At 39.8% G+C, this 57,671-nt stretch carries 52 protein-coding genes and 1 tRNA gene (1 of these 53 only partly in view); 39 read left to right on the plus strand and 14 right to left on the minus strand.

The window, feature by feature from the left end; all coding sequences use genetic code 11:
- The 15 genes from ACT29I_RS14530 to ACT29I_RS14600 all read left to right on the plus strand — a co-directional run.
- A protein-coding gene (locus tag ACT29I_RS14530) for a hypothetical protein (RefSeq protein WP_444793798.1) crosses the window boundary here: on the plus strand, positions 1-517 show its 3' portion. The gene continues 647 nt to the left of window position 1, outside the view; only the last 517 of its 1,164 coding nucleotides appear in the window; the start codon falls outside the window, past its left edge; its stop codon occupies positions 515-517.
- A gap of 110 nt (positions 518-627) precedes the next feature.
- The gene (locus ACT29I_RS14535; RefSeq protein ID WP_444793799.1) at positions 628-1,257 is read left to right on the plus strand and encodes a hypothetical protein; all 630 of its coding nucleotides are present in this window, start codon (positions 628-630) and stop codon (positions 1,255-1,257) included.
- The gene (locus ACT29I_RS14540) at positions 1,235-2,464 is read left to right on the plus strand and encodes a hypothetical protein (RefSeq protein ID WP_444793800.1); all 1,230 of its coding nucleotides are present in this window, start codon (positions 1,235-1,237) and stop codon (positions 2,462-2,464) included. Before ACT29I_RS14535 ends, ACT29I_RS14540 begins: the two co-directional genes overlap by 23 nt.
- A gap of 28 nt (positions 2,465-2,492) precedes the next feature.
- A complete protein-coding gene (locus ACT29I_RS14545) occupies positions 2,493-3,302 on the plus strand; it encodes a hypothetical protein (RefSeq protein WP_444793801.1) in 810 nt (269 codons plus the stop codon).
- Positions 3,302-3,484 (plus strand): hypothetical protein, encoded by a 183-nt coding sequence (locus ACT29I_RS14550; RefSeq protein ID WP_444793802.1) that lies wholly within the window; start codon positions 3,302-3,304, stop codon positions 3,482-3,484. The genes ACT29I_RS14545 and ACT29I_RS14550 overlap by 1 nt, the downstream gene beginning before the upstream one ends.
- Complete coding sequence (locus ACT29I_RS14555) at positions 3,484-3,981, plus strand: hypothetical protein (RefSeq protein WP_444793803.1); 498 nt, start codon at positions 3,484-3,486, stop codon at positions 3,979-3,981. Before ACT29I_RS14550 ends, ACT29I_RS14555 begins: the two co-directional genes overlap by 1 nt.
- Positions 3,978-4,619, plus strand: coding sequence for a hypothetical protein (locus tag ACT29I_RS14560; RefSeq protein WP_444793804.1), 642 nt, complete (start codon positions 3,978-3,980; stop codon positions 4,617-4,619). The genes ACT29I_RS14555 and ACT29I_RS14560 overlap by 4 nt, the downstream gene beginning before the upstream one ends.
- A gap of 3 nt (positions 4,620-4,622) precedes the next feature.
- On the plus strand, positions 4,623-5,234 hold the full coding sequence (locus ACT29I_RS14565; RefSeq protein WP_444793805.1) for a glycoside hydrolase family 108 protein: 612 nt from the start codon (positions 4,623-4,625) through the stop codon (positions 5,232-5,234).
- A gap of 12 nt (positions 5,235-5,246) precedes the next feature.
- A complete protein-coding gene (locus ACT29I_RS14570) occupies positions 5,247-5,684 on the plus strand; it encodes a 3TM-type holin (RefSeq protein ID WP_444793806.1) in 438 nt (145 codons plus the stop codon).
- Positions 5,668-5,823, plus strand: coding sequence for a hypothetical protein (locus ACT29I_RS14575; RefSeq protein ID WP_444793807.1), 156 nt, complete (start codon positions 5,668-5,670; stop codon positions 5,821-5,823). The genes ACT29I_RS14570 and ACT29I_RS14575 overlap by 17 nt, the downstream gene beginning before the upstream one ends.
- Entirely contained in the window at positions 5,820-6,014 is a 195-nt protein-coding gene (locus ACT29I_RS14580) for a hypothetical protein (RefSeq protein WP_444793808.1), read from the plus strand. The genes ACT29I_RS14575 and ACT29I_RS14580 overlap by 4 nt, the downstream gene beginning before the upstream one ends.
- A gap of 135 nt (positions 6,015-6,149) precedes the next feature.
- Positions 6,150-6,401, plus strand: a complete 252-nt coding sequence (locus tag ACT29I_RS14585) for a hypothetical protein (protein WP_444793809.1) — start codon at positions 6,150-6,152, stop codon at positions 6,399-6,401.
- A complete protein-coding gene (locus tag ACT29I_RS14590; protein ID WP_444793810.1) occupies positions 6,398-7,408 on the plus strand; it encodes a hypothetical protein in 1,011 nt (336 codons plus the stop codon). Before ACT29I_RS14585 ends, ACT29I_RS14590 begins: the two co-directional genes overlap by 4 nt.
- A 1-nt stretch (position 7,409) precedes the next feature.
- Entirely contained in the window at positions 7,410-11,291 is a 3,882-nt protein-coding gene (locus ACT29I_RS14595; protein WP_444793811.1) for a strawberry notch C-terminal domain-containing protein, read from the plus strand.
- 54 nt (positions 11,292-11,345) lie between these two features.
- The gene (locus ACT29I_RS14600) at positions 11,346-13,187 is read left to right on the plus strand and encodes a hypothetical protein (protein ID WP_444793812.1); all 1,842 of its coding nucleotides are present in this window, start codon (positions 11,346-11,348) and stop codon (positions 13,185-13,187) included.
- Positions 13,188-13,226: 39 nt separating this feature from the next.
- Here ACT29I_RS14600 and ACT29I_RS14605 read toward each other — a convergent pair whose 3' ends face one another.
- Positions 13,227-14,378 (minus strand): site-specific integrase, encoded by a 1,152-nt coding sequence (locus tag ACT29I_RS14605; RefSeq protein ID WP_444793813.1) that lies wholly within the window; start codon positions 14,376-14,378, stop codon positions 13,227-13,229.
- A gap of 88 nt (positions 14,379-14,466) precedes the next feature.
- Positions 14,467-14,551: transfer RNA gene (locus ACT29I_RS14610), tRNA-Ser, on the minus strand.
- 558 nt (positions 14,552-15,109) lie between these two features.
- Here ACT29I_RS14610 and ACT29I_RS14615 point away from each other — a divergent pair.
- The 5 genes from ACT29I_RS14615 to ACT29I_RS14635 all read left to right on the plus strand — a co-directional run bounded on the left by ACT29I_RS14615 (position 15,110) and on the right by ACT29I_RS14635 (position 17,961).
- Positions 15,110-15,280, plus strand: coding sequence for a hypothetical protein (locus ACT29I_RS14615; protein WP_444793814.1), 171 nt, complete (start codon positions 15,110-15,112; stop codon positions 15,278-15,280).
- 25 nt (positions 15,281-15,305) lie between these two features.
- A complete protein-coding gene (locus ACT29I_RS14620; protein ID WP_430935039.1) occupies positions 15,306-15,527 on the plus strand; it encodes an ATP-binding protein in 222 nt (73 codons plus the stop codon).
- Positions 15,528-15,896 carry a response regulator gene (locus ACT29I_RS14625; RefSeq protein WP_430935040.1) on the plus strand — a complete coding sequence of 123 codons (369 nt, stop codon included), beginning with the start codon at positions 15,528-15,530 and terminating at the stop codon, positions 15,894-15,896.
- Between the two features lie 275 nt (positions 15,897-16,171).
- Positions 16,172-17,488, plus strand: a complete 1,317-nt coding sequence (locus ACT29I_RS14630) for an ammonium transporter (RefSeq protein WP_430935041.1) — start codon at positions 16,172-16,174, stop codon at positions 17,486-17,488.
- A gap of 122 nt (positions 17,489-17,610) precedes the next feature.
- Positions 17,611-17,961, plus strand: coding sequence for a P-II family nitrogen regulator (locus ACT29I_RS14635; protein WP_430935042.1), 351 nt, complete (start codon positions 17,611-17,613; stop codon positions 17,959-17,961).
- A gap of 245 nt (positions 17,962-18,206) precedes the next feature.
- Here ACT29I_RS14635 and ACT29I_RS14640 read toward each other — a convergent pair whose 3' ends face one another.
- The 3 genes from ACT29I_RS14640 to ACT29I_RS14650 all read right to left on the minus strand — a co-directional run bounded on the left by ACT29I_RS14640 (position 18,207) and on the right by ACT29I_RS14650 (position 19,811).
- Positions 18,207-18,494 carry a DUF1847 domain-containing protein gene (locus tag ACT29I_RS14640; RefSeq protein WP_430935043.1) on the minus strand — a complete coding sequence of 96 codons (288 nt, stop codon included), beginning with the start codon at positions 18,492-18,494 and terminating at the stop codon, positions 18,207-18,209.
- Positions 18,495-18,630: 136 nt separating this feature from the next.
- Positions 18,631-19,344: a peroxiredoxin gene (locus ACT29I_RS14645; RefSeq protein ID WP_430935044.1), complete on the minus strand. Its 714-nt coding sequence runs from the start codon at positions 19,342-19,344 to the stop codon at positions 18,631-18,633.
- 50 nt (positions 19,345-19,394) lie between these two features.
- Positions 19,395-19,811, minus strand: a complete 417-nt coding sequence (locus tag ACT29I_RS14650) for a Fur family transcriptional regulator (RefSeq protein ID WP_430935045.1) — start codon at positions 19,809-19,811, stop codon at positions 19,395-19,397.
- A 260-nt stretch (positions 19,812-20,071) separates the two neighbouring features.
- On the opposite strand from ACT29I_RS14650, the gene htpG reads away from it, so the two are divergent.
- From htpG to ACT29I_RS14690, 8 genes are all read left to right on the plus strand, one after another.
- Positions 20,072-22,126: a molecular chaperone HtpG gene (gene htpG / locus ACT29I_RS14655; protein WP_430935046.1), complete on the plus strand. Its 2,055-nt coding sequence runs from the start codon at positions 20,072-20,074 to the stop codon at positions 22,124-22,126.
- 363 nt (positions 22,127-22,489) lie between these two features.
- Positions 22,490-23,608, plus strand: a complete 1,119-nt coding sequence (locus ACT29I_RS14660) for an adenylate/guanylate cyclase domain-containing protein (protein WP_444793815.1) — start codon at positions 22,490-22,492, stop codon at positions 23,606-23,608.
- Positions 23,609-24,056: 448 nt separating this feature from the next.
- Positions 24,057-24,902 (plus strand): hypothetical protein, encoded by an 846-nt coding sequence (locus ACT29I_RS14665; protein WP_430935048.1) that lies wholly within the window; start codon positions 24,057-24,059, stop codon positions 24,900-24,902.
- A 34-nt stretch (positions 24,903-24,936) separates the two neighbouring features.
- On the plus strand, positions 24,937-26,001 hold the full coding sequence (locus ACT29I_RS14670; RefSeq protein WP_444793816.1) for a substrate-binding domain-containing protein: 1,065 nt from the start codon (positions 24,937-24,939) through the stop codon (positions 25,999-26,001).
- A gap of 22 nt (positions 26,002-26,023) precedes the next feature.
- Positions 26,024-27,556, plus strand: a complete 1,533-nt coding sequence (locus ACT29I_RS14675; RefSeq protein ID WP_430935050.1) for a sugar ABC transporter ATP-binding protein — start codon at positions 26,024-26,026, stop codon at positions 27,554-27,556.
- A 133-nt stretch (positions 27,557-27,689) separates the two neighbouring features.
- Positions 27,690-28,646, plus strand: a complete 957-nt coding sequence (locus ACT29I_RS14680) for an ABC transporter permease (protein WP_430935051.1) — start codon at positions 27,690-27,692, stop codon at positions 28,644-28,646.
- Positions 28,647-28,800: 154 nt separating this feature from the next.
- Complete coding sequence (locus ACT29I_RS14685) at positions 28,801-30,297, plus strand: mannitol dehydrogenase family protein (RefSeq protein WP_444793817.1); 1,497 nt, start codon at positions 28,801-28,803, stop codon at positions 30,295-30,297.
- Entirely contained in the window at positions 30,285-31,166 is an 882-nt protein-coding gene (locus tag ACT29I_RS14690; protein WP_430935053.1) for a carbohydrate kinase family protein, read from the plus strand. Before ACT29I_RS14685 ends, ACT29I_RS14690 begins: the two co-directional genes overlap by 13 nt.
- A gap of 169 nt (positions 31,167-31,335) precedes the next feature.
- Here the strand turns inward: ACT29I_RS14690 and ACT29I_RS14695 are convergent, their stop codons facing one another.
- The gene (locus ACT29I_RS14695) at positions 31,336-32,823 is read right to left on the minus strand and encodes a mannitol dehydrogenase family protein (protein WP_444793818.1); all 1,488 of its coding nucleotides are present in this window, start codon (positions 32,821-32,823) and stop codon (positions 31,336-31,338) included.
- A gap of 159 nt (positions 32,824-32,982) precedes the next feature.
- Between ACT29I_RS14695 and ACT29I_RS14700 the strand changes: the two genes are divergently transcribed.
- From ACT29I_RS14700 to ACT29I_RS14710, 3 genes are all read left to right on the plus strand, one after another.
- On the plus strand, positions 32,983-33,708 hold the full coding sequence (locus ACT29I_RS14700) for an NUDIX hydrolase (protein WP_444793819.1): 726 nt from the start codon (positions 32,983-32,985) through the stop codon (positions 33,706-33,708).
- Positions 33,709-33,728: 20 nt separating this feature from the next.
- Positions 33,729-33,923, plus strand: coding sequence for a YwbE family protein (locus ACT29I_RS14705; protein WP_430935056.1), 195 nt, complete (start codon positions 33,729-33,731; stop codon positions 33,921-33,923).
- Positions 33,924-34,027: 104 nt separating this feature from the next.
- Entirely contained in the window at positions 34,028-34,930 is a 903-nt protein-coding gene (locus tag ACT29I_RS14710; RefSeq protein WP_430935057.1) for a hypothetical protein, read from the plus strand.
- A 48-nt stretch (positions 34,931-34,978) separates the two neighbouring features.
- Here the strand turns inward: ACT29I_RS14710 and ACT29I_RS14715 are convergent, their stop codons facing one another.
- From ACT29I_RS14715 to ACT29I_RS14725, 3 genes are all read right to left on the minus strand, one after another.
- Positions 34,979-36,586: a cation:proton antiporter domain-containing protein gene (locus ACT29I_RS14715; RefSeq protein WP_430935058.1), complete on the minus strand. Its 1,608-nt coding sequence runs from the start codon at positions 36,584-36,586 to the stop codon at positions 34,979-34,981.
- Positions 36,587-36,745: 159 nt separating this feature from the next.
- Positions 36,746-37,444: a response regulator transcription factor gene (locus ACT29I_RS14720; protein WP_430935059.1), complete on the minus strand. Its 699-nt coding sequence runs from the start codon at positions 37,442-37,444 to the stop codon at positions 36,746-36,748.
- 103 nt (positions 37,445-37,547) lie between these two features.
- Positions 37,548-39,224, minus strand: a complete 1,677-nt coding sequence (locus tag ACT29I_RS14725; RefSeq protein WP_430935060.1) for a sensor histidine kinase — start codon at positions 39,222-39,224, stop codon at positions 37,548-37,550.
- Between the two features lie 320 nt (positions 39,225-39,544).
- On the opposite strand from ACT29I_RS14725, the gene ACT29I_RS14730 reads away from it, so the two are divergent.
- Positions 39,545-40,594, plus strand: a complete 1,050-nt coding sequence (locus ACT29I_RS14730) for a hypothetical protein (protein ID WP_444793820.1) — start codon at positions 39,545-39,547, stop codon at positions 40,592-40,594.
- A 210-nt stretch (positions 40,595-40,804) separates the two neighbouring features.
- Here ACT29I_RS14730 and ACT29I_RS14735 read toward each other — a convergent pair whose 3' ends face one another.
- Positions 40,805-41,353: a WcaF family extracellular polysaccharide biosynthesis acetyltransferase gene (locus ACT29I_RS14735; RefSeq protein ID WP_430935062.1), complete on the minus strand. Its 549-nt coding sequence runs from the start codon at positions 41,351-41,353 to the stop codon at positions 40,805-40,807.
- 145 nt (positions 41,354-41,498) lie between these two features.
- Positions 41,499-42,398 (minus strand): EamA family transporter, encoded by a 900-nt coding sequence (locus tag ACT29I_RS14740; protein WP_430935063.1) that lies wholly within the window; start codon positions 42,396-42,398, stop codon positions 41,499-41,501.
- Between the two features lie 198 nt (positions 42,399-42,596).
- On the opposite strand from ACT29I_RS14740, the gene ACT29I_RS14745 reads away from it, so the two are divergent.
- Complete coding sequence (locus tag ACT29I_RS14745; protein ID WP_430935064.1) at positions 42,597-43,940, plus strand: amidohydrolase family protein; 1,344 nt, start codon at positions 42,597-42,599, stop codon at positions 43,938-43,940.
- Positions 43,941-43,949: 9 nt separating this feature from the next.
- Here ACT29I_RS14745 and ACT29I_RS14750 read toward each other — a convergent pair whose 3' ends face one another.
- A complete protein-coding gene (locus ACT29I_RS14750) occupies positions 43,950-44,684 on the minus strand; it encodes a cell division ATP-binding protein FtsE (RefSeq protein ID WP_430935065.1) in 735 nt (244 codons plus the stop codon).
- Between the two features lie 510 nt (positions 44,685-45,194).
- Here ACT29I_RS14750 and ACT29I_RS14755 point away from each other — a divergent pair.
- The 5 genes from ACT29I_RS14755 (at position 45,195) to tnpA (ending at position 55,271) form a co-directional block, all read left to right on the plus strand.
- On the plus strand, positions 45,195-48,257 hold the full coding sequence (locus ACT29I_RS14755; RefSeq protein WP_444793821.1) for a tetratricopeptide repeat protein: 3,063 nt from the start codon (positions 45,195-45,197) through the stop codon (positions 48,255-48,257).
- Positions 48,258-48,493: 236 nt separating this feature from the next.
- The gene (locus tag ACT29I_RS14760; protein WP_444793822.1) at positions 48,494-50,251 is read left to right on the plus strand and encodes a TonB-dependent receptor; all 1,758 of its coding nucleotides are present in this window, start codon (positions 48,494-48,496) and stop codon (positions 50,249-50,251) included.
- Between the two features lie 240 nt (positions 50,252-50,491).
- On the plus strand, positions 50,492-52,180 hold the full coding sequence (locus ACT29I_RS14765; protein ID WP_430935068.1) for a Na/Pi cotransporter family protein: 1,689 nt from the start codon (positions 50,492-50,494) through the stop codon (positions 52,178-52,180).
- A gap of 337 nt (positions 52,181-52,517) precedes the next feature.
- The gene (gyrB, locus tag ACT29I_RS14770) at positions 52,518-54,488 is read left to right on the plus strand and encodes a DNA topoisomerase (ATP-hydrolyzing) subunit B (protein ID WP_430935069.1); all 1,971 of its coding nucleotides are present in this window, start codon (positions 52,518-52,520) and stop codon (positions 54,486-54,488) included.
- Positions 54,489-54,995: 507 nt separating this feature from the next.
- Complete coding sequence (tnpA, locus tag ACT29I_RS14775; protein ID WP_430935070.1) at positions 54,996-55,271, plus strand: IS66 family insertion sequence element accessory protein TnpA; 276 nt, start codon at positions 54,996-54,998, stop codon at positions 55,269-55,271.
- 150 nt (positions 55,272-55,421) lie between these two features.
- On the opposite strand, the gene ACT29I_RS14780 is transcribed toward tnpA, so the two are convergent.
- A complete protein-coding gene (locus tag ACT29I_RS14780) occupies positions 55,422-55,595 on the minus strand; it encodes a hypothetical protein (protein ID WP_430935071.1) in 174 nt (57 codons plus the stop codon).
- A 359-nt stretch (positions 55,596-55,954) separates the two neighbouring features.
- Here ACT29I_RS14780 and ACT29I_RS14785 point away from each other — a divergent pair, with 359 nt between their 5' ends.
- On the plus strand, positions 55,955-57,088 hold the full coding sequence (locus tag ACT29I_RS14785) for a hypothetical protein (protein WP_430935072.1): 1,134 nt from the start codon (positions 55,955-55,957) through the stop codon (positions 57,086-57,088).
- Between the two features lie 143 nt (positions 57,089-57,231).
- Here ACT29I_RS14785 and ACT29I_RS14790 read toward each other — a convergent pair whose 3' ends face one another.
- On the minus strand, positions 57,232-57,669 hold the full coding sequence (locus ACT29I_RS14790) for a hypothetical protein (RefSeq protein WP_444793823.1): 438 nt from the start codon (positions 57,667-57,669) through the stop codon (positions 57,232-57,234).
- Positions 57,670-57,671: the final 2 nt, after the last annotated feature.

Raw genomic sequence — 57,671 nt, forward strand, 5'->3', positions numbered from 1 at the left:
GGTTAGCTTAGGTGGTCAGATTGTCCTTACTTTTCCCTTTGGTCTTGGAAATACAGGGCATGTTAACGAAGGGTTAGCCTTGGACCCAACAGATGGAACACTTTGGTTTAATTCAGATGAATACTATCATGGTGGTATCTTAGGAGGTAACAGATTGTGGCATATTGATCCTGAGAAGAAGTACAATAAATACATTAACGTCCCTGACCAAATTAAATGGGAATTTGGGTCATTGGTTAATGCAAAAATTGTAGACAATAAACTCTTGAAAATCAATCCTGATATACCTGCTGAATGGCATAGTCCAGTTTTTGACATGAATAGCTATGAGGATATTAAACTACTTGAGAAATACAGTATCCAACCTTCAGCAATATATACTTCTGATTTAGAACCGACAAGTCAGTTACAAAACATCTTTCCATTCAATTTTTATCAAGCATGGGGAGATACGAATCCTAATCAAGTTGAATTATCTGGAATACTAAGATTTGTGCAATTCAAATTTGACTTTTAGGAAAAAAACTATCCAAAACCACCAAATCGAGAAGAAAACCCCCCGAAACTGCAAAAAACCGAAAGCGTGAATATGACAACTAATATTTTAACACCGAAAATCAAAGAAAAATGCGCGAGACGTTTAAAAATGCAGTTATTCAAAACATCGGTAAAATCATTGCCGGGTTAATCGTTACCACTCTTTTAGGAGTATTTACAACGATTGTTATTGAGCCAGTTAAGCAAGTAGTTAACATGCCTGGCGAAGTCAGAGAAGCCATGCACGGCTTAAATAATAAGCAACAACAATTAGAATCCAGGCAAATGATGCTTTTCAAAACCCTGGAGAAACAGTCAGAGACAGATAGTGCCATTTTCAAGCAACTAGAAAAGCTGAATAGCACAAACATTGTTTTTACAAAGGAGATGTCAGTGATACAGGCAAAGCTAGCCACTATCCGAGATGAACTACCGGCACTACATCAACGATTCAACGATATTGAGAACACTGTAAAAAACATAAGGTCATACGGCGATTATGCACATCAACCAACGGCCACAAAATTCACCAAAGAAAGGTTTAACCATTGGCGACAACAAAAGGAATGGCAAAGAAATAGGTACAAGTACTATGATAAGATTCGTTCCAGGAATCCAAGGTTAATGTACCTGGATAGTCTGAATAATGCACAGTCGTTAAATATCGCTTATCAATCATCATTTAATTCATACTACAATGAGCAACAAACCACTAATTAACCAGGTTAGTGAGGGCATTCAATATGCCTTGGGAATGGAAGCCAAAACAAAAGGCGAATTTGTTCCTAAACTACAGAAGCTTCCTGAGGTGAAAATACCACCAAGCAAGGAACAAAAAAGAGCTGCATACATCAAAAGGCGCAAGAAAGCAGCTTTAAAAAAGCGTTTCAGCAATGTTGAACGTGGCCAACGTCAAACATCCAGGCTAAACCGCAGTTTACACCGTGGTGTTAATCAGGTGAACAGAGCCAAACGTGAACATGCATCTATGAAGCGTACCATTGCTTCAAATCGAAAAACCATAGCACAGCTTCGCAGACAAGTAGCAGCCCAAAAGCGTTACGTAGCTCTGCTTATGAAACGTTGGGAGCGTAAAAACCAGGCTCAATTGCGTAAGATGAGTGCTTCGTTCCGTAGTCAGTTAAAACGCAACCAGGCACGTACATTTAAAGCCTATGCCAAGCAAATGGCAAAAAAAAAGCGTCCATCATCCTTGGTGAGAAAAAGAAGAAAGGTAGCAACTTCAACGCGGAGACCTTTAAGGCGTCCAAGTATTTCAAGACGAAGTCGCAGGGTTATTTCTTCCCGTGGCAGAAAATCTTATACGGCAAGGAGAAAATCAATTTCTAGGCGCAGACCGGTTCGCAAGCCAGTTCGTAGAACTATCAGGCGTAGACCAACGGTAAGACGTTCGTATCGCAAGCCAACCAGGCGTATTGTTCGCAGACCATCAAAGCGTAGAATAGTACGTAAGCCAGTTCGCAGAACAATCAGGCGAAGACCAACGGTAAAACGTTCATATCGCAAGCCAACCAGGCGCATTGTTCGCAGACCATCAAAGCGTAGAATTGTACGCAAGCCAGTTCGCAGAACAATCAGGCGTAGACCAACGGTTAAACGTTCATATCGCAAGCCAACAAGGCGTATTGTTCGCAGACCATCAAGGCGTAGAACGGTACGCAAGCCGATTCGCAGAACAATCAGACGTAGACCAACGGTAAAACGTTCATATCGCAAGCCAACAAGGCGCATTGTCCGCAGACCATCAAGGCGTAGAGTTGTCCGCAGAAAAAGCAGTTCATCAAGAGCAGCTCTACTCAGGAAATTGAGACAACATACAGCCAGGGTAAGAGCAAAAGCAAGAGCTAAATCACGCAAGCGCAGCCGTTCTCCATTCAGAAGAATTATAAGGCGCAGACGCAGATAATAACATTCATACATAAACCGCAATAATTATGGATATTAAACAGACATCAAAACATTTACAGAGGTTGGGGCAACCGTTCGACGTTTTCATTAATACTGGAGGCGTTGAACGGCAACTTTATAAAAACCTGGAACCAACAGACGTTGAAACTTTACTCAACGAAGTATTGGAAGCGCATAATCCGGATTCAATTATCATCCAACAAAAGCGCAGAAATGGTTCGAGCAATGTAAAGGAAGGCGAAAAGTACCCACTCACATTAAATGGAATAGAAAATACACAGGCCAACACGCAGCCAATGAACACACCACAAGTACAACCAATGAATGTTCCTGGAGACTTCAAGGACTACATGATTCAAGACCTCAAGGGCAAACTGGACAAATCAGAGCGCAGAGTTGAGAAGCTTGAAAATGAAAACGAAACCTTGAAAAAGGAAAACTTTGAACTTGAAAAAGACAACAAGTACAAGGACAAAGAATTTGAGTTGGAACGCAAAGGCCAGGAATATGAAAAAAGCAACGGTCTTTCAGGTGTGTTAGAAACTGTTTCTACCAATCCGGCATTAGCTACCATTGCGGCTACTGCAATAGGCCGATTAATGGGCATTGACGTTCCTGCCATTGGTGCAATTGAACCAGGAGAAGAACAACCAAGTGCAGAACAACCAGGAGCTTCAGCAGCCGAAACGATTCAGGCTAAAGTAGCACAGAATATTGAAGCCTGGCTAACTCAGCAAAGCGATGAAGTTGCCGGACTGTTTTTCCAAATGGCACAAGCCGTTGCTGCCGATGTATCAAAAATTCCTGAGGTGATAACCTTTTTAAATGAAGAATAATGAAGTCTATTAATATCCCTGTTCAGGCCAATGTATCAGATATGTCAGAAGAAATTGATTTGACAACAAGCATTCAAACCATAGCAAAGAATGTAAGTATCGAGAATCTTAAAATACTGGCAGAAAAGAGCAAAAAGCCTGGCATAAACAAGAAGATTCAAACGTATAAAAAGTTTATGTAATGATTCCATTAATAGCAGCCGCCACAAATGGCGACACCATGAAGAAAGTAGGCATCGTAGTTGGTGCAGGGGCTTTGTTGGGCTTGGGATATTGGGGCTATAAGTCCTACATCAAAAAAGCCAACGTTAAACAAGCTGCAAGCAAGTACGGTGATGGTTCTAAAGAGGGCAAAGCCGTTGAATATGCCGGTATGATGTATTCAGCATTGCATAGTGGTTGGTTTAACATGACAGAGGATGAAAAGGCCATTTACACCACTGCAATAAAAATGAACGAGAATGGTGTATCCATGCGAATGGTGGGGGATGCTTATCGAAAATTATACTCTAAAGAATTAGTGACAGAGCTTAACCGCCTGTTAGACCCTGATGAGTTGATAAAGTTTAATAATGCCTTAAATGGTAAGTATAAGCCAGTATCAAAAACCGGTTCGGTATTAAAAGCGGCTTCATACGTCAATCCAATGTTAACACCTTTAACCTGGTTTACGAAATGAAAAATTTAATAGCATTTGCCGGCTTTGCTGCATTGGGTATTTACCTGATGAAAAAGTACGAGAAAGGCGATAACAGCAAGATAGAGCCAACTGAAATACCTGGTATTTTCCCATTAAAGAAAGGCGATAATAACGACCTGGTTAAACAAGTGCAAAAGGCATTGATTAACCGTGGTGGTGATGTTTCTCACCTGGTATTATCAGGAGGTGGAGCTTCAGGTGATTTTAACGAGCAAACCGAAAAGGCATTGACCTCATTAGGTTATCCGGCTCAATTGGATAAACAGCACTTTTCAATGCTGATTAACGATTCTAAGGTACTACGCAATGTAGCCTACGTTATTGATGTGGATGGAGCAACCCTCTTTACAGGCGTTGGAAACACACATAGCCCTGAGTATGGTTATGGACGTGACCCATTTGCCCACCTATCGGTGCGCACTCACTTAGGTACGTCAACCGGCAACTACAAGAATGGACTTGTAGAGCTAATGACAACCATTAATGTAAAGCGTGTTAAGTTTTGGGTAGCTACCAACAAGGTTGCTATGGTTAGCCAGGCTGAATACGATATGATGAAAAGCTCAAAGATATTGCCTAAAGGCGAAGATGTGAGGTCTAAACTATTAAAACTGTAAGCCATGTTCAATACTATATTACCTGAGATTCTTAAACACGAGGGTTATTATTCCAACCATTCCAACGACCGAGGTGGAGAAACTTACCAGGGCATTGCCCGAAAGTTTCACCCATCTTGGGCAGGGTGGATGATTGTTGATGAAGAAAAGCGGAGACGCGGAAATTTACCAAGAAACCACCGCATTTCAGACCCACAAATAGAGCCATTGGTAACACAATTTTATAAGTCTAAGTTTTGGGATAGGATTCTCCTGGACCAGGTAAAAGACAGCTCTATGCAGCGTATTATTTTTGATGCTTACGTTAATTCAGGCGGTAATGGCATTAAGGTACTACAACGTGTTTTGCGTGACCAATTTGGAAAAAACATCCAAGTTGATGGTGCGCAAGGCCGAATGACAGTTGCAGCTATCAACAGCGTAAATCCATCGCAGTTATTTGAAGCATATAAAGCAGCCCGGGCAAGTTATTACAATGCCATTGCTAAAAATGGTAACGAAGTCTTTCTAAGAGGTTGGTTAAACCGTTTATCAAGCTTCAAATACACACCGGCTATATCTGCAGCTTTATTGCTTGGAGTTGGTATCGGAGGTTTTTTTTTATCAAATTTTTAATGCAGGATAGCAATGAGCGTAATTGACAGCATAGGCAAGGCCATTGAAAAAACAGGCGAAGCGTTTGATAGAAACTTCACAAGTAAAGAGGAAGTCTTAGATAAGGTTAAGCAAGCCCAGGAACACATGTTAAATGTGAAACAATCTATTCTCCTGGCAGAAGCCAACGGAAGCAAGCTTCAACGCAATTGGCGACCTATTTTAATGATAATGTTTGGTGTGGTTATCGTGTACAACGTGATGATTGCACCTATTCTATTCAACTTTTATGGCATTCCTAAACCTGAGTTAACACCTGATTTTTGGGATGTATTAAAGCTTTCTATTGGTGGTTATGTTATTGGCCGTTCAGGAGAAAAGATACTACCAGGCGTAGCAGATACAGCCAAAAAAGTAATGCTAACCAGGAAAGAACGCAGACAGGCAAAACGCGATGAACGAAAAGATTAAAGAAGCGGTTTATGTGGCTCTATGTGGAGCGACCTTTTACCAGGCAGCCAAGTATCTAAAAACAGATGCAACGGTTGCCCTGGTGATAGGCACAGCCGTAGGAAATATTTTAGCAACTCCAGTAAAAAAGACAACATGATTACATCATTATTATTAGGCAATAAGAAGAATCTGTTAATCGGTGGTGCAGTAGTTATTGGGCTTATTGCTCTTGCATCCGCATCATCCGGTAACGAAAGCAAACCGGCACTAAACGGTACAAATAAGCCAAAAGCAAGTAAAAGTAAGCCAACAAGCCAAGGCAGAAAAAAAGCAACAATTAAAGTTTGAGTTATTACCAGGAACAACTCTTAAGCCAGGTTAGCAACCAAGAGGTCGAATCCTGGTTAATGGATAACCCTGTTCCATCCACCTGGCAGGGTGATAAGTGGAGTTATGCTTTTGGGTACATGGAAAGGGAAATAAATGAGTAAGCAATATTGGAAAGAATTTGATGAAGAACAGTTTTGCGCATACGTAGAACTCATTCAGGAATTTCAAGTGCATATAGAGCATCAACAAACTTTGAAACTATTAGAAAAGGAGCTTGGCAAATTCCATAAGGTAACTTGTGATTTTAGAACACAGATAATGAATGAAGCTTCAAAGAGACATGAGGCTGCAAGTGAAGTATACAGCAAAACAGGAGCTTTTGATATAGTGATAAGTAATGTATGACTAAAGAAGACAAGTTTTATAAACACCTGGTTAAAGAAATTAGTTCCGGAACCAAATACAACAAACGTTCACTTGAAAAAGAGGGTGAACGTTTTGGTATTGTAGATAAAACATGGGTTAAAGAGCTTTCAGAGTTAGCCATTGTTACCATAGCCAGGCAACGAATTGCCAGTAACCAGGATAAAGGCATAAAAGCCACATTTCATGCTCTTGTTGAGCTTTATAACACACAACACAACTTATCATTGCGAACATCGCATAGCATGATGTTGCAGCAATATTCTACCCCTGCACCCCTGGCCTATCTTGCTAGTAGATATGTGGAGAATGGAAAAGCTACGGCAAAGTATTTTGAGCCAAGTGCAGGGAATGGATTATTGACCATAGCACTACCTTACACACAAACTTATGTGAATGAGTTGGATGATATTCGTTTATCCAACTTAAAACGGCAGCCGTTTAAGGTGGTCAGTAACCAGGATGCAACACAGCCTTTTGACAAATATCTTTGGTACTTCGATGGCATTACAACCAATCCACCATTCGCAACCCTGGACGAACCAATTAAAGCCGGTGGTTTCCTCATTAAGCACCTTGACCATGCAATGGCCATTACAGCCCTGGACACATTAAAGGATTCAGGAAAGGCAGCAATTATAATCGGTGGTCATTCTACTTATGATGCTAAAGGCAGATTAACCAGGGGGAAGAATCGCATCTTCCTGAACTACCTATACCATCATTACAACGTGGAGGATGTTATCTCCATTAATGGTAAAAAACTCTACACCAAACAAGGAACCGGCTTCGATGTACGCTTAATCCTGATTGATGGACGTAAAGCTAAACCGGAGGGTGCAGCACCATTAAAAAATGAAGAGCTTACCACCGTAATAAACTCCTACGAGGAACTATTTGAGCGTGTTGGCTTAAAGGATAATAAACCCAATATAAAGCTTCTAAAACTAAGAGCGAAAGCTTTAATCATCTTGCAAAAACAGTCTTAAAATGAAAGGAACAATAAAACTAGACAGTAACGTATTAACGGTTACTTTTCCCAATAAAACACCCAATCACATACACCAACGCTTATTGGAGCTTGGTTTTAAAAGCAGTAAACTACGTAAAAGATACATCCAGGCTAAAGGATTAACCGAAAGTCAATTTGATTACCTGGAGGGATTGGTTGGTCATACAGGTTTAGGTATGGCCTACATCCCTGCAACAGAAAAAGGGTTTATCCTGGATACAGTTGTACCCGATTCAATGGGCTACGAAATGCACATTGCTATTCGTAAAGTCAAAGAGAAAATTGGAATGCCATTGTTTCAGTATGTGGCTACTAAGTTGGATTATACCGATGAACAGTTGGTTAAGTCATTGGCAGCCGAACAGGTAGATAGTGTAGCCCTGGCCATTTTCAATATTGAGGAAAAAGAGCAGGGTATCATCATTGGCGACCAAACCGGAATAGGGAAAGGTCGCCAGGCAGCAGCTATGATTCGTTATGGTATCAAAAACGGTATGAAGCCTATTTTCTTATCCGAAAAACCTAACTTATTTAGTGACATTTACCGTGATATGGTGGATATTCTAAGCGAGGAATATGTACCGTTCATCGTTAATGCCAGGGAAAGCAAAACCCACATTAAAGACAAAAACGGAACAACCATCTATCAAGCTCCGGTAAAAGCTGACCAGGATAAAATACTGAAAAGTCAAAAGCTTGGTAAAGAGTATGACTACGTGTGTGCCACATACAGCCAGTTTAACCAACCAAAGAAGAAACCATTAAAGCCTGGCTTTTTGGCTGCAATGGCCAAAGGCAATTTGATTATCCTGGATGAAGCTCACAATTCTTCAGGAAGCTCACAGACAGGTGAGTTTATGCGCTCTGTTTTATGGCAAACCAAAGGCGTTGTTTTCCTTTCGGCCACTTATGCCAAAAGACCGGATAACATGCCTATTTACGCCATGAAAACGGCCATACGTGAAGCTTCATTAACCAATGAGGGATTAATAGATGCTATCCTTAATGGAGGTGTGGCCTTACAAGAGGTTCTTTCTTCTCAATTGGTACTCGAGGGGCAATTAATCAGGCGTGAACGTTCGTTCGAGGGCGTTGAAGTCAACTACATGAACCTGGATAGCCTTTCAAAAGAACATGAGAGAATGGCCGATAAGGTGACAGACATTATTCGTGACATCATCGAGTTTCAGGAGCTTCACATTACGCCAATCATAAGTGAAATGGATTCCATAGCAGCTGCCACCGGTGCAGAAATTGAAGCCCGAAAAGGTACAAAAAGAGCCGGAGTAGATAATATGCCTTATTTCTCAAAGGTGTTCAATATCATAAATCAAATGCTATTTGCCATTAAGGCTGAAAGCGTGGCGAACCATGCCATTAAAATGATGAAGCAGGGATATAAGCCTATTGTTGCATTCAGTAGCACAATGGGGAGCTTTTTAGAGGATATGGGCGGTGTGAATGATACAATTAACGCAGACTTCTCAACTGTACTTGAAAAAGGCTTAAATAGCGTATTGAGATATACAGAGCGTGATATTGATGGTTCAACCATTAAACATGAACTGGATATTGCTTCGCTCGATGCGGATGCTCAAAGCGACTACTACACAATCCTGGATAAAATAGAGAATGCAGCTACCGGCATATTAATAAGTCCTATTGATTTAATTGTACAGAAGATTGAACAGGCAGGGTTCACCGTTGGCGAAGTTACCGGTCGTAAACTGGCATTACGTTACAGTAAGCATACTTTAGGCAATGTTGATACCATTGCTTCAACCGCACTAATCGAAAAACGCAAAAAGGAAAGTACTAACGACTTGTTTCGTGAGTTCAATAACAACGAACTGGATGCATTGCTGATTAATCAATCCGGTTCTACAGGTGCATCTGCACATGCAGTTCCTACCGATAAAGTTCCGGAGAGCGAAGTTAAAAAGCGTGTGATGATAATACTCCAGGCAGAGCTTGATATTAACACAGAGATCCAAAAGCGTGGACGCATCAACCGAACCGGACAGATATATAAACCGAGATACGATTATCTTATTTCTACCATACCGGCTGAACAGCGTTTAATGATGATGCTTCAAAAGAAATTGAAGTCATTGGATGCCAATACAACCAGTAACCAAAAGAGTAGTGAAAAGCAGCTTAAAACGGATGACTTCCTGAATAAGTACGGTGACAAGGTGGTAAAACTTTACCTTATCGAGAATCCAAAGCTTAACCTGGCTTTAGGTAATCCAACCAGGTCAAGTAAAGACGAAAACAGCATTGATGAAGACTTTGCATTATTCGTTTCCGGACGTGTGGCCATACTTCCGGTAAAAGAGCAACGCAAGTTCTATAAAGATGTACTAGAGCGTTACCATGATTATGTGGAGTACTTAATTCAGTCAGGTGAATACGACCTTGAGTTGGAAACCTTAAACCTACAGGCCGAAACAAAAGAGCGTAAAATAACAAAAGCCGGCCAAGGTGGAGAGTCCTCATTTGGTCAGGATACCTACCTGGAAAAATGCGAGTGTAATGTGCTTAGAAAGCCATTCAAGAAAATGGAGCTTGAAAAGCAAATTAAGGATGCTTTAAACGGACAAACAGCCGATGAAATAAAGAGTAATATCATTGCTCATTTAAACCAGGTAAGCAGCTCCATATTAGAAAAAGAACTAATGGCCATTGAGGATAAGTACGACAGAGCCATTGAGAATATCACCAACGAAGCCAAGTATAAAAAAGCTGACAATCAAAGTCAGTACCTGGCTGAAAGAGAAAAAGAGCTGAACAAAGCCAGGACTTTAGACCAACAGCAAAAATCAAGAGAGCTGAACAACCGAAAAAGCCACATGCTTAACTTTATCCGATTCTTTAAAATTGGCCAGGGCTTACAAGTTCCGGCAATTGGTTTCGATGCAATGGGTGAAAGTGTTAAAGGAATTTCCCTGGGCTTGCATATCGACAAGAAAAGAGCCAACCCATTTGCACCAAGCGCAGTAAAGGTAAAGATAGCCATTGCAGATAGTCGTAAGATGTTGGCATTGCCATTGTCAGGAGATACAGGCAGGGAAGCGGAGCGCATTTTATCACGTAGTTACAGATTAACCACAATTGATAGCGAATTATTTGTTGAGAATTGGAATGACCATATAAAAGCCTACGATGCAAACCGACATACCAGGTATATCTTTACCGGAAACTTACTCCAGGCAGCAACCGAAAACGGAAAGCTTGTAAGCTTCACAACCAAATCCGGAGACACACGAAAAGGTGTATTAATGCCTGAAGGTTGGTCACCGGACCAAAAGGGAAACACGAACAATGCTTATGTGATGGTATCCATCAAAGATGCGATTCCTTACATTAAGAGTTTGCGCAATGGTGCAAGCGTTCAGAGCGAAAACGGCATTGGTTTCTTCCGCAGGGCAGATGGTTACAAGGTTATCATTCCTAAAAAGACACATTTTCAGTCTATTTTTAAAGATGAAGAGCTATACAGCCAGGTTGATGGTAATGTAGGTTTCACACTTGTATCGGGCAATATGGTAGGCGAAGTTTCCGACAGTAACGCGGTGAAGTTTCTAACCATACTAAGCGAAAAACACCGTATTTCTGTTAAAGTAGGTCGTAACATCTTCGACCAGTTTATTGAGCCTAATCGAGAGAACTCAGTTGATGAACTGGACGAACTAACCGTTAAGGCTAAAAAGCAGTTGCAGAAAGATAGAAAGGAGTTTGAACAGAAGCTTCGAATGCAGAATAGCAAAAAGCCTAAAAAGAATGATTCAGCGCGTAAAATTAAGCTTTTAAAGCTTCGTGCAAAGGCTATTATTATCAAGCAAAAGCAAGCAGCTTAGAAATACAATTATCACACAAAATTATATACAACTTTTTCGAAAAAATATATAGCTATGATTACAGTTAGCAATTACCAGGAGAAAACAGCAAAAATCAACTTTGCCAAACAACCGGATTATATCCAGGAAGCTCATAAGGACTTTGCCGATTATGCAGAGTTCTACAAAGATGATAAGGACATCAAAGAAATGTTGGACAATCACATGAAACTGGTTGACAACATTATCAAAAAAGAGTACGAACGTCAACAGACCAAAACTGAACCGAAAAAGACCAAAAGCGTTACAAAATCGACCAAAAACGTAAAGAAAGTTGCGCAAAACGCAAAGAAATCCACCAATAAGGCAAAGAAGCCTGTTACAAAAAAAGCCGCTCCATCAAAAAAGGACGAAAAATGTAACAAGGTTGAGCCAATAAAAACCGAACATTTTACCGAAGATGTGCGCCTATTGCGTAGGTTTAACGGTTGCATTGGTAAAGAGCGACAAAGGCGTACTATCCTTACTATTTACCGCGACTTTGAGCGTAGAATTACTGAACGTAAAGTAAGCCGTAAAAGTAAACATGCTGACCTGGTATGGCAATGTTCTAAAAAGTTGGCTGCATTACTCGAAGCTATGACCAAACAAAAGCTAACACATGTTACTATGGAAGTTGATAAAACGTTCCAGGATAAAGTTAGCCAGGCATCAAATGAAGTGGCTATTCGTACATCGGTTAATTTACTTAAACGCTTTGTTGGTATCGAGGGCGAAGTGAAGCCGGATAAAGAAAAGGTAGAGCGCATTATGAAAGCTTTTGATAGTGCCACCGAACAAAAGAAGATTAGTAAAGAAGATTTTTACGCACATGAATTGCAACTGGCATACAAGGCTATGAAAAAGTACATGGAGGGTAAAGCTGATTACATTGGATTTGAACCTACCACATTAAGCGGCCTGGATAAATACTTTGGCCTGGGAAAGTCTAAAGCCACTACCAAAACCATACAAAAAAAAGCTAGTGGTAGTGGGGCATCTAGCAAAAAACGTACGGTTAAGCGCAAAGTAACGAAGAAACCAAACAAGCAACTAAATGGACTTGATAATAATACTCCATCTCAAAAACAAGTTCAGGAGCAATCGGGAACTGAACCCCCGGTACGTGAACCAGTAGTAGTTGACCGGTTTCAGGTTGACTTAACGCCTGAACCGTCCCCATCCGCACCATCCGACCAATTGGAAGCAGAACAAAACAACCAGGATAATGTGCAAAATAACGATGCTGTAAACGGCTTGTTTACACCAATAACCGACACAGAGCCGGAGAACGAATTGGAGAAAATTCAATTACCTGGTGACTTGGGTAAGTTCCTTGGTTATGTGGAGCGATACGAATATGCCATTGTATTGCGTGGTGAGAAAGGAGCCGGTAAGTCGCGCTTAACTTATCAAATGATGAATACCTTTGCCAAAGCCGGATTCAACATTGGTTGTTTTACCTTGGAAATTGGTAAGCGTTCTAACCTGGTTAAAGATATGCGTAACGAATATCTATGCCCAACAATAGTTAATAGTGTACAGATAGCCGAAAGCTGCCCGAACGGCATAGAGGATATTAAAGCTGCAGCTAAAATATTCGATGTAGTTGTTATTGATAGTTGGGGTAAGATACCGAACGTTGACCAGGACGACTTTGATAAGCTACGCAAAGAACATCCTGATACCATGTTTATTGTTATTTTTCAGTCAACCACTAACGGAACTGTTCGCGGTGGTTCAAAAGCTGAATACGATGGTGGTATGGTTATCCAGGTGCAAAAAGGCGGTCGAGCCATTTGCGAGAAGAACCGGTACAACGGTGAGGATTTAACTTACTTGGTATTTGAACGGAAACTTGCAAGCCAGGAAGAATAAAAATGAGGGAGTAGGATTTTTAAACCTACTCCTTTCTTTTTATAGTACGGCTCTTACATCCTTTGCCACTTTCATGTGCAGCACCTTTGCATAAGCTTTTTGGGTAATTGATATATTGGAGTGCCCCAGGAGCGCACTTACAGTTTCAATCGGCACATCTTTATTTAATAAATAGGTAGCGTAGGTTTTGCGGCCAACATGCGAAGTCAGCTTCTTATTAATACCTAAAAGCGTTGCTATTGTCTTCAGGTGCGTATTGTATTTTTGATTCGAGACAATGGGCATTTCAAAATCATACTTTTGCAGAATATTGACAGCCGTAGGAGATAGAGGGATGTTACATTCTGCTGTTTTTACTTTCTGCCGCCTTTTATTAATCCATAATCCATCCTTTTCAAATTGGATGTTTTCTTTATTCAAGTTCTTCAGGTCGATGTAAGCCAATCCGGTATAACATTGCATCAAAAAGCAATCCCGAACTTTATCCAGGGCATCATTCTCAAAATTATACTTGGCCAGTTTCTTTAATTCAGCATCCGATAAGTAAATAATATGATTGGTTTCGCGGTAGTTTATTTTGTTGAAACTCGGAAAACGGTTACAATACCTCCTATTGTAAGCAAACAGGAGTGAACTTTTAAAGAAGCTCAGAGACTTTTTACAATAGCCTATACTGTATTTGCGCTCTACAATAATATGGTGTGCCAGTTTATCTATTATGTAATCGTTGTAATCATCAAGTTTGCTGTTTAAAAAGTTCAATTGAGCCAATGAAGCGATAACTAAAACTGCATATCGGTTGTCTTTTTTGTAAGCTTCTGATTCTTCATCAGGGTGTTTGTTGCTTATATATTCGTTAATAATGGCCTTTATATGGGTTTTGCTTTCAAAAGTACCTTTCTGATACCTATCTTTTAATTGTTTAGCATTTGGAGTATAACCATCAAAGAAAATAGCGTTATGATAGAGATTGTTTAACTTGGAGGTAACCGATAGCAAGGATTTATTGTACGATTCTGCAAGGGGGTGACTTTTCCTGATTTTCTTGTACCGGTTGTCAAAGTCTTTTTCGAGAATCCAAAGGTTGGTGGATAATTCTGCACGTTCACCATTGATAGTAATCCGAACGTAAACAGGTACTTGACCTTTTTTATTTCGCTTACTTTTTGCAAGCCAAAATAGAATATTCATATGTTATCAGTAAAAATAAAGTAAAAAAAAACCTAACTACTAAAAAGTAATTAGGTTACTTGATTCTTACTATAAGAGTCTATTTATGCGGAGAGAGAGGGATTCGAACCCCCGGTACCTCGCAGTACAATGGTTTTCAAGACCACCGCATTCGACCACTCTGCCATCTCTCCAAAAATTTTATATCTTATCTGAAACCCTTGCTGTTGCTGTTGTTTCAGTGTGTATCTCTTTTGATAACGGGTGCAAATGTATAGGAATTTTTCGAACTGCAAAAATAAAAATGAAAAAAAATATAAACTTAATTTAAGTGTTATGTCTAAGTGCTTTCTTTGGAGGTGCTTTTTTGCGCCTTTTTTATTCCCGGTTGGTGTTGTATGTTGGGATTTTCCGTTTCCAAAAATCTATTTTTTTAACGAATGACAATTCTTACGTTTAATAGTTGCACCAAATATTATTTTTTATTGATATATTGCTGAGGGAATTTTCCTTTTAAAGAAGGATAAGAAATCCGTGAGTATGCTGATTGGAAAAATGGATGAAGAAAAGGGCGGCATGGCGTACTTTTTCGAATGGCGGTATGTGAAAAATTATGGGAAGAATTTTTGGCATGGGTCAGTTTGGACTTGATGAAATATGAGAATGTGCAGTATTCACAGACTGGATTAAAGTAGATTTCTAAACAAAAATATTTTTCAAGTTACCATATTCGCATTATTATTGACGATTATTTGGATATTTTTGAATTTGAAACCACTGCAAGAATTAACTTGGTTTGGCATGATCCGCCGGAGGAGGTGATGTTGGACGGAAATAAAGGCGATTTGCATTACGTTTTTATGAATGCATATTATAAGGCTATACAGGCAATAAAGCTTAAAGGAAAAATAGTAGAAAGTTAAACTGTTGAGTAATTCGCAAAAATAGATGGTTACTATAGTAGATGATGGTGAAGGAATGGATGCAGTGTTCCAGAACCTCATTTTTGAACCATTTTTAACCACGAAAGAAGCAGGGGACGGCGCAGGATTGGGAATTTCCACAGTTGATAACATTATTAATAAACATGGGGTTGAGATAAGAGTAGGTTCCGATAAAGGTGGAGGATCTAATTTTACTGCGATTATCCCGGTAAAAAGTAAAAAGTAAATGTGCAAACTAGGTGTTGTTCTATATGTAGATGATGAACCAATAAATTTAAAGTTGTTCACCATTATGTTTCGTGGGGTTTATGAAATCGTTACTGCCGAGTCTGGTGCAGAGGCGCTTGAGATATTGGATGACCATACTGGGATAGATGTGGTAATAACGGATATGAAAATGTCGGGGATGAACGGGCTGGATTTTGTTTCTGCTGCCCGAAAAGTAAGAGGTGGCATCCCTTACTTTCTGTTATCAGGATATGGTTTAACTCCCGAAATTGAAAAAGCCTTAGATGCTGACTTGATAGATGGTTATTTCCAAAAGCCATTAAAAAAATCTAAAATTGAGGAAGAACTGGAAGCATATTTGAATTAGCGCTGAAAAAAATACAGTTATTGAAGCTCGGCAAATTTTGTCGGGCTTTTTTAATTTATTTGTTTTTGTGTTTTTTTTGCCATAAAAGCAATATTAGTTTAAGTGTGGGGGTTGTTTATGGGGAGCTGTTTGCTGTGAGATGTTCTATTTGTAAAACATACTATTGTAAAAAGGGGGTTTTGCCTTGTAAAATATAATATCATTTGCACCGTACTATAAAAAATTATAAGTTTGCACGCGAGAAATGATAATTATCACCTATTAAGCGTATTTTTATGAAGAGAGCAATTCTTTTAGCAACTTTGTTGCTGGGGTTTTTCGTGAACGGTTGGGCCGCCAACCCTGAAGTAGATGCCGGAGCTACGGCCTGGATGATTACATCAACTGCATTGGTACTTTTGATGGTACCGGGACTGGCCATGTTCTATGGCGGTTTAGTAAGATCTAAAAATGTATTGGGAACCATGATGCACAGTTTTGCAGCCATGGGTGTAATGAGCGTTCTTTGGGTAGTCGTGGGCTATTCTATGTGTTTTGGAGAATCTGTTTTTGGCGGATGGTTTGGCTGGAACAGCGATTATGTTTTCCTTAAAGGAATTGACGAAACTGTAATGGAAGGCGGGGTACCTGAATTGGTGTTCTCTATGTTTCAGGGTAAGTTTGCCATAATAACTCCTGCACTTATTGCCGGAGCGTTTGCCGAAAGGGTAAAGTTTAAAGGTTACCTGATTTTTATATCCCTTTGGGGTATATTGGTATACAATCCATTGTGCCATTGGGTTTGGGCCGAAGATGGTTTTTTGTTTAATATGGGAGCTGATGGAGCCATCGATTTTGCAGGTGGTACCGTGGTACACATTTCAGCGGGTATCAGCGGATTGGTAGCAGCTATTTATTTGGGGGCACGTCGCGGTTATCCTCTGCGTCAGTTACGTCCAAATAACCTGGTGATGACCATGATGGGCGTTGGGCTGCTTTGGGTCGGTTGGTTTGGATTCAATGCGGGTTCCAGTATTACAAGTGGAATCAGTACAGCACAAGCGTTAACCGCGACTCAGGTTGCCGGAGCTACCGGGGCATTGATGTGGGCTATTATCGAACTTGTTCAGTATGGTAAAGCAACGGCGTTGGGTTTTGCGTCGGGTATTTTGGCCGGACTGGTTGCTGTTACCCCTGCTGCGGGAGTGGTTCAGCCACTTGGTGCCATGGCGTTGGGAAGTATGGCTTCCTTAGTGTGTTATGGAGCTTTAATATTAAAAGACAAATTGGGTTATGACGATTCGTTGGATGCATTTGGTATTCACGGTGTTGGCGGTATTATCGGGGCTATCTTTTTAACCTTCTTTATACGAAACAGCTGGATGGAGAATGCTGCTTCGCTGGCCGGCGGACAATGGTCTGTGTGGGATCAGTTGGGTGTTCAGGTGGCTGCTGTAGCAATAGCTATTGTGTATTCAATTGTGCTGACGATAGCGTTAATTTGGATAGTTGAGAAGTTGTTCAAGTTTAAGTCTACCGACGAAGAAGAAATGATGGGACTTGACCATGCCTACCACGGTGAAAGAGGCTATGGTATGATGAATCCTAACTAATGTCTGATTTTAAAGTTTAAAATACATAGATAAAGTAATATATAAGGTTTAAGTAGGTTAGGTTTGAACATGTAAATATATGTATACTTAATGCTTAACGCTTTATACTAATTCTTAATAAGATGAAATTAATAACAGCAATTATAAGAGAGTACCAGTTGGACCAGGTACGCGAAGGTTTGATCCGGGCTGGTATTAGCCGTATAACCGTAACCCGGGTTTCCGGTCATGGTAACCAGGTGAGCACGGAGGTTTATCGCGGAAAAGAGGTGGTCCCTAACCTTACGCCAAAAATGCGTTTGGAGATAGCCGTAAACAAAGAGTATGTTGAAGTAACTATTGACGCAATTATAAAGGCAGCTAAATCGCACAACGGTCACGAAGGTGAAGTGGGTGACGGAAAAATATTTGTTACACCCCTTGAGCAATGTATCCGTATCCGGACTGAAGAGCGAGGAAGTTCTGCCATATAATTAAATATGGAGATTACTCTAATCTAAACCATTAAACCTTCTTGTTTGCAGTTATGCAGGCAAGAGGGTTTTTTTGTAAAAGGTAAGTAGCTTTTTGAGGTGGTTTATTTTCCTTTCGATATCTTTTATTGCTGCGGCAGGATTGTTATTGTTACTAAAATCTTTATCGAACAAACAGGTTACCGGAGTTTGCGCATGTTGGTTAAAAATCATATCGTGTCCTTCGCATCATTCAGGTGAAATATTCAATTCGGTTTATTTTGCGTAAGGAATTCTGTCTGACCGGCAGAATTACATACAACCCTGTTGCTGTTTTCTCCCAATATCTCATGCTTTTTTAACCTGCCATATGTGCAATCGGCCGTAAAAATTTCAAAATCTTCAGAAAAATATTTCTTTGGTACATCGGTTTTGTGCGAGAAGGTAATGCAATTGGCTATTCCTATTTTTGGGATGCGGGCATTTTTCCAAAAATTATGAGTTTCTTCAATTCTGTTGGAACCATAACTGGATGATTGATCTGCTGTTTTCATTTTATCAAGCGAAATCTTGTCGTATGGGTTTCTTATCGTTAATGTTATTTTTATGCGAAATGCAAGCGTCAAAAAAGGCGGATGGCAAACTTTTTTATGGTTTACGTACCCGCCTTGTCTTATAATTGGTGCCTCATTATTTCTTTAGCACTTTATTCAATACTGTATCCTTATCCAGTTTCTTGGTGCAAAAGAACCAGTCTTTGCAATCTATCTCACTGTCTTCCATTCTGTCCTGGGCGGCTCCGCATGAACCGGCAGGGCCGATAATCACGTCGTCACCGGGGCGCCAGTCGGCCGGCGTGGCTACACCAAACTCATCCGCGGTTTGCATGGCAATTAGTGCACGGTAAAGTTCATCAAAATTTCTACCCAAACTAAGTGGGTAATAAATCATTGAGCGCACGATGCCTTTGGGATCAACAAAGAATACGGCACGTACCGCTTTGGTTGTGTCTTCGTTAGGTTGAATCATACCGTATTTTTTGGCCACATTCATCGTGATGTCTTCGATTAGCGGAAACGTAACCTCGACATCCTTCATGCCTTTGTACTCGATTTTTTCTTTAATGGTGCGTAGCCAGGCAATATGACTGTATAGCCCGTCTACGGAAAGACCCACCAGTTTGCAATTGGCTTCCGCAAATTGATCTTGCATGCTGGCAAAAGTCATAAACTCCGATGTGCAAACAGGGGTAAAATCCGCGGGGTGACTAAATAGAATGACCCAACTTCCGCTGTAATCGGATGGGAAATTGATGTTTCCCTGGGTAGTAACTGCGGTAAATTCCGGTGCAGGATCGCCAATTCTTGGCAAACTCACTACTCGTTGCTCTTGAATCTGTTCCATCTGTTTTGTAATTAAATCGTTAAAGAAAATATTGTAATCTTGGTTTTTATCTAGCATTTATCAAAGGTTCCTCTTATCTGAAGAACGATATCTTCCATATGAAATCCTTTAAAGTTTTTTTTCGCAAAGTATTCTTCCAGCATCTTATCCAGCTCATGGTCGCGATAGTCCTCTATTAAGTCGCATTTCGAACAATACAGGTGATGGTGTTTTTCGGTTATGCCATCGTATCTCATTACATCGCGATCCGTTTTAACCCTTTTTATCAGTGCTTTTTCCACCAGAGTATCCAGCGTTTTATATACGGTTCCTGTAGCTATGTTAGGATGGTTTTTTCGGATATATTCTATAATATGATCCGCGGTAGGATGATTGTTGAGTTGGTATAGGGCTTCTAAAATAACCACCCTTTGTGGAGTTACTTTCAGCCCGGATTCAGCAAGTCTTTTGTGAATTTTCGTTGTCATATCAGAATAAAACCTAAATAAGAATAATTCCTAAATAATAATTAAGCTAATATAAGAAAAAAGTGTTTAAATAGCAATAAGTGTTTTTTTTGATTGATTGTTGCACGCTTGTACGGAGAATGTCGTGCATATCGCTTATTATATGCACGAATGGCAGCGTCGTGTCATATATTCTGCCTATCTGTCATTTTATTTTGCTTGGCATACCCTTTGATTAAACCGAGACATAAATAAGTTTAATCACAAAATTTTATAATACTATGTCAAAAGGTCATATTGGGGTTACGTCTGAGAATATTTTCCCCATCATTAAAAAATTCCTTTATTCCGATCATGAGATCTTTTTACGAGAGCTTGTTTCCAATGCTGTTGATGCTTCTCAAAAGCTGAAAACTTTATCTAGTGTAGGTGAGTTTAAGGGCGAAATGGGAGAGCTTAAGGTTAAAGTTTCAATTGACGAGAAAAAGAAAACCTTGACTATCTCCGATAGAGGCGTTGGTATGACGGCCGAAGAAATAGAAAAGTACATCAACCAGATCGCTTTTTCGGGAGCAGAGGAGTTTCTCGATAAATATAAAGACGATTCAAATGCCATTATCGGTCATTTTGGTTTAGGGTTCTATTCTTCGTTTATGGTTGCCAAAAAGGTGGAAATCCATACTTTGTCGCATAAAGATGGGGCTAAGGCCGTGAAGTGGTCGTGCGACGGAAGCCCCGAGTTTACTTTGGATGAAATTACCAAAGAGGACAGGGGGACTGATATTGTTCTTTATATTGACGATGAGAATAAGCAATTCTTGGAAAAAGCTGAAATAACCCGTTTGCTGAACAAGTACTGTCGCTTTTTGCCTATTGAAGTTGCTTTTGGTAAGAAAACAGAGTGGAAAGATGGTAAGGAGGTAGAGCTTGAAGAGGATAACGTGGTAAACGATACCAATCCGCTTTGGTCGCGCAAACCTGCCGAACTGAAAGACGAGGATTATAATAGGTTCTACAAAGATCTGTATCCAATGAGCGAAGATCCTGTCTTCAACATACACTTAAACGTAGATTATCCTTTTAACCTGACAGGAGTTCTGTATTTCCCAAAAATCAAGAATAATGTGGAAGTTCAGAAAAACAAAATTCAGCTTTATAGCAATCAGGTATTTATTACCGATTCTGTGGAAAATATCGTACCTGAGTTTTTGACCCTTTTGCATGGCGTTCTTGACTCACCCGATATTCCGTTGAACGTTTCCCGCTCATACTTGCAGGCGGATGCTAATGTGAAGAAGATATCGAACCATATCACCAAAAAAGTGGCGGACCGTTTATCGGAAATCTTTAAGGCAGACAGAAAAGGGTTCGAAGAAAAATGGGATTCTTTGAAGCTGTTTATCGAGTACGGTATGTTGACGGAAGAAAAGTTCTACGATAAGGCCCAGAAGTTTACCTTGTTTAAAAACACAGACGGTAAATATTTTACTTTCGACGAATACAAGGATATTATCAAGGAGAACCAAACGGATAAAGACGATCAGTTGGTGTATCTGTATACTACCAATGCCGAAGAGCAGCATATTTTTATCGAAGGAGCTAAAAATAAGGGATATGATGTTTTGTTAATGGATGGTCAGTTGGATACCCATTTTATCAATCATCTGGAGCAGAAATTCGAAAAGAGCCGTTTTGTTCGCGTGGATGGTGACGTGGTTGAAAAACTGATACCCAAAGAAAATACACTGGAGTCGAACTTGTCCGCAAGCGATAAGGAAGATTTGACTTCCGTATTTTCGGCCCAGGTTCCCAATGGGGATAAAATGAACTTTATTGTTGCTTTTGAAGCCATGGGAGCTGATTCTAACCCGGCTATCATTACCCAGCAAGAGTTTATGCGTCGTATGAAAGAGATGAGCGCAATGCAGGGTGGCGGAATGAATTTCTATGGCGAAATGCCTGATAGTTACCAGTTGGTGGTAAATGAAAACCATCCTTTGGTGGAGCGTATTTTGGCCGACAAGAACGAGAAAGTTGGGGAGCAGGTTGACTCCTTGCGAGGAAAGATCGAAAGCTTGAACGGAAAACGTCAGGAGCTTGAAAAAGCCAAAGAAGGTAAGAAAGATGAAGAGGTGCCTCAGGCCGAAAAAGACGAGTTGGCAGATGTTGACAAGAAAATCAACGATCTGAACGCTAAAAAGACAGAAATTTTAAGTGGTTTTAGTACCGACAATAAATTGGTGTCTCAGCTTATCGATCTTGCGCTTCTTTCAAATAACATGCTTAAAGGTAAAGCGTTGACTAATTTTGTTAAGCGAAGCATTGATTTGATTTAAGGCTAAGTTATATTAATTTTATCAAGCCGTTTGATTCAGTTCAAACGGCTTTTTTTGGGGGTTAAACCCCGAATTGTGCTTGTTGTGCGAATTGTTTTACTAGAAAAAAAACTGCGAAGCTGTCTAGGATGAGCAATATTAACGGTATTGAATAACGTGTATTGCGAGGCTGTCGATTAGATTGTAAAATGTAATTTCATGTTTCTGATTTTCGATGCATTCCATAATAGGGATGCGCTTTTGCTATTTGTTAATAACTCAAATACAAATACTGAAACTAATTTTCCTTTTTAAGAGTAACACGAACAGGGGAAAAAGATAAAGTCTATCGTTTCTTATTTCCTGCTTGTTGGTCTGTAAAGAATGTTTTTAAAAGAAAAGCTAAAAATATGGTTTGCTCAAATCTATAAATCCTTTAGGTATCATTTGATATTTTGGAATTTAGCTTTGTTTTTTTACTTGTTTTTAACAGGCGATCAGTCTGTTTTTATCAACTACTTTGGATTGCTTGCCAGGGAGTCTGTATATGTCAATGTGGTGTTTGTCAGTGTGGTTGTTACTGCGCTGTTTGCTTTTTGGGATATACTCGTTTCAGATCGCGTTATGAGGTTTTCGCCCATACGAACCATGGTATTTTTGCGGTCGATACTATATTTTGCGTTGGCTTTTGTTTTGCTGTATCTGGCTGCAAACAAAAATTTGAGTTTTAATTCCGTTGTCGATTACCAGTCGTTTGTTAGTCATATTCCTGATTTTGGGTTAAATGATGTTCGGTTTTTCGTGTATTTTTATTTGGCCTGTATTGGGAATAGTACCTTTAGGGAAATGTACAAGAAAATTGGTGTAGGTAATTTCTTCAACTGGTTTTTTGGCAGGTTAAATAAGCCCCGCGAAGAAAAAAAGATATTCATGTTTATTGATATGAAATCTTCCACCAGAAGGGCAGAGCAATTGGGACATGAAAAATTCAGTCGTTTGGTACAGGATGTTTTCCACGACATGTCCGTGCTTTATAACTACCAAGGGGAGATTTATAATTACCTGGGAGATGGCGCCGTTGTTACCTGGGACGAACATAATGGCATTCGGAATACGAATTGCATCCGGGCATTTTTTGCGTTTTTGAGGGTGATTGAAAAGCGTTCGCGGTATTACCGCTGGCGATATGGTGAGGTGCCGCAGTTTAAGGCTGGCCTGCATATCGGAAAGGTGATGGTGCTTCAGGTTGGAAGTATACGTAGGGATATTTCTTATAACGGCGATACCATAAATACGGCCGCCAGAATCGAGTCGAAATGTAACGAATACAGAAAGGATCTTTTGATATCGGGCGTTTTATATGAGGCCTTTGAACAAAAAGACGAGTATAATTTTGTAAAACTGGATGCGATAAAGCTAAAAGGCAAGAGGCGTCCATTGCTTGTGTTTTCAGTTCTGCCTAAGGGTAACAAGAAGCGAAAAAAGAGCAAGGTGCAATATTAGCCAAGATTCGGCATTATAGGTTTAAATTTCGTACTGGCAGCAGGCGTAAGCATAAGGCTTGCCGCAGGGGGTGCCTGATACAGGAATTCTTGCGTTGAGGTTTTGCCGTTAATCAACCTGTCCCAAATCACAAAATATCTTAGTGTAGCAATTTTCTATTGGAAAAATCAAATTTATAGTTGGTCCAATCTGCATTTTAGGACAAATAAAAAGGTTGCATTAAATAATAAGCGTACAATATACGCTGTAAGTTTTAATTTTAACATACTTTAAAAATGTCTTTGTTTATAAGGCTTTTGGAAGGATTGTATGATTAAATATAGAAGAAAAGCAAAAAATAAATGTTAAAAAGTTTGTAAGTATGATAATAAAAACTGTACATTTGAATCAATAAACGTAAAATATACGCTTAAATAGCAGTGCGATTGAAATCAAAATCTGGAAGGTCATGGAAAAATACAAAGAATCGATGGGAAAGGGAGACTGGGGTAAAAGTGAAAACCGAACTTATTTAAATCTGCGATTTAAATGGATGAGGAACCTGAAGGCGGCAGTAATAATAGGTGTAGTTCTTGTTTGTGGTAATACCCTTTCCGCACAGGAGGTGGAAAATGCCTACAAACCATTTCAAGGGTATTTAAGTTTGCGAAATATGCATATGTGGAGGGGTTTTGTGGTTACGCCCGGTGTGATGACTTCGACGGCACTTGAATATAACGATAGAAGCGGAAAATTGACGCTTGGTCTTTGGGGAGGGGCGAGTTTTGACGGAACCTTCAAGGAATATTCATATTATGGGGTGTACCGATTTGCCGATAACTTTTATGTGGAAGTGGTGAGTCACAATAACTATTCGAGTCAAGACGAAGAAGATATTGATATGTTTAGTTACGCAAAGGAAACCTCACCCAATTTTGTGGATATTGCATTGGGATATACTGTTTCGGAGGAAGTTCCTTTGACATTGTTTTGGGCAACCATACTGGCAGGACAAGGGCAAGATTACGAAGTAGACGAAAACGGTGACAGAACGGATTCTTACTCAAATTATGTAGAGGCTAAATACAGGCTGCACAATAAAGGGGGTTATCAATTAAGTGCTTTTGCCGGTGGAGCTTTCTCGTTCTCAACAGAGAAAACATTTTACAGTAAAGGAGCCAACTTTGTAAATATCGGATTAACTTTAAGTAAAAGTGTAGAGGTGTTCAACAAAAAAATTCCTGTAAACTTCAATGGGATCTGGAATCCCGAAAGCGGTAAAGGTGTCTTGCAAATAGATGTGGTTCTGTTTTAATCAATCTTAATAAATTATCTTAAAAAATACTACAATGAAACTAAGGTCAATGAATTTTAAAGTAAAGGATGTCCTTTTGTCGGCAACATTGGTTGTACTAATGTCGTTTTCAACAGGATGTGTGGAAAAGATAACCCAGGTTCAGGGTTCGGCGAAAAACGATAGTTTAAATGATGTGATAATTGAAAGCAATGTGGACTTGAGCGGCTTCAAGATTGGGTATTGCACGCCCGCGTTAAATGCTCCTTATTACCAGGCTTTGTTGTCGAGTATTCAACAGACGACCAAAGCAGCGGGTATGACATTTGTGTATGCCGATGGGCAGGGTGATATCAACAAGCAAATTGCGGCTGCGGAAGATTTGATAACCAAAGGGGTAGATGCCTTGTTGCTTAATCCGCTGGACCCGAATGCGTTGGTTGGGGTGACCTTGGTGGCCGAACAGGCTGGTATCCCTGTTTTTATCATCGACAGTTCCATTGATCCATCTGCCAAGTATGTAACCACCGTTCAGTCTGATAACCATAGAAATGGAGAATTGGCCGGTGAATGGTTGGTGAAAAAGATGGGATCAAAAAAAATGAAGATAGCCCTGCTGAGCGGTAATGCGGGAAACCCAGTGGGTAAAACAAGAAAGCAAGGTCTATTGACGGGTATTACAGAGGAGCAGTTAAGAACGCATGGTTACATTGATTTGAATATTAAAACACAGGCCTATACAAACTGGTCGTACGAGGGCGGATTAAAAGCAATGGAGGATATTTTGGTTGCACATCCCGATATAAACGTGGTTATTACCGAATCTGATGTTTGTGTTTTAGGTGCAATTAAAGCAATTCGCAAAGCAGGAAAGGAAGATGATATACTGATTGTGGCGGCAGCTGACGGGCAGAAAGAAGCCGTTAAGTTAATTATGGAAACAGATTTATATGGCTGTACCGCGGTAAACAGTCCTGTGCTGATCGGAAAAACAGCAGTTCAGTATGCGGTTCAATACTTTAATGACAAGCGCGATTTTGAAAAAACTTCGTTTACGCCCGCAGTATTGATTACAAAGGAAAACGCGAAAGAATTCTACAATCCGAACGCCATTTTTTAATCGTTTATAAAATTTAATTGGCATGAAAACAGTTGATGAAAATAAGTATATGGTGGAGTTCTCGGGAATAGCCAAAAGCTTTGGTAAAGTAAAGGTTTTAACTAATGTTTCGTTTGGAGTTAAGCCTGGTGAAATTCATACTTTGATTGGTGAGAACGGTGCCGGCAAATCGACCTTGATTAAGATCTTATGTGGCGTACATCCAAGAAATGCCGGGACCATAAAGCTGGAAGGAGAAGTCATTGAGCCTAGCAATCCACATCATGGTAAAGAGTTAGGTATTAGTGTGGTTTACCAGGAGTTGTCGTTGGTGAATGACTTGTCGGTAGCTGAAAATATCTTCTTGCATAAATTGGGTTCGGGAGGTTCGTGGATGAACTGGAAGGAGATGGTGCAGGAAGCCAGGAAGATTATCGAGTCACTTGGTTTTGATATCAACCCTAAAGCAAAAGTCGCTGATTTAAGTATTATCAAAAAGCAGATTGTGGAAATTGCCAAAGCATTATCGGAAGAAGTTAAGGTATTGGTGTTGGATGAGCCAACAACGGTTTTGGGGCCTAAGTCGGTGGAGAAGCTTTTCAGAACGCTGGATAGATTGAAGCAAAAAGGAATCGCCATTATTTATATCTCACACCATATGGAAGAGATATTCCAGATATCGGATTCGGTTACCGTGTTAAAAGATGGTGAAGTTACCGGAACCATGTTGGCTTCGGAAACAAATACCGATGAGGTGGTGAAATTGATGATTGGCAGGGAGCTGAAGGATTTTTATCCGCCCAGAGACGTGAAAATAGGCGATAAGCCCATTTTAGAGGTGGAGGGCTTAAATTCAAAGTGTAAGAAGATTAAGGATGTTTCCTTCAAATTATATCCAGGCGAGGTGCTAGGTATTTCTGGTCTGGGAGGAAGTGGACGTACTGAAACAGCTCGGTTGATTTTTGGCGCCGATAAAAAAGAATCAGGCATCATTCGCTTGAATGGGAAAGAGATTGAAAACAAGAACCCGGTTAAATCCATAGCAAACAGCATTGGGTTTGTGCCGGAAGACAGAAAAGAAACGGGTGTGTTTCTGTCCCTGTCGGTAAAGGATAATATCAGCCTGACCAACTTCGATTTGGTATCGGATAAACTGGATTTTATTCAGGATGGTAAGGAAAGAAAAAATGCCTGCAATTTAATTAATAAGCTAAGTATTAAAACACCTAACGAAAATACTAAGGTGATGAACCTGAGTGGCGGCAACCAGCAAAAGGTAGCCTTGGCTAAATGGTTGAGTATAGATGCCCAGGTGATTATTATTGACGAGCCTACCAGAGGAGTTGATGTAGGTGCCAAAGTGGAGATTTATAATTTAATTAACGAGTTGGCGGCCAAAGGTGTGGGAGTGCTGGTGATATCGTCGGATATGCCGGAGATTATTGGAATATCCGACAGGATATTGGTGGTTCACAATGGTTCCATCGAAGGGGAATTGCATAAGGAATCATTCTCCGAAGAAAATATATTAAGGTTGTCGATCGGCGAATCTTTAAATTCTCAAACAGCAGTCTAAACAAATCTAACTAATCCGTCTTGATGTAAAGTTGTAAGAATCCGTCTTGAATCTTGAAGCTTGTGTCTTGTTGAACGAAGGGAAATCCCGAAACCTTCAGATTAATTTCTTCGGGAATACTAATATTATAAAAATGAAAACTACAGCTAACGATATTATCCGTTTTTTGATAAAGTATAATACCATCTTTATCTTTGCAATACTTGTGATTTTTTCGTCCCTTATTTCCGACGTGTTCTTTTCTTCCATTAATATTTCCAATTTGTTAAAACAAGTTTCCGGAGTGGGAATCGTAAGTATAGGTATGCTTATCGTCATTCTTACCGGAGGAATCGACTTGTCGGTAGGTTCCATGGTGGCCCTAATGGGGGTTATTTTTGCCTTGCTGACAAATTCTATTGTGCTCTCGCTGGCCATCGTACTTACTCTGGCCATTGGCTTTGCCATAGGTAGCGTTTCCGGCTGGTTGGTGACCAAACATAAAATGGCGCCTTTTATTGCGACGCTCGCACTGATGACTATTGCACGTGGTTTTGCATTCATCTACTCAAAAGGGGCTCCTGTTGTTTTTCAAACCAAAGGGGGTTTGTTAATGCAAGATTTTGGTAACGGATCGTTACTTGGAATACCTAATGTGGCTATTGTGTTTATTGTGGTAGTGGCTGTGGCTCATATTATGTTGAGATATAATGTGTTTGGTCGATTGGTGATAGCTATTGGCAGTAACGAGGAAGCTTCTGTTTTATCGGGAATCAAAGTCAACAAATATAAGTTCCTGGTATATTCTATTTCGGGATGTTTGGCAGCCGGTGCCGGTATTATTGCTGCTTCAAGAACGAATTTGGGTTCGCCAAACTTTGGTGTGGCCCTGGAATTGGATGCGATTGCTGCCGTGGTGATTGGTGGAGCCAGCCTAAAAGGGGGAAAAGGTACTGCTATCAATACTTTAATGGGGGTGTTGATTTTAGGATTGATCGGTAATATCCTTAACCTGCTAAACGTACCGTCCTATCCTCAGCAAGTAATCAAAGGTTTGATCATCATCTTTGCGGTGCTTCTTCAGCGTTTCGAGGATAAATACAAGGTATGATATAATTGCTTCTCGGTTGCGATTCCTCCCCATGGCCTGATACGCGGGCAAGCATTGTTGCACAGCTATGGGGATGGGGTGTAAAGTAAAAAATAAAAGGTATGTTTTCGGCCATCGGCCGAATAATGGTGTTGTACGCTTTAAAATGATAAAAATGAAGACATTAAATAAAGAAAATTTAAAATCCTTGCCATCGGATGTAGCTGTTCCGACTTACGACCGTTCAGCCGTTAAGGCCAGTATAGTTCATGTAGGTATTGGTGGGTTTCACAGGGCACACCAGGCGTTTTATGCCGACCAGTTACTTGAAAAAGGAGTGGCTCGGGATTGTGGAATCTGCGGGGTAGGATTGTTGGAATTCGATAGGAAAATATGTGATATTCTCACTGAGCAAGATGGATTGTATACCTTGATGACCAAAGAGCTTGATGGTTCTGTGAACGCCAGGGTAATCGGGTCGATGGTTGAGGTGATGTTCGCACCGGACAACAAGCAGGCAGTTATTGAAAAAATGGCCCATCCCGAAACGAAAATCATATCACTGACTATTACGGAAGGGGGATATAATTTAAACGAAGCTACCGGGGAGTTCGATTTTGAAAACGAATCTATCAAATGGGATTTGGCGCATCCTGAAGACCCGAAAACAATTTTCGGTTTTCTTACACAGGCATTGTTGTTAAGAAAGAATAAAGGTGTTCAAGGGTGTTCGATTCAGTCCTGCGATAATATACAGGGGAATGGTGCTATTGCACGCCAAATGTTATGTAGTTTTATTGGCGAGGTGGATAACGAGTTGTTGGAGTGGGTGAATAAAAATGTTACGTTCCCTAACAGTATGGTCGATAGAATTACCCCTGCTACTGTTCCTGCGGATATCGAAATGGTTTATGATAAATTTAAAATAAAGGACCGCTGGCCCGTCGTGTGCGAGTCGTATATTCAGTGGGTGGTGGAAGATGATTTTGTGTCGGGTCGTCCTGCGTACGAAGAGGTTGGTGTGCAGTTTGTAGAAGATGTGGCGCCATACGAAAAAATGAAACTGCAACTCTTAAATGCCGGTCACTCTGTGCTTGGTATGTTGGGGGCCAGACATGGTTATAATTCGATTGATGAGGCAGCCAGCGACGAAGATTTTAGTCAATTCCTGCGAAACTATATGGATGCGGAAGCCACACCAGTACTTTCCGGATTGGAAGGGATGGATTTGGGTGCCTATAAAGACAGTTTGATGGCCCGGTTTCGGAACAAATACATCAGGGATCAGATCTCGAGAATATGTTTGCAGAGTTCCGCCAAGATGCCTAAGTTCATATTGCCTACGGTTAAAAGTCAACTGGAAGGTTCCGGTAATTTCCAAAGGGCAGCTTTTGTGATAGCAGCTTGGTGTAAATATAACGAAGGCGCAGATGAGAAGGGTAATGAATATGAGATTGAAGACGTCATCAGCGAAGAGCTGCAGGCAGCTGCACGAAGAACCCAAGATGATCCACTGGCGTTCTTGAAAATAGAATCTGTCTTTGGTGATCTTGTTCATCAGCGGACTTTTGTTGACGCTTATCAAAGTGCCCTGGAAGCGTTGAATGAATTTAAAATAAAGGAATGTGTGAAAGCAATAAACACTAAAAATACAATATCATGGGAAAAGTAGTTTGTTTTGGAGAGGTGCTCTGGGATGTTTTGCCAACGGGTAAAAAGGTTGGCGGTGCTCCCTTGAATGTGGCACTTCGCTTAAATTCGTTAGGAAACGAATCGTACGTAATAAGTAGTGTGGGGGATGATGTTTTGGGTGAAGAGTTGATGAATGAAATTAAGCCCTTTGGTGTGAATTTAAATTATCTGCAAAAGAATAAAGACTTGGATACCAGTGAAGTATTGGTAGTGTTAGATTCGGCAGGTTCTGCGTCGTACGATATAAAGTACCCGTGTGCCTGGGACGCTATAGCCTGTAACGACGAAACGCTTAAGTTGGTGAGTGAAGCGGATGCATTTCTGTTTGGAAGCCTGGTTGCTCGCGACCCACGTTCGAAAGGATCTTTGTTGAAACTGATGGATGTTGCCAAATATAAAATATTCGACGTAAACTTGCGTGCTCCGCATTATTCAAAAGAGTTGCTAACCACATTCATGGAAAAGGCCGACTTTATCAAGTTCAACGATGAAGAGCTTAACGAAATATGCGCTTATTATGGTCACGAAGATATTCATCTGGAGGAAAGTGTACGCCTGATTTCGGAGAAAACCCGGACGAAACATATCTGCGTAACACTTGGAGCGGATGGTGCAGCCCTGTTTTACAATGATAAATTCTATTATAACAAAGGATATAAAATAACCGTAGCCGATACGGTCGGTTCAGGGGATTCTTTTCTGGCCTCTATTGTTAGCGAGTTAATGCGAAATGTAGATCCGCAGGAAGCCATCGATTTTGCCTGCGCGGTAGGGGCCCTGGTAGCCACCTTTAGTGGAGCCAATCCGGTAATTGCAAACGAGAAAATTGAAGCACTAATGCATTCTTAATTAGTCGTTATAGGTGCTGCCTTGGAAGGTTTGTGTGAAGTACGCTACTTGCAGAATGTTCCGGGCAGCTTTTTTATCTTTTGTCCGTAGATTTCACCGATGAATCGGATTGAAACAGCTCCGCTGTTCTTGTTTTCCGAGGATAAACATAAATCAGGCACTGCTTTTTTTAGGTCATTGAATTAAGATCCATGAGACATGCTTTTGCAGGCTTCCTCCTTAGCGCCTCAATCGCCTTTAAGTAGGCATCCACAAAAATATCTTCGTTTATCAATTCTTTAAAAACAGGTTTTATTTCCAAAAAACGGATGGGTGATTGATGGGATAGGGCAGCTGTACGAATTAAAATATCACTTAATGCATCCGAAATTTCATAACTGTTTCCGTTTTCGTCCACTCCATCGTTGTATTTGCACCAGGCGGCAATGATAAATGCACCTCTGGTAATATTCCGTTTGTTTTTCAGTTGATCTTTAATAGTGGGTAAGATAAAGAGCGGTACTTTTGCGGAGCTTTCTTTGCAAATCCTTGTGAGACTATCCTTGATGTGTGGGTTTTGAAAACGTGTGATCACATTTTGTTTGTAATTGGTGAAATCTGTTTTTTTAGCTTGGTCTAGTGTCGGGGCAACTTCTTCATTCATAAAGTCTTCAAGTAGAAGCATCAATTCTTCGTCACAAGCTGCTTCGTAAACGGTTTTGTAGCCGATTAATGTTCCTAGGATTCCCAGAATACTGTGTCCGGCATTTAATAACCGCAGCTTCATGTTCTCGTAAGGTTCAATGTTTCTGGTGAATTGAACGCCTACCTTTTCCCATGGGGGTCTTTGAGCAGCAAAATGGTCCTCGATAATCCATTGAGCAAAAGGCTCGCAAACCACAGGCCATTGGTCTTCGGTTAAATAACCGGTCTTTAAATTCTCAATATCTTCCGTTCTGGTTACAGGCGTAATTCGGTCTACCATGGTATTGGGGAAAGTGACATTGTTTTTTACCCAGTGTAACAATTCCGGTTCGGCCCTTTCAATATAATGAAAAAGCGAACCTTTCATCGTATCTCCGTTGGCTGGTATGTTGTCGCATGAAATAATGGTGCATCCTCCAATTTTTCTTTGTTGCCTCAGCTTTAAGGCTTGGGTCAAATATCCAAATACGGTGTTGGGGGAGAGTGGGTTTTTAATGTCTTCGGCAACCACAGGGTGGTCCATGTCAAACTTCCCGGTTATTTCGTTCAAATGGTATCCGTCCTCGGCTATGGTTAACGATATGACCTGTATATCGGGGTGTGCCATTTTTTCAATGACCGCCATGGGATTTTCCGGGGCAAAGAAATATTCGACGATGGAACAAATAACCTTAATCTTGTTCTGTCCATTAGGGTACTTGGTAATAAGGGTGTAAAGGCCATCCTGATCTTTCAATATACTATATATCTTTCGGTCAGAATCCAATAGGTCAACGCCACATATACCACAATCCGTAATTCCGTATTTGTCCATTAGTTCATTTGTGTAGTAAGCTTGGTGCGCGCGGTGAAAGTTGCTTACGCCAATATGAACAATGCTGGTGGTGATATTGTCGCGGTTAAAAGTTGGCGTAATTACATCTGCTGGCAATAAACCCAGGTTTTCCTGGTTGAGATAATGGAACTTTTGCATAATTGTTGAATGTATGATGACTTCAAACGTAGCTATTACGTACCGTGTAAAATTACACGAAAAATGTGAATGTATAGTATAAATTGGGAATATTAATCGTAGAATACTACATTTGTAATGTACTAAATTGGAACAAAACGTACTATTAACGTTTGAAATATGGATTTCAGAAAAATTGACAATGTATCGGTTGACTGTGTGATTTTTGGTTTGGCTTCAGATTCCTTGAATATATTATTGAGCAAGCGTACCCTCAATATGTTTACGGACGCTTATCCTGTCATTGACGATTGGGTGGTCACCGGACATCATATTTTTAAGAGTGAAACATTGGATGAATGTGCGGACAGGATTTTTAGGGAAATTAGCGGGTTTAGCGAGGTCTACAAAAAACAATTTAGGGCCTATGGTAATCCTTCCCGTATTCAGAGCGATAAAGATTTGTTTTGGGTGCGCAGCAGAGGGGGCAACCCTCGCACCATGACGGTGGCCTATTACTTTCTCTTACCCATGGATAAAATAAAAATAAAGCTCGAAACATCAAGATGGTTTCCAATTAAATCATTGCCCGGATTAGGTTTTGATCATCGGCAGTTAATTGATGATGCTTATGCTGATCTACAACAAAAGATAATGACGGAACCCATTATCTTTGATTTGCTTCCTGATAAATTTACTTTGAATGAATTGCAGGTTGCATTTGAGCTGGTTTTGGATATTAAAATAGACAACCGAAACTTCAGAAAAAAGGCATTGAGTAAAAGTTATATAGTTCCGCTGGAAGAAAAAAGGTTAGGGGTATCAAAAAAACCGGCTAAACTATATATGTTTAGCAAAGATGTGTACGAAAGGTTAAGTGGCGAGGGGTATATTATTAATATCTAATACTGTAATAATTATAATGTATGAGTGACGGTAAACTGAGAAAAAATATTCAAATAGGTTCGGAAGTAGAAGTAGTTCAGAAACATCACCAACGAACAGGTGAGTTGACGCATGGATTTGTTAAAAGAATACTGACCAATTCCCCTAGCCATCCACATGGCATTAAAGTAATGATGGAATCGGGTATTGTTGGCCGCGTAAAAAAAATACTTTAAAAATGCCTATGAATTTGATTTGTTAATAACTGTTAATTTTAAATTAGTTTGTTATCTTGCCACTTAATGTATGTTTAGGGGCAATTTTTTTAATTCAATAGGGAATGAAGAGGCTAATAACTTCAACAATATTCATCATGTTGTTTGTGTCTATTGGGGCTGTACAACCTTACTATAAAATAGGACATTCAAATAAATCGGTGCCCGAGCTAACCGCTGAAGTTACCAAATTACTTTTGGGACATGAATTTGAGGTGTTGGGCATGTACCATCCTAACCGGGACAACAACCTTTGCGTTATCGTTTTTTCTTGTGACGAACTGACCAGCATGGCAACCGCGGTTACCGATAAGGGCGCGTTTGGTTCGACGCTAAAAATCGGTTTAATAAGGGAGGGTGATAGAACCGAAATAACTATGCTAAATCCTTATTATATTAAACATGCTTACTTTAATGAAAGTGCGAACCGTCACGAAGCTATTAAAATGACAGCCATGACGGATTCCCTGGTGAAGGAGGCGCTTTCCCCTTTGGCTGTGGATTCTAAGTATTATGGCAGGGATATTCCCGAGGAAGAATTGAATGAATACCATTTTATGCCGACCATGCCCCGTTATAAAAATGTAATCGAATTAAACGAATATGATGAGTTCCTTGAAGCCGTTGCCACCATAAAAAGCAATCTGCTGAAGGGAACCGGTGATTGTGAATTGGTTTACGAGCTATTGTTTGAAGACAAAGAAATTGCTGTTTTGGGGGTCGCGTTTCATGGGAAAGACAATCCAGAAAGGGAGATGTTGGAATTAATGGGGGCTGGTTGTATTTCATCCTTACCCATTGAAATTCTGGTTCAGGGACACAAAGCTTATATACTGAATGGGAGGTTTCGGATACCTCTGTTTAAAAGTGATTTAAGCATATTGAAGATTTTTAAGGTAGTGGGTATATCATCCGATATTAACAGTTGCGCAAAAAAAATTGCCGAATGGGACGTAGTAAATGATTAGTTGCGTTGGTAATTAGTTGCTTGACGAGCGTCACCAAGTTGCCGAATTTTAAGCGTTCATAGGGTTGTTTTTTGGTTCATCAGGATGCAGCAGGTATGGGGATCTTTCTATGATTTCATCGGCCAATCCTTTTCCTACTTCCTCGTAAAGATTGAAAACATGGTGTGCTCCAGCCTCATGAAGCATTTCAATTTGATCGTTGTATCGCGCAGTGGCAAATATTTCTATAGGTCTGTTTAGCGTATTCAGCCGTTTAATCGCAAATATATTATTCTCAAAGTCGGGGAGGGCCAATACCACAATTTTTAGTTCCTGGGGCGAAATTTTATCCCAGAAATCGATATTGGTGGCATCGTGTAGTACAACCTTCCTGTTTCGTTTTTCATGTTGTTTAATCCTATTCTCGTCCGAATCCAGCCCCACAATTTTTTTGTTAAAGCTATCTTCAATTTTATCGTAAATATTTGCACCTACCGTTCCCATACCAATAATAAGGATTTGAGCGTCGTCAAAATGAATTTTCACATCCTCGTAGTGAACCTTGGCGAATGAATTGATCAGCTTTTTCCAATTTTTGAAAATAACGTGCGCTCGGCTGTTCAATAACGATGAGATGATAAAAGATATGGAGATGCCCAAGGCAATAATAATTAGCCAATCGTTGGGGATCCACTCTTTTTTCACGGACAAGACACCAACGATCAAAGCAAATTCCGAAAAGTTGGTCAACGAAATGGAAGCAAAGTAAGAGGAGTGAACAGGGAATTCAAATTTGCTTAACGAAAAATGATAAATAAAAGGTTTCGCAATAACAATGACTGATATGATTACAGCTGCTACTAAAGTATTAAAATTGGGGGTGCCGCTAAATCCAATGCTCAGAAAAAATGCGATCAAAAAGAAATCTTTAAAGTTCAGCAAATTCTTGGCCAGCTCGTCGGATTTTTCGTGATTGGAAATGATCATGCCAAAGACCAGGGCGCCCAAATCGGGTTTTAAACCTACTATGCCAAAAAGCTCAGATCCCAATATAGCCATGAAAAATCCAAACAAAGTAAGCATTTCCCCGTGACCGGTTCGCTTCAGGATGTAAAGTAATACGGGGCGCAGTAAGGGGGTTAGTAACAAAAGGAACGCATATTCCGAGGGTGACTCGCCTTTGGACAATGTAAGAAAGAGTACGGCCAAAATATCCTGAATAATCAATATTCCAATAGCCGCATTTCCTTCAGCCGTATTCAGGTTCCCTCTCTCTTCCAATATCTTAATGGCAAAAACAGTGCTCGAAAAGCTTAACGCAAACGAAATAATGAGTATTTGTTTAAAAGAAAGTCCGGTAAAATAAGGGAGGGGGGTAAAAGTCAATACGCCAATCAGTAAAACGGTGATGGAAACCGCAATGGTTGTTGACATTAGGCTGCCGCCAAGAATGGCCTTTTGTACCAGTGTTTTAAGTTTAAGCTTAAGCCCAATAGTATATAACAACAAAATAACCCCAATATCGGCAATGCCGTCTAATAGCTGACCGTGTTCGGCATGAATGCTGTGAAGTAAGAATCCGGCCAGCAGAAATCCGAGCATAGGGGGCAATCCTATTCTTCGCATTAAATAGCCTAGTCCAAAAGCAATTCCCATCCAAAGCGAATCCAGATTCATAGAATAAAAGGTTAAATATTAGTTCGTAAGTTACAATGTTTTTTGGTATGTTTTTTTTACTGATGCCAGTCCTGTTTTAGGCTTTGTGATTAGCTTGCTGTTGGTGTTGATTCGCGCTAGTTCAGTGTAGCTCCATACACTAAGCTTTCAGTGCATGTTTTACGAATCCTGAAGTTTTAATAAATAACCGCTTCCGTGGATATTCACGATTTCCAACCTGGGTTCCTCCTTTAGGTATTTCCTTAATTTGGTAATGTACACGTCCATGCTTCGCGTGGTGAAGTAACTATTTTCGCCCCAAATGCTTTTCAAAGCTTTTTCGCGCGGCATCACTTTGTTCAGATCCAGGCACAGCATTTTTAATAATTCTGCTTCTTTGGGAGAAAGTTGGTTTACGGTATCGGGGGAGGTAAGGGTTCGAAGCTCAAAGTTAAACTCAATTCGGCCAAGTTGAAACAGGCTGGGCGTGTTCTCGCCTTCCTTATTGGAACTTCGGTTGAGGATAGCGTTTATTTTGGCAATCAGTATTTCCGAGTCGAATGGTTTAGTCACATAATCATCGGCGCCGATGCCAAAGCCTTCCAGTATATCTTCCTTGAGTGTTTTGGCTGTTAAAAATATTAAAGGAATCTCTTCTTCCTTCGCTTTTATTTCCCTGCCGATGGTAAAACCGTCTACGTTCGGCAGCATCACGTCTAAAATGCAAATGTCGAAATGACCTGTTAAAAAAGTCCTTAAGGCATTATTGCCGTCTTTAACCCAGGTAACTTCAAAACCATTAATCTCGAGATATGATTTCATTACCGTTCCAAAGTTTTGGTCGTCTTCAACCATAAAAACTTTTTTCTTATCACCCATTTTACGTTATATTTAATCCGATTGTGGTAAAAGCTGGCGGCGATCCATTTTATCTGTTAAAGACGCCACGTTTTAGTATAAGAACGAAAGTATGAAAAATCTGTTAACTAAACGGCAAAAACAGCTTAAATGTGGAACCTTCTCCCAGTTTACTTTTTACAAAAATATTTCCTTGATGCTGATCGATGATGGCTTTGACATAACTTAAGCCCAAACCAAAGCCCTTTACATTATGGATGTTGCCCTTGGTCGCCCTAAAGAATTTTTCAAAAACCTTGGACTGCTGTTCTTTGGTCATTCCTATGCCGTTATCAGTCACGCTAATTTCTATACCACTTTTGGTGTTTTGGGAGCTCACCTCAATTTTGGGTGTTTTCTCCGAATATTTTAATGCGTTTTCCAACAGGTTCATAATCACATTTGTAAAATGTACCTCGTCCACATTAAAAACGGTGAGATCGGCCCGAAGGTTGGTTTTTATTTCAGCCGATTTCTGTTCTGCCAATAGCTTAATTTTATCAACAGCTTCATTGATTAAAACATGTAAGTCGGCTTTGATTTGTACCAACTGAAAATCTTGTTTTTCGATCAACGACATTTGCAACACGCGCTCCACCTGATTGTTCATGCGCTTATTCTCCTCTTTTATTATTTTAAGGAAAGGAGATATATGTTCAGGTTTGTCAATTATGATAGGATTGCCAATATTGTCGGTGGCCAAATTTATGGTCGCAATTGGGGTTTTAAACTCATGCGTCATGTTGTTGATAAAATCCGATTTTATTTCGGATAGTTTCTTTTGGTTTAGAATGGTTCGGAAAGTAAAGTAAAAGGTAATCAGAATAAACAGGGTAAACAACAACGAAGAGCCAAGCAAAATATTTAAAGACTGGTAGATAAATAAGTTCTGATTGGGGAAATAGATGTCCAGTGCCAAGGGCGACCAGCTGCGAATCAGATCATCCGGAAACAGGTCCGCCACAAAGCCAAAATCGCTTTTGTCCCGGTTGTATTTATGAGAGCATAATTGAGTCAGCACACCATTGTTTTTGTTAATCACAGCATATTCGTAATTCAGGTCGATGCCCCGAGCCTTCAGTTCATAGTCTAGAATTCTTGTTAGGTTTTCTGTGTCAATCCGGTCGGTTGGGTTTGTGGTTCGTCTTTCTATCTCAAAACTGAATTGGTTAATAAAGTTAAGGGCGCTTAAGTCGCCACTCTTTTTGATAACCCTGTTAATAGAATCTTGCCAAAGCTGTAGGGCTTTTTGCGCGCGATAAATATCTTCCTCATTATTAATGTCAAAATTATTTTGGGCTATGATTACTTCTTTTGACTTACCATGCTGCTGAAATTCGATGTGTGTTTCAATATGGCCTCTGTTATAGGGTGATAAAGTTGATTTCTTTTTCGGTAAAAGATCCTCGGGCGATAGCCTGTCCTGTTTGTTTCCTGCCATGGGAAAATAAGGTGTGCTATTTTTTTTTGAGGTATCTTCCCGGGTAATGGAGGAGTGCCGTTGCGGTATAAATTGCCGGAAAAAATAGTTGGCTTGTTGTTCGCGTTGCATACGCTGAACGGTTGCATTCATCGCATCGTAAATTGTTGCGTTAAATTTCTCTTTTCTAACTTTAATGGCATTGTTCATCCATAAAAACTGAACCAAGATTATGCCCAATAAGGAAAAGCTCATTAATGCCACTAACCCTGTAAACGATTTTTTCTTCATCTCCTTTGTGTCTTCAAAATGCTCAAAAAGTGCCTCTGTGTCGTTTTCCAATGTAAATATATAGTATTTTCGTCCTGCTGATTTGACTTTAACTAATCATTAACTGATTTTAACCCGACCTTAACCCGTGCTGTTGAATAACTTGCTTACCTTTAAATGGTCGAAAAACTTAAGTCTTGTCAAGGTGTGGCAGTTAAACGAGCTAATATTTTTTAAAGGTTTTTATACGAGGCAAAGTGCACGGGCGGAACGTGTCCTGTTATGGCGGAAGCTACAGAAAAAAACCGTATTGCAGGAGAATGAAAAAAGGAGAGTAATATGGTTCGGGGAATTGGCATACTTAAAATAATATTCACTTAATACCCCTTGTGATGAAATTAAAAAAAATTAAAACCGTAGTGGTAATGTTGTTGGCAGCTATTTTTGTTCCAATATCTATTCTTGCTCAGCAAAACGAAGTGAAGATAACAGTTCATAAGGACGGCAGCGATTCCACTTTAAAGAACAGCTTTTATAGTACCATGTTCGATGTGCAAGATTTGGGCAAGATGCACGAGAAACTGGATAGCATCTTTTCAACGCTCGACAAAGATTTGGATAAAAAAATTAAGGTGATGGCATTTAATGCCGATTCCATGCGGAAGCATTTTAATTTTAATACCGATTTTGATTTTAAGCATGGAATAGATTCCATGTTCACATTTCGCAAATTGAGTCTCGACGACAAGAGAATCGAGAAGATTATAGATTCGTACCATAGAAAACCTGGAAAGCGGGTTTGGGTATTGGATGAAAAGTACCTCGACTCCTTGCATCACAAAGGGATGAATATAAAGGTTAAAATGGACTCGGTAACGGAAAATGGAAGAACCGTCATTAAAAAAGAAATATTAATTGAAGGAAAAGGAAAAGACGGCGAACCTATAGTGATTAAACGCTATAATGATAGTGATGAGGAACGCGAAGATATTATTGCCTACCATCAAAAGCATGGAGTCAAACATCCGGGCGAGCACGTTATAATAGAAAAAAACAATAAGCGCTTAAGACCAGGAGATTATGAGCACAAACATGTGGAAGAAATCGCTATTTCGGATGCGGAAATATTGGTGAAGGGCGGTATTTCACCAAAGGTGATTACGGCACCTGCTCTGAAGCCCAAAAATATTGAGGTCAATATAAAAGTTAAAGAAGAGTTCGGTAAGCAGGTAAAAACAATTGGTATGTCGCTGGACTTTGAAGATAAAGAAGACTTGCAAGTGCTTATCCTGGCCAGGGACGGACAGGTGGTCTTCGATGAAACACTGAAAAACTTTTCGGGTACCTATATCAAGGATATTGAGATAAATGAGGCCATAAGCCCATACTATTTCGTTGTTATACGCGACAAAAAGATGTTCGGTAGGCTAATTCAGGAATAGAAGACAAAAGGCAAGGTTTAAATTAGGGATTTAGGTTAGGCAAAGGCCGGTTCAAATAAACTGAAATCTGGCATTTGTAATTTGAAAAAATCCTTCATGTCAGCAGGCCATAGCCGTCCCAATGGCTATAGGGATATAATCTTATAATGCTGTGTTTACGCGGATCATCAATTAGAGGTTCGTAATGGGCATTTGAACCCGGATTAGGTATTATTCAATAATCCTGTCTTTGACTTTTATGGCCGGGTTACCTTTGTAAATTGAATATTTCTCAAGCTTTCCCGAGGCAACAGATTGAACGGTAACTACAGCGTGCGACTGGCAAATAGTATTTGGTGTAAGCGTTGCCCGGGCGCCAATCCAGGTTCCATCTTCCAACACAATCCTGCCTATCATCAAATCAAAAGTCTCCTTTTTAAAGTTATGATTACCGCAAAGCAACATTGCACCCTGCGAAAGGCAACAATTCTTACCAATGGTAACTTGGTCAAGGTTGTCGATCCATACATTTTCTCCAATCCAGGTATTGTTGCCAATGGTCAGTTTCCAGGGATATTTAATGTTGACACCCGGTTTAATGACCACCCCACTGCCAATTTTTGCTCCAAACATTTTTAAAAACATTTTCTTTAGCACAGAGGATGGGTTCAATGGGTTGATAAAAAACAGGACATTTACGAAGTACCAAAGCATTTTTTTAATCATGCCACCCGGTTGATACCAGCTATTGTCATATTTCGATAAATTGGTTTGTTTCATTATAAATTAGTTTAATGTTCAATAGTTAACCGTCAATGGTTAAGGTTTTCTGGCAAAGCTTTAACCCTAATGCAATTGCTTTATGTTTAACGTATTAGTTACGAACAACCCATGACCAGTAACCAATGTGATTTATGGCAATGCGTTAGCGACTTGTTCCAAAAATCAAAAATCCAATGCCAATCAAAATTCCCAAAAGATATATGGCCTTTATTTTAATGTTCTTTTCTTTAAAAAGGTAAGCGCCAAACGCAAAGGCCACAACAACGCTTCCCCTTCGCAATGCAGAAACAATGGATATCATACTCTCGGGAATGTGCAATGCATAAAAATAAAAGAAATCTGCGACAATCAGGAACAAACCGATCAAAGGAATACTCCACCGCCAAACAAAAGCGGAAGTTCTCTTCCTGTTTGGCCACCATATTGCCATAACCAATGGTACAAAGAGAACCACTTGATAAAAAGTAAAATAACATTGAACGGCCATCCGGTTAATATGTCTCAACAAAAACTTGTCGTATAATCCACTTACCGCCCCAAACAAGGTTCCCAGGATCAAAAAGAAAACCCATTTGTTTTTTCTAAAAGAAATCCCCTCCGTTTTTCCCGCAATCGAGAACATGTAGAAAAAGGTCAATGTAATTAGGATGCCGATCCATTGATAAGTGGTAAGCCTTTCGGAAAATATGATGATAGCGCCAACCAGTGTCCAGAGCGGTCCCGTGGCCCTAATTGGTGAAACGATGGTAAGCGGTAAGTGCTTCAATGCAAAAAACGAAAATATCCAGGAAGTAACCACGATGGCCGACTTCAGAAAAAGCATGGCATGCTCTTTAAAAGTGATAGGTGGAATATAAAACAGGTTGTTGATGGAAATGGTTTGTGTTTGCGAAGCAATCCATATAGGGACAAAAAAAATAGCCCCGCTCAATGAGCTAAAAAGTAGTACAGGAAGCACTGCATTGTTGTTTACCGATACTTTTTTAACGACATCGTAAATACCCAAAAACAATGCAGATACTATTGCCAAAAACCACCACATATACAATAGTTTAGTGTTAAGTGCACAAAAATAGAGATTTGTGCGAATTAGGCTTAAGATATTATCATTTTGTTTTGTAGAATGAAGATATTTAACGTAAATTTAGAAAAAGAGAACAATGGAGATGTAAAGTTTCTCTTCTGGGTGTTTCTTCCAGATTAAGCGTGAAAGTTATATCCAATCATTTAAATGGCTTTGATGAATTATCTTGTTGTTAAAAACGGTTTTGTGGTGCAAGGGTCGGCTATTATTGCCGAGGATATCTTAGTGGGTGGAAATAAGATACTGCAAATAGGTTTAAACCTTGAAAGACCTACCAGCGAAACTCCGGTTATTGATGCGACAGGAAAATATGTGATGCCCGGTGCGGTTGATATGAACCGTCATTTCCTGGATTTGAGTTCGGAAGAAGCGTCGCCGGAGGAATTAAAAAAACTAAATCAGGCAGAGATCTACAATGGTACCACCACCATGCTTGATTCGGTTGAGGACTATAACAAAAAAAACTACCTGTACAATATCTACAGAGCAAAGGAAAAAGCACAAAGAAACTTGATAGATTATGGTTTTCATTTAACCTTCTCCGATTTAAAAACGAGCATGTCAAACGCATTCGAGTATAGTTATATTCATGAAGGTATCTCCACGTTCCTGTTGAATGTGTCACTGTTGGAGAATGTGAACGTTAACATATTGGAATCCATTGTCAAAAGAGCGGCTAACAATCATCTTCTAATTATTAGCGATTTGGTGATTCCCGAAACGGAGAAAAGCGAAGCGGATGATATTAAATTGAACAAACCACTTGCCTTACGGAACCATTTCGAGGCTTTATCCATATTGGTAGAGATGGGGCTAAAGTATGGGTGCCCGCTCATGTTCTTGAATGTAAAGTTCAAAGAGGAGTTGGATATGATTCGTGAAGGAATAGATCATGGCGGCGATTTCTTTGTGAGCTTAAGTATGCCTTTCTCCATTGGCCTATCAGATCGTGTTAGGGAGAAAGGAAAGGAGACCCTGTTGGAGTTAGCCTCAGATAATGGATTAAGACCGATCAATGAAGAGGAGGTATGGCATTTAGTAAAGGACAAGAGATTCCTCATCAATCCGCCTTCGTTTAATCTAGCTATTGAGGAGGAGCCTGATGAAGCACTGGTTTTTAATAGACCCGACAAGTTTTTCTATTTGCGAAATTATTTGAGTATGCTTTACACCGTCGGTGTAGGTGAAGAAAAAATAAATATTCTGGATATGGTAGATATCGTATCAACCCGACCAGCTAAAATTATGGGGCTTTGGCCAAAAAAAGGCGTGTTGCAACCCGGTGCTGACGCCGATTTTGTAATATGGAATCCCACTTTTGATAGAAATTTATATTGTTCAATGACAAATGCGAAAGGAATTCCGGTCAAAAAATATAAGTTACGCGGCAGACCCGATTTTGTATTCGCCAAGGGTAGGATGGTATTTAATGGAGAATCGTTTTATCCAAAACACTCCGACGGCACGTTTGTGTTCAGAACCGCTCCATTAGTATTATAGGTATAAGGATTATTTTAACGACTTGTTTTTCGATCCTTTATTTTCCTCTTCTTTTAGATGTGTGTCCTCGCATTTTAAAACCCTGCCTTTGTATTTGTTTAACATGCCATAATTGTGGGTAGCCATAATTACTGTTTTCCCCATTTTTGAAATTTTCAACAATAGCTTCATTAAGTCGTCTGTGGTTTCAGGATCCAGGTTTCCTGTGGGCTCATCGGCCAATATCAAATCCGGTTCGTTTAACAGGGCTCGGGCAATGCCTATGCGTTGTTGTTCTCCTCCAGATAGTTGGTGGGGCATTTTGTAGCCTTTATGCACCATGTCAACTTGAGTCAGCACCTCACGTATACGCACATCCATTTCCTTTTTGTTTTTCCAACCCGTCGCTTTAAGCACAAAATTCAGGTTTTCATAAACAGAACGATCACTCAGTAATTGAAAGTCCTGGAAAATGATTCCCATTCTTCTCCTTAAAAAAGGAATCTGGCTCGATTTGGTTTTTTTGAGATTATAGCCAACGGAAAACACAGATCCCTCGGTAACCGATACCTCACCATACATGGCTTTTAACAAGCTCGACTTACCGCTACCCACTTTCCCAATCAGGTAAACAAATTCACCCTTTTTTACTTTCAGGTTAACATCCTTTAAAACAATGTTTTCCTGGTGGCGGATAATGGCATTTTTAAACTCCACAATGTTGTTTTGTTTATTTTCTATAGGAAGGGATTGCTTGCTGCTCATTTCTTAAATGTACTGTTATAACACTTTGATTATACAATTAGCACTTGGTACAATGCCGATGACCTGTTCCGCAAAACTGCGGAAGATTAATCACAGTTTTTTATAGCATGCCCCGATTATTTCGGGGGTGTAAATGCAATGCTTATGTCATTAACGAATCGGTATTATTAAGGTGCATTAGAATTATTGGGTGAAATTAAAAAAATAAATTGTGTTTTTGTTACGTTTTAACACGTAGATATTAAAACGGACCACTGCGAAGGAGTGTTTTCTTATTTTTTGGTACAGTACTTGATTCAATAGGCAGAAGATGAAACAGCATAGGTTAAAATTTTTATCTTTATGCCCCGAAAGAAGAAAATGCAGGTTTTATAGGTTTGAGGATTTGTAAAATTCTGATGGCAATGTAATTTAAAATCATCCTTCTGAGTGACCTGATTTTTTGCTTTCTGCCTGTGGTTGGCAGGCGGCCATGCCGGTTTCGAATATTCAGAAATAAAAGTTTATTGAATGATAAATACTAAATACCTTACCGTTACAGTTATTGCTTTTTTGTTAGGCATGCATGTATTCTCTCAACAATCCGTCGGGTTCCGGCAACCGGAAAAGGAATTTGACAAGGCGCTGGAACTGTACCGCTTAAATAAGTTTGGTTCAGCCCGTGAGCAGTTCGAAAAATTTATCGCTAACTCTGTTCGGGCCGGTTCTAATTTAATTTCCGAAGCCTATTACTACAGGGCTATTTGTGCTAAGGAATTGGAAAACGGCGATGCCCAATACCTGTTCGAAAAGTTTGTTATGGAGCATCCCGAAAGTAATAGGAAAGCATTTGCGTATTTCCACCTGGGTGATATTCAGATGAATCGCAAAAAATACAGGCAAGCATTACGCAAGTTCGAGGATGTTAAGGAACGGAAACTGGACGATGAAACTCGATATGCATACTTTTTTAAGAAAGGATATTGCCATTTTATGGAGGAAGAGTACGATGTGGCCAACCAATATTTCTACGACCTGAAAGATGTAGACAGTAAATATTATGATGCCGCCAATTATTATTACTCGCACATTCAATATCAAAAAGAAAACTACGAAACGGCGCTTAAAGGGTTTAGACGACTGGAACATGTGGAAGCCTTTAAAAAGGTGGTGCCATATTACATAGCACAAATTCATTACTTAAAAGGCGATTACGATGCATCTATCGAATATGCCTTACCGATGATGGAGAAAGGCGCTAAAAAGCGTCAGGCAGATATGGCTCGAATTGTGGGCGAATCATACTTTGCCAAAAAAGATTATGCAGAATCAACAGTGTATTTCGAGAAAACCATTGAACTGTCGGAAAATGCCCGCCGCGAAGATTATTACCATTTGGGGTTTGCCTATTATTACCGGAAAGATTACGCTAAGGCAGCCGAGTTCTTAAGTATGGTCACTTCTGCCAACGATGAAATGGCGCAGAACGCCTACTATCATTTGGCCGATTGCCACCTTAGGTTAAATGACAAAAAACGGGCTCGGGTTGCTTTCGAAGCGGCATCTAAGCTTGATTTTGACAAAGATATCCAGGAAGATGCTTTGTTTAATACCATCAAGCTAAACTATGAGTTGTCATACTCCCCGTTTAACGAGATTATAACTTCGCTGTTGGGTTTTATCGAAATGTTTCCGGAGAGCGATAAGATTGATTTGGCCTACGATTACCTGGGGAAGGTTTTTCTGACCACCAAAAATTATGAACAGGCACTTGGAGCACTTGAGCAAATAAATATTAAGAATGCCGGGGTTTATAAAGCGATTCAACGGGTAGCTTATCATCATGCCATTGATTTATTTACCAACCTAAGGTTTTCAGAGGCCATCAAAGTATTTGATTATAGCTTGCAATACGATAAGTATGACAACGACTTAAAGGTAAAGGCATACTATTGGAGGGGCGAAGCCAAATACAGATTAAACAACTTTACGGCGGCGGTGAAGGATTATAACGATTTTATTTTGATGCAGGGAAGTTACAAGACGCAATACTTCGCGTTGGCACATTACAACATTGGTTACGCCGAGTTTAAGTCCAAGAACTACGAAAATGCCAAATCGTGGTGGCGAAAATATGTAAAATTGGAAATGGACAAAGAAGCCGCTACGGTTGGAGACACCTATAACCGTATTGGTGATTGTTATTTTGTGCAGCGCGATTTCCAACAAGCCATTAACTATTATGAACAAGGGGAAGCTTTTATTGAAGGTACGCCGGATTATTCCTTGTTCCAGAAGGGTATTTCATTGGGGATACTTAAACAGCATAAACAAAAGATTTCCGAGCTGAACGACTTGATTCACAAATATCAAAACTCCAATTATGTAGATGATGCCCTTTACGAAATGGGAAAATCATATGTTGCCCTGAACGATTTGGACAATGCCATAAAAAGTTATAAAACGATAAAAGAGAAATATCCTATCAGCAGTTATGCCAAAAAGGCCATGCTACAATTGGGCTTGGTTTATTATAATGCCAACGATTACGACAATTCCATGGCTTTCTACAAACGTGTGGTAAACGAGTTTCCCGGCACACAGGAATCTACGGAATCCTTGCTGGGAATACGTAACATTTATATGGACCGAAACGATTTGGATGGTTATGTCAGGTATACCAAAACACTGGGAAGTTTTGCACGGGTGGATGAACATGAGCAAGATTCGCTCAGTTATGTTTCGGCAGAACGTTATTATATGGAGGCCAAGTGCGATATAGCGATTAAAAATTTTAAACAATACTTAAAGAGGTATCCGCAAGGACTGTTTGTGCTTAATGCAAATTACTATATGGCCGATTGTTTGTATAAGCAAGGTGATAAAACCGATGCCTTAAAAGCATACCGCTATGTTACCTCACGCGGGAAAAATATTTTTACCGAAGATGCATTGATTCGGTCGGGAGAAATCAATTATGCCATGAACAGTTATCGGGAGGCACTCAAGAACTTCCGGGAGCTGGAGCAAGTGGCTGAAATTCAAGCCAACCAGATGGAGGCCAGGATAGGAATGTTGCGATGTTATGCAAAACTGACGGATGCTGATAATTCGATAGAAGCGGCCCAAACGGTATTGGATGACCCTAAAGTTGCCGGTGAAATTGTCCGTGAAGCCCGATTTATTAAAGCAGGCGCACATATGATGAAAGGGGATACTGAAAACGCCATGGCAGAATATATGATATTGGCCAAAAACCCGCAAAGCGCCGAAGGTGCTGAATCCAAATATTTAATCACGCAACATTATTACGATACCGGAGATAAGAAAAAAGCCGAGGATGAGGTTTTTGACTTTGCTAACAAAGGCACCTCGCATCAATATTGGTTGGCAAGGAGCTTTATTGTGTTGGCGGATGTTTATGAGTCCAGCGGGGAATATTTCCAGGCCAAACAGTACCTGCAAAGTATTACCGAAAATTATAAAGGTGAAGATGATGTTCAGGGTATGGTAGCGAAACGGTTGGCCAGCCTCGAAAAGAAAATGGCCGTATCAACGGCGGAAGAGTCGGCAGATTCTTTAAATATCCAGTAATAAACCGAACTAGAATAAGCCGAAATCCAAAGGGTTTTAACTTATCTCGGTTAGTGGGCAAAATTTTTCAATACTTTTTTTGACTTAAATATCTTTTACAACTTTGTCTTTTTAATGGGCAAATTACAATAAATTAAAATTTTTTTGTTTACGTAGCTTAATCCTAATATTCTTGAAAAAAGGGTAGAATATTAGAGGAAAGGTACTGCATCTTGAATTTGATTAATATGGTTAAAATGAAGCATATCAATAAAATATCCTTACTAGCTATTTCGGTTCTTGGCACCCTGTCCGTAAACGGGCAGGAATTGAACAAGGACGTGAAGGTAGTAAGAGAATACAATCCCATAATATCCGACGCGTATAAAATTAATGAGCTGCCTGTAAATGAGGTGGATGAAGCGAGTTTTGATCCTAATTTCTCCTATAACATCCTCTCAAAGGCAATGTCCGCAGGTTTAGCTGTGGAGCCTATTTCAGCGGCGCGATTAACGCCGGAACGTAAAACGGTTTTGGATAAATCGTATGTAAAAGGCGGTTTGGGAAATTACGTGACGTTGTTCGGAGAGCTAAATTACAACCTGCTTCGTTCAGAGGAATTTGCCGTTGGCTTAAATTTAGGACATATAAGCTCGGGAGGCGATGTAAAGCTCGAGGATGATTCAAAAGTGGATGCACCTTTTCACGATACTTGGGCATCGGTTTATTTCCGCAGGTTTTGGAAAGATTATACGCTTTCCATCGATGCTGATTTCTTGCATAATATCTATCATTATTACGGTTATCAAAATTTGGATGAAACGATTGACTATTATGGGTACCCGTATTCGATGACACCTGTTTTAGGCGAAGACTTAATGGTGGATGAAAGGCAGCGATTGAGTTCGTTTGATTTAACAGTGGGTTTAAACAATAAAGTTTTGGACGATTCTGCTACACCTTTTGATGCCAACTTTACATTCGGGACATTTAGTAATGTGACTGGTGTTAAGGAAAACCATTTTGGCTTAAACGGTAAGGTTCGTGGTTTTATAAATGATATGTTTATAGATGTAATCGGTGGTTTCGATTATTACGGAACTTCAGTACCCGATTCTATTTCTCCGCTTTATCAATTCTTAGACAGAAATATGACGGTGGTAAACTTATCACCGGCGCTTGGTTTCCAGTTTGAAGGGGCTAACGTAAAAGTGGGTTTGGATATTTTTGCCCAGTTAGGCGGGCAGGACGATGACTTTAATGTGGCACCGCACTTAGAGGCCGATTTGGAAATTGCCGAAGGCATTGTAACTGCATTTGCCGGGATCAAAGGCGATTACTACGTGAATAATTATGAAAGAGTACAGCGCGAAAACAGATTTGTTTCAGCCGACCAAAATGTTAAGAATAGTTTTCATGGTATCCACTTGTTTGGGGGATTACGCGGGAACTTTAGCTCACAGACAAGCTTTACCGCCCGTTTGGACTATTCTACTTTCGATAATGAACATTTTTTTGTGAACCGCTCTTATTCCGACACCAGCCCTTTGTCATCTGCTTCAGGGCAAATGTATCAGTCTAATATATTCGACGTTGTATACGATGATGGTAACCTGTTGAGTGTTTCGGGTGAGTTGAAATACGAACCATCATCCGGCTTCAACCTCCTTTTAAAAGGAAAATACAACGGTTGGAACATGGATAACCTTAAGCAGGCCTGGCATAAGCCGGAAATGGAGCTGGGAGTATCTGCCAACTATGAGTTAATGGAGGATTTATGGGTTAACCTTGGCCTGTATTCTATCGGTAGAAAATATGCTTTGGATGTAACAAACGGCTCCGAAAAGGAGCTAAAAGGTGTTGTCGATCTAAATCTCGGAGTAAACTACTATATGAGCTCAAAATGGACACTGTTTGCCAATGTAAACAACCTGCTTATTGCCAAGTATTACCAATATAATGGTTATCCGTTGCAAGGTTTAAATATGAGGGCCGGTGTAGGGTATTCTTTTTAGTGAAGTAGTAGTTACAACTTAATATTAAATACTGTGTAACACTTGACCTGAGAATACTGTTTTGTCAAAGGATTGTTGATTTATATTAAAACCAGACAAAACTTATTCCTATATGTGTACGAATAATTACTGCTTGTAGAAGCAGTTAAGGGTCAAAACCAGTTTTGGGATTAATAGATAGGTTTTGAGATTTTGTTTTTTTGTAATAATGGTTAATTTCGCATCGACAAAATTGCGAAAATGAACTACACAATTCTCGACTTTCTTACCTTAATCGGATCACTCGGTTTATTTCTATATGGGATGAAACTGATGAGTGAAGCACTTCAAAAAGTAGCAGGCAGTAAACTCAGAGGCTTTTTAGCTGCCATGACATCGAACAGAGTCACGGGTGTTCTTACTGGGTTGTCAATTACGGCTATCATTCAATCGTCAAGTGCTACTACGGTAATGATTGTGAGCTTTGTCAATGCTGGATTGCTTACCCTGTCCGAATCAGCAGGGGTGATCATGGGTGCTAATATTGGAACTACCGTCACGGCGTGGATTATTTCAATCCTGGGTTTTAAAGTAAAAATGAGCATTTTGGCCTATCCCATTATTGGAATAGGCTTTCCTTTGGTTTTTTCTAAAAAAACCCGCAATCAATCCTGGGGGCAGGTATTACTTGGTTTTGCACTGTTGTTTGTCGGCCTGGAGAGTTTAAAGTCGAGTGTCCCTAATATTGGTGATCATCCCGAGGTGCTTGAGTTCTTAAAGAATTTTACCGAGATGGGGTTTGGTTCGCATTTGATATTTCTGGCTATAGGTACTTTGTTAACAGTTATAATACAGTCATCGAGTGCCACTATGGCATTAACTCTTGTGATGTGTAATAATGGTTGGATCAGTTTTGATAGTGCAGCTGCCATGGTTTTGGGCGAAAACATTGGGACCACTATTACCGCCAATCTTGCAGCCATGGTTGCCAACTCAACAGCTAAAAAGGCGGCACGACTTCACCTTGTGTTTAATGTGGTAGGTGTTGTTTGGGTGTTAATGATATTTCCATTTTTCTTAAAGGGGGTCGATTCAATTGCACAAACTTTTTCGGGTAAATCCGCATTTACAAGTGCAGGTGCAGTGCCTGTAGCCCTGTCGTTATTTCACACCTTTTTTAATGTTTTTAATGTACTGATTCAGATTTGGTTTGTAAAGTATTTGGTTAACCTGGTTAAAAGGATTGTTCCGGATCAAGAAGAAGACGATGAGTTTAGGCTGAAGTACATTAAATTTGGTATGCTAAGTACCAGTGAATTATCCGTGTTGCAGGCAAAAAAGGAAATTGTTCTATATGCCCAACAAACCAAGAAGCTTTTCAAAAGACTGGGAAATATGCTGAACGAAACCAAAGATCGCAAGTTTTTAAAGCAGCTTGACAAAGTTAAGAATGGTGAGGTGAAAAGTGATGAAATGGAAGTTTCTATCGCAAAATATTTAACCAAAGTCGCGGAAGGTGAATTAAGTAAGAGATCGGCCAAAAGGGTAAGCTCCATGTTTCGTGTAATCGATGAAATTGAAAGTGTTGGGGATTCCTGTGTGCATATTGCATGTGCCATTGCCCGAGCACGTGAAAACAATACGCCATTTACTGCCGAAATGAAATCGGAATTAGAATCGATGTTCTCTCTCATTGAGAAAGCAATGGATAAAATGATCGAAAATCTGAATATGACAAATGGTGGTGTTAAAAAAGCGGATGCCAAAAAAATTGAGAACGAAATTAATGAGTGCCGCAATAGGTTAAGGAAAGATCACGTACGAAATATCGAAACTGAAAAGTATTCATATAGTATTGGTACCCTTTACAAAGATATTTTCTCGGAATCTGAAAAAATGGGGGACTATATTTACGATGTAAGTAGCTCAATAGCCGAGGTTACTGAGTAGTTTTATCGCGTGTAAGAAGGAGTTTTCAATTAAGGATCGAAAATATTCAATGCACTATTGTAAGGTTTCTAAATTACCATTTTAATGTATCTTCCCCACCTACTTTTTGAAAGGAATTTAACTTGGATTTATTAGATATTTTCAAGGTCAGAAAATATAGCTGTTAAAATTTTTATAATGCACAGATATATAGTTAGATACAATGTTAATAAAAACATGCCTTAACTGCTTTTTTGAGCCACTATTTTTGTTATCTTTGTAGGGCTTTGCAAATGGCATAATATCCTTTGTAAAAGCATAATAAAGAAAAAGTTTTCATACGAGAAATCTATAATTGATGAGCGAAGAAATTATTGACGAAAACAACCAGAATCAGGAAAACGGTTACTCAGCCAATAGTATTACCGTACTGGAAGGATTAGAGGCGGTTCGTAAACGACCTGCCATGTATATTGGAGATGTTGGTGTAAAGGGTTTGCACCACTTGGTTTACGAGGTTGTGGATAACTCCATTGATGAGGCTTTGGCCGGTCACTGTGATACCATCGAAGTAATAATTCAAGAAGATAACTCAATTTCGGTTAAGGATAACGGTCGTGGAATCCCGGTGGACTACCACGAAAAAGAAGGCAAATCGGCATTGGAGGTTGTAATGACGGTATTACACGCCGGAGGTAAATTCGATAAGGATTCTTATAAAGTATCCGGAGGTTTACATGGTGTGGGGGTATCCTGTGTGAACGCACTTTCAAGCAATCTTAAAGCTGAGGTTCACCGAGATGGTAAAATATATCAGCAGGAATATTGTATTGGTATCCCGCAAGGAGAAATTAAGGAGTTGGGAACAACCGATGTGACAGGAACTAAGATTATTTTTACCCCGGATGGTTCCATCTTTAATACCACCGAATATAAATATTCCATCCTTGCCAATCGTTTAAGGGAACTAGCGTACTTGAACAAGGGAATAAAAATTTACCTGATTGATGAACGTGAGCTGGATGAAGAAGGAAATCAGAAGTCCGAAGAGTTCTATTCGGAGCGAGGTTTGGAGGAGTTTGTTGAGTTTATTGATGAAACCCGGGAAAAACTGACTGAGAATGTAATTCATATCACAACCGAGAAAAATGACGTTCCGGTTGAGTTGGCTATTCAGTACAACACTTCCTTTGGTGAGAACGTTTATTCTTATGTGAATAATATTAACACCATTGAAGGGGGTACCCACCTTACCGGTTTCCGCAGGGGGTTAACCCGTACTTTAAAAACTTGGGCAGATAAATCAGGAATGTTATCCAAGCTTAAGTTTGATATTGCCGGGGATGACTTCCGCGAGGGATTAACTGCTGTAATTTCGGTTAAAGTGCAAGAACCTCAGTTCGAAGGGCAAACCAAAACCAAGTTGGGTAACTCAGAGGTGAGTCTGGCGGTTGACCAGGCGGTAAGTACTGCTTTAACCCATTATTTGGAAGAGAATCCCAAAGATGCCAAGGTGATTGTCAATAAGGTGATTCTGGCGGCTACTGCCCGTCATGCTGCCCGTAAGGCTCGCGAAATGGTGCAGCGTAAAACGGTCATGTCCGGAGGAGGTTTGCCAGGTAAATTGTCGGATTGTTCAGATAAGGACCCTGCAAATTGTGAAGTATTTCTGGTAGAGGGAGATTCGGCAGGTGGAACGGCCAAGCAAGGACGTAACCGACGATTTCAGGCCATCTTGCCGTTAAGAGGTAAAATTCTTAACGTGGAAAAAGCACTTCAGCATAAGGTGTTCGAAAATGACGAAATCAAGAATATATTTACCGCTCTGGGGGTTACCATTGGAACCGAGGAGGATAGTAAAGCATTAAATCTTGAAAAACTCAGATATCACAAAGTGGTGATCATGACCGATGCCGATGTGGATGGTAGCCATATTACAACTTTAATTATGACCTTCTTCTTCCGTTTTATGAAGGATTTAATTAAAAATGGATATTTGTATATTGCTACACCTCCTTTATATCTTTGTAAAAAAGGCAAAAATGAGGAATACTGTTGGAGCGAGCAACAGCGACAGGAATTTATCACTAAGTTTAGTGGCGGAAAAGAAGATTCGGTGCATATACAGCGTTACAAAGGTTTGGGTGAGATGAACGCCGAACAGCTTTGGGAAACGACTATGAATCCCGAACAAAGAACATTACGCCAGGTTAGCATCGAAAGTGCGGCAGAAGCGGACAGGGTTTTTTCAATGTTAATGGGAGATGATGTGCCACCTCGTAGAGAGTTTATTGAAGAAAATGCTACCTACGCCAATATTGATGCATAATTGGCAGGTTAAATAAAGTTTTTATATAAAAACGTCTTGATTCAATCAGGACGTTTTTTTATTGCTCTCTTTCCACAAAAACCTTGTTATATCCTTCGTTGTAAGATCTTTCTATAGATACTTTTATTGCGCCTATTAAACCCGCAATATGCATTAGAAAATCTATTACACATTGAAATTGTTTTAAAACAAGACACTCCGCTGCTTCACTTCAACTCACCATAACGATGCTATGTCTCGTTTCGGTAAAGTCTGGTTTTATTGCACTTTCAATGTTCACGACGAAGTTCTAATGCATAATCCGGGTTATATATACCAGGATTGCCGATATTTTGTCAATGTTTAAAACATGGACAATGTAAGATTGATGGACAAGGGCTAATCGTCCGGAGTCCAGCTTTTCTTCCCCATATCTCCTAATGACAAATGAACTTTTTTTAAGGCATCCATACGGTCTAATACGTTCTTTTGATAGTGTTTCTGTCATTTACATTTGCATCAAGAGCGATGCGTATAATTGAATCAAATTTCCGGAAGTTATATCAGGAATATTTAAATTCCGGAGTAAGAGTATGCGTTTTTTGCACCAATCAGAACTTTACGGTATCGACATTTTACGGTTGGAAAAAGAAATTAGGGCTTAAAGAATCCATGCTTGAATATGTTCCTCAGCTCGTTAACAATCAACCAATAGGTGACGCAAACAAACACCTTGAAGTTGCTTTAGGGAACAAAGAGCGAATGTACGAAGGGAACAGTCTGGAGTTTTTCTTTTTCCAATAGTACCAAGGGCAGAACTCCAGACCTGGCGTGTAATAGCGCTTTGCCATTTTGTAAATCATTTTGAGAATTGTTTCTGGATATTTGATATTTTTCATTAAGCAGCAGGCACATCTTTATTGCAGCGTTATTTTACCTGGGTGTTAATAAGGATTAGGGTTCAATGGTCAAGGTGTTGTTCTTGGATACACTCAGGTTTACAAAATGTTGCACATCAATAAACTGGTTAACAACACGGTCGTTGCCCACTATTCTAAGCCCCATCCCCTGCGTTTGGGCAGCTGGGGCGTTATCATACCTGCGCCAAACGGCCATTAACGCATTCATTTTGTGTCCAGTTAACTGCAATCCGTTAAAGCTGCCTATGTCTCTACCTAATATCAGCCACTTTTATGCCCACTGCAAGGAAGCAACAGTACATATTCCCTGTTCTACTCCCTGGAAGTAGTTATTGCTCATTGGAAAAATTCTTCTTACAGCCATCTTATTTTCTCCTACCTTTAAGTAATAGAGTGTTGTTTCAAAGTTAGTCTGCAGTCAGTCGCTTGTCAACTTAAAATAGATGTTTTTCAGGAGTTTATTCCCATGAATGTGTCATGATTATTGAATTACATATGCTATTGTTGTAAATTTGATAGTAAGCTAATCTTCAATAGCCATTTTTTATTCTACTTAATAGCTTGGACATGGGCATAGAGTATCGAAATTCGAATATGTACTATTGGTCGGGATTAAAAGGCCAAAAAAAGAAAGAAGGTATTAGTAAATATTTTCGGCCTTTACGTATGAAAGATCTTTCCCGATTAAATAAAACATTAACAGTGGCCAGCATATATTTTACCACGAATGATCACAATGTATGCGCTAACGATACATTAGAATTGGATAAGTTAGCAAAGGATATTGGATACCTTTTAACAAATGGATTCAAGTTGGAAGTTGATGCAATTGGGGGAGCTGACTACAGGGGCGGTGAGGGGCAGAATAAAAAATTGGGATACAAAAGGGCTCTTGCTGTTAAGTCATACTTACAAAGCCGGGTAACAACTTACATTTTGAATTTAAAGAGCAGCGCCAAACATAAACAAGGCTGTTTGAAATCTGTGTTGTTTTTTGAATCGTCTGTTGGCGAAACAGATGCCAGACAGCCGAGAAAAGGTATTCCTATATCCAGAGAACTAATCAGCAAAGACAGGAGGGTAGATGTGTTGGTAAGAAACAAAGATTTTAAACCACCCATAAGCATAGCTGTTGAAGGGAATTTTCTTGAGTTTAATAAAGATATTGAGAGATTTGAAATTAATAATTTAGGCAAAGTAACTGTACTGGAGTCCTCTCAAGAAGCTACGTCTACTGTTGAAGCGCAGGGATATCAACTAAATAAGAATATCAGGGAAAGAGGTATTGATTACCAGATGCCAACTATACTCATAAAAATTACTTGTTCACTGAGCAAACAGAATGATGTCAACATAGGATTCGTTAAGTGCATGGCTTATAATAAAACAAACAACAGCTTGCTTTTTCTGGCTTATGCACAAACTAACAAAGTTGGCATAAAGGGGTTAACCGTGTTTGTATATACTCATCCTCAATCCAAAGGAAAAGACAAGGTTGTACGTAGGGTATATAAAAAAAGAAGTGATTGGTGCCTCGCAAATGGCTATAAAGAGGAACGAAAAGTAATATCATATAATGATTTTAGTGATCCATATCGCCAGCAGTTTTTGTTTTTATTAGTAGATAAAATATACAATCAGTTACGGGGATCTTTTCCGAATATAAAAGATAGGGTGGGACATATGCTTGGATATCAGTAAACCATGCGTCAGGGTTTTAGAATATAGCAGGATTAATAAATTTTTCAGTGCATAGGATGCAGAACTTTATGATTGGATATTCTTTTTCCCTTTGGAACTGAAAACCTTTCTGCGTCAAAAACTCTTTCATTATAAAATGTTTATCAATCTTCTCCAACAAGCTTGGCAATCAATTTATTGATGGCTGCTTTTACTGCTGGTTTCGTGCTGCAAACATTCCCGGTTGACAATTTTTCTGGCAGATTAATTCTTAAATTTGAGTATTGTTCTCTGGCAGCATTATAGCCCAATGAAATATCACACAAAAATGCCGATTGCATTTTTGTAACATCTCGCATATTATGTAGCCAGCTTGCTTTATACTGCTCTTCCATAGCATTTCTCGCAAATTTTGCATGTTTAATCAAACTTTCATATAATGCTAGCTTCTCATTTTTTTCTGCTACATCAGCCAGAAATAATAATGAACCAATAACTCCTGCACGTTTATGATGGAAACGAATTCTGGTTGACATTTTTTGTTTCTTTAAAAAAGCCATTTGCTCCTCAAAGTCTTTTTTTATTTCCTGTTCTAAACTCATTG

The sequence above is a fragment of the Saccharicrinis sp. GN24d3 genome (assembly GCF_052400645.1).
Classification (GTDB): Bacteria; Bacteroidota; Bacteroidia; order Bacteroidales; family Marinilabiliaceae; genus Saccharicrinis.

Excerpts from the sequence above, each read along its gene's own strand:
- ACT29I_RS14535 (WP_444793799.1), top strand. The coding sequence starts at position 628 with ATGCGCGAGACGTTTAAAAATGCAGTTATTCAAAACATCGGTAAAATC.
- ACT29I_RS14540 (WP_444793800.1), top strand. The coding sequence starts at position 1,235 with ATGAGCAACAAACCACTAATTAACCAGGTTAGTGAGGGCATTCAATAT.
- ACT29I_RS14545 (WP_444793801.1), top strand. The coding sequence starts at position 2,493 with ATGGATATTAAACAGACATCAAAACATTTACAGAGGTTGGGGCAACCG.
- ACT29I_RS14550 (WP_444793802.1), top strand. The coding sequence starts at position 3,302 with ATGAAGTCTATTAATATCCCTGTTCAGGCCAATGTATCAGATATGTCA.
- ACT29I_RS14555 (WP_444793803.1), top strand. The coding sequence starts at position 3,484 with ATGATTCCATTAATAGCAGCCGCCACAAATGGCGACACCATGAAGAAA.
- ACT29I_RS14560 (WP_444793804.1), top strand. The coding sequence starts at position 3,978 with ATGAAAAATTTAATAGCATTTGCCGGCTTTGCTGCATTGGGTATTTAC.
- ACT29I_RS14565 (WP_444793805.1), top strand. The coding sequence starts at position 4,623 with ATGTTCAATACTATATTACCTGAGATTCTTAAACACGAGGGTTATTAT.
- ACT29I_RS14570 (WP_444793806.1), top strand. The coding sequence starts at position 5,247 with ATGAGCGTAATTGACAGCATAGGCAAGGCCATTGAAAAAACAGGCGAA.
- ACT29I_RS14575 (WP_444793807.1), top strand. The coding sequence starts at position 5,668 with ATGAACGAAAAGATTAAAGAAGCGGTTTATGTGGCTCTATGTGGAGCG.
- ACT29I_RS14580 (WP_444793808.1), top strand. The coding sequence starts at position 5,820 with ATGATTACATCATTATTATTAGGCAATAAGAAGAATCTGTTAATCGGT.
- ACT29I_RS14585 (WP_444793809.1), top strand. The coding sequence starts at position 6,150 with ATGAGTAAGCAATATTGGAAAGAATTTGATGAAGAACAGTTTTGCGCA.
- ACT29I_RS14590 (WP_444793810.1), top strand. The coding sequence starts at position 6,398 with ATGACTAAAGAAGACAAGTTTTATAAACACCTGGTTAAAGAAATTAGT.
- ACT29I_RS14595 (WP_444793811.1), top strand. The coding sequence starts at position 7,410 with ATGAAAGGAACAATAAAACTAGACAGTAACGTATTAACGGTTACTTTT.
- ACT29I_RS14600 (WP_444793812.1), top strand. The coding sequence starts at position 11,346 with ATGATTACAGTTAGCAATTACCAGGAGAAAACAGCAAAAATCAACTTT.
- ACT29I_RS14605 (WP_444793813.1), bottom strand. The coding sequence starts at position 14,378 with ATGAATATTCTATTTTGGCTTGCAAAAAGTAAGCGAAATAAAAAAGGT.
- ACT29I_RS14620 (WP_430935039.1), top strand. The coding sequence starts at position 15,306 with ATGGTTACTATAGTAGATGATGGTGAAGGAATGGATGCAGTGTTCCAG.
- ACT29I_RS14625 (WP_430935040.1), top strand. The coding sequence starts at position 15,528 with ATGTGCAAACTAGGTGTTGTTCTATATGTAGATGATGAACCAATAAAT.
- ACT29I_RS14630 (WP_430935041.1), top strand. The coding sequence starts at position 16,172 with ATGAAGAGAGCAATTCTTTTAGCAACTTTGTTGCTGGGGTTTTTCGTG.
- ACT29I_RS14635 (WP_430935042.1), top strand. The coding sequence starts at position 17,611 with ATGAAATTAATAACAGCAATTATAAGAGAGTACCAGTTGGACCAGGTA.
- ACT29I_RS14640 (WP_430935043.1), bottom strand. The coding sequence starts at position 18,494 with ATGAAAACAGCAGATCAATCATCCAGTTATGGTTCCAACAGAATTGAA.
- ACT29I_RS14645 (WP_430935044.1), bottom strand. The coding sequence starts at position 19,344 with ATGGAACAGATTCAAGAGCAACGAGTAGTGAGTTTGCCAAGAATTGGC.
- ACT29I_RS14650 (WP_430935045.1), bottom strand. The coding sequence starts at position 19,811 with ATGACAACGAAAATTCACAAAAGACTTGCTGAATCCGGGCTGAAAGTA.
- htpG (WP_430935046.1), top strand. The coding sequence starts at position 20,072 with ATGTCAAAAGGTCATATTGGGGTTACGTCTGAGAATATTTTCCCCATC.
- ACT29I_RS14660 (WP_444793815.1), top strand. The coding sequence starts at position 22,490 with ATGTTTTTAAAAGAAAAGCTAAAAATATGGTTTGCTCAAATCTATAAA.
- ACT29I_RS14665 (WP_430935048.1), top strand. The coding sequence starts at position 24,057 with ATGGAAAAATACAAAGAATCGATGGGAAAGGGAGACTGGGGTAAAAGT.
- ACT29I_RS14670 (WP_444793816.1), top strand. The coding sequence starts at position 24,937 with ATGAAACTAAGGTCAATGAATTTTAAAGTAAAGGATGTCCTTTTGTCG.
- ACT29I_RS14675 (WP_430935050.1), top strand. The coding sequence starts at position 26,024 with ATGAAAACAGTTGATGAAAATAAGTATATGGTGGAGTTCTCGGGAATA.
- ACT29I_RS14680 (WP_430935051.1), top strand. The coding sequence starts at position 27,690 with ATGAAAACTACAGCTAACGATATTATCCGTTTTTTGATAAAGTATAAT.
- ACT29I_RS14685 (WP_444793817.1), top strand. The coding sequence starts at position 28,801 with ATGAAGACATTAAATAAAGAAAATTTAAAATCCTTGCCATCGGATGTA.
- ACT29I_RS14690 (WP_430935053.1), top strand. The coding sequence starts at position 30,285 with ATGGGAAAAGTAGTTTGTTTTGGAGAGGTGCTCTGGGATGTTTTGCCA.
- ACT29I_RS14695 (WP_444793818.1), bottom strand. The coding sequence starts at position 32,823 with ATGCAAAAGTTCCATTATCTCAACCAGGAAAACCTGGGTTTATTGCCA.
- ACT29I_RS14700 (WP_444793819.1), top strand. The coding sequence starts at position 32,983 with ATGGATTTCAGAAAAATTGACAATGTATCGGTTGACTGTGTGATTTTT.
- ACT29I_RS14705 (WP_430935056.1), top strand. The coding sequence starts at position 33,729 with ATGAGTGACGGTAAACTGAGAAAAAATATTCAAATAGGTTCGGAAGTA.
- ACT29I_RS14710 (WP_430935057.1), top strand. The coding sequence starts at position 34,028 with ATGAAGAGGCTAATAACTTCAACAATATTCATCATGTTGTTTGTGTCT.
- ACT29I_RS14715 (WP_430935058.1), bottom strand. The coding sequence starts at position 36,586 with ATGAATCTGGATTCGCTTTGGATGGGAATTGCTTTTGGACTAGGCTAT.
- ACT29I_RS14720 (WP_430935059.1), bottom strand. The coding sequence starts at position 37,444 with ATGGGTGATAAGAAAAAAGTTTTTATGGTTGAAGACGACCAAAACTTT.
- ACT29I_RS14730 (WP_444793820.1), top strand. The coding sequence starts at position 39,545 with ATGAAATTAAAAAAAATTAAAACCGTAGTGGTAATGTTGTTGGCAGCT.
- ACT29I_RS14735 (WP_430935062.1), bottom strand. The coding sequence starts at position 41,353 with ATGAAACAAACCAATTTATCGAAATATGACAATAGCTGGTATCAACCG.
- ACT29I_RS14740 (WP_430935063.1), bottom strand. The coding sequence starts at position 42,398 with ATGTGGTGGTTTTTGGCAATAGTATCTGCATTGTTTTTGGGTATTTAC.
- ACT29I_RS14745 (WP_430935064.1), top strand. The coding sequence starts at position 42,597 with ATGAATTATCTTGTTGTTAAAAACGGTTTTGTGGTGCAAGGGTCGGCT.
- ACT29I_RS14750 (WP_430935065.1), bottom strand. The coding sequence starts at position 44,684 with ATGAGCAGCAAGCAATCCCTTCCTATAGAAAATAAACAAAACAACATT.
- ACT29I_RS14755 (WP_444793821.1), top strand. The coding sequence starts at position 45,195 with ATGATAAATACTAAATACCTTACCGTTACAGTTATTGCTTTTTTGTTA.
- ACT29I_RS14760 (WP_444793822.1), top strand. The coding sequence starts at position 48,494 with ATGAAGCATATCAATAAAATATCCTTACTAGCTATTTCGGTTCTTGGC.
- ACT29I_RS14765 (WP_430935068.1), top strand. The coding sequence starts at position 50,492 with ATGAACTACACAATTCTCGACTTTCTTACCTTAATCGGATCACTCGGT.
- gyrB (WP_430935069.1), top strand. The coding sequence starts at position 52,518 with ATGAGCGAAGAAATTATTGACGAAAACAACCAGAATCAGGAAAACGGT.
- tnpA (WP_430935070.1), top strand. The coding sequence starts at position 54,996 with ATGCGTATAATTGAATCAAATTTCCGGAAGTTATATCAGGAATATTTA.
- ACT29I_RS14780 (WP_430935071.1), bottom strand. The coding sequence starts at position 55,595 with ATGAATGCGTTAATGGCCGTTTGGCGCAGGTATGATAACGCCCCAGCT.
- ACT29I_RS14785 (WP_430935072.1), top strand. The coding sequence starts at position 55,955 with ATGGGCATAGAGTATCGAAATTCGAATATGTACTATTGGTCGGGATTA.
- ACT29I_RS14790 (WP_444793823.1), bottom strand. The coding sequence starts at position 57,669 with ATGAGTTTAGAACAGGAAATAAAAAAAGACTTTGAGGAGCAAATGGCT.